Source organism: Streptomyces sp. NPDC058464 (genome assembly GCF_042721035.1).
In the GTDB taxonomy this organism is placed as follows: domain Bacteria; phylum Actinomycetota; class Actinomycetes; order Streptomycetales; family Streptomycetaceae; genus Streptomyces.
This window is the reverse complement of sequence record NZ_JBHXMA010000044.1, coordinates 24,580-81,213: the sequence shown is the minus strand read 5'-3', so window position 1 is coordinate 81,213 and position 56,634 is coordinate 24,580. Positions and strand designations below refer to the sequence as shown.

General features: G+C 73.8%; 46 protein-coding genes and 2 pseudogenes (1 of these 48 only partly in view). 24 read left to right on the top strand and 24 right to left on the bottom strand.

Annotated elements, in window-relative coordinates; all coding sequences use genetic code 11:
* Both ACFWPQ_RS41430 and ACFWPQ_RS41425 read right to left on the bottom strand, forming a co-directional pair.
* On the bottom strand, positions 1 to 175 hold the start of the coding sequence (locus ACFWPQ_RS41430) for a DUF4157 domain-containing protein (protein WP_384047103.1). 1,355 nt of this gene lie to the left of the window's left edge; 175 of the gene's 1,530 nt are visible here — the first part of the coding sequence; it begins with the start codon at positions 173 to 175; its stop codon lies beyond the left edge, outside the window.
* 93 nt (positions 176 to 268) lie between these two features.
* Positions 269 to 5,590 (bottom strand): hypothetical protein, encoded by a 5,322-nt coding sequence (locus tag ACFWPQ_RS41425; protein ID WP_384047100.1) that lies wholly within the window; start codon positions 5,588 to 5,590, stop codon positions 269 to 271.
* A 344-nt stretch (positions 5,591 to 5,934) separates the two neighbouring features.
* On the opposite strand from ACFWPQ_RS41425, the gene ACFWPQ_RS41420 reads away from it, so the two are divergent.
* The 4 genes from ACFWPQ_RS41420 to ACFWPQ_RS41405 all read left to right on the top strand — a co-directional run bounded on the left by ACFWPQ_RS41420 (position 5,935) and on the right by ACFWPQ_RS41405 (position 8,669).
* Positions 5,935 to 7,518 (top strand): phage tail sheath subtilisin-like domain-containing protein, encoded by a 1,584-nt coding sequence (locus ACFWPQ_RS41420; RefSeq protein ID WP_384047097.1) that lies wholly within the window; start codon positions 5,935 to 5,937, stop codon positions 7,516 to 7,518.
* A gap of 70 nt (positions 7,519 to 7,588) precedes the next feature.
* On the top strand, positions 7,589 to 8,032 hold the full coding sequence (locus tag ACFWPQ_RS41415; RefSeq protein WP_351494137.1) for a phage tail protein: 444 nt from the start codon (positions 7,589 to 7,591) through the stop codon (positions 8,030 to 8,032).
* Positions 8,032 to 8,502 (top strand): hypothetical protein, encoded by a 471-nt coding sequence (locus ACFWPQ_RS41410; RefSeq protein ID WP_189262971.1) that lies wholly within the window; start codon positions 8,032 to 8,034, stop codon positions 8,500 to 8,502. Before ACFWPQ_RS41415 ends, ACFWPQ_RS41410 begins: the two co-directional genes overlap by 1 nt.
* On the top strand, positions 8,499 to 8,669 hold the full coding sequence (locus ACFWPQ_RS41405; RefSeq protein WP_361297466.1) for a DUF6760 family protein: 171 nt from the start codon (positions 8,499 to 8,501) through the stop codon (positions 8,667 to 8,669). Before ACFWPQ_RS41410 ends, ACFWPQ_RS41405 begins: the two co-directional genes overlap by 4 nt.
* Here the strand turns inward: ACFWPQ_RS41405 and ACFWPQ_RS41400 are convergent.
* Positions 8,606 to 9,685: a hypothetical protein gene (locus ACFWPQ_RS41400; protein WP_384047094.1), complete on the bottom strand. Its 1,080-nt coding sequence runs from the start codon at positions 9,683 to 9,685 to the stop codon at positions 8,606 to 8,608. The genes ACFWPQ_RS41405 and ACFWPQ_RS41400 overlap by 64 nt on opposite strands.
* 1,903 nt (positions 9,686 to 11,588) lie before the next feature.
* On the opposite strand from ACFWPQ_RS41400, the gene ACFWPQ_RS41395 reads away from it, so the two are divergent.
* Genes ACFWPQ_RS41395 through ACFWPQ_RS41360 form a run of 8 tightly spaced genes read left to right on the top strand, consistent with a single transcriptional unit; the run spans position 11,589 to position 19,613 of the window.
* A complete protein-coding gene (locus tag ACFWPQ_RS41395) occupies positions 11,589 to 12,107 on the top strand; it encodes a hypothetical protein (protein ID WP_384047091.1) in 519 nt (172 codons plus the stop codon).
* Positions 12,108 to 12,162: 55 nt separating this feature from the next.
* Complete coding sequence (locus ACFWPQ_RS41390; protein ID WP_089100302.1) at positions 12,163 to 12,585, top strand: phage tail protein; 423 nt, start codon at positions 12,163 to 12,165, stop codon at positions 12,583 to 12,585.
* Positions 12,586 to 12,600: 15 nt separating this feature from the next.
* Entirely contained in the window at positions 12,601 to 13,323 is a 723-nt protein-coding gene (locus ACFWPQ_RS41385) for a LysM peptidoglycan-binding domain-containing protein (RefSeq protein WP_384047088.1), read from the top strand.
* Positions 13,323 to 15,230 (top strand): VgrG-related protein, encoded by a 1,908-nt coding sequence (locus ACFWPQ_RS41380; RefSeq protein ID WP_384047085.1) that lies wholly within the window; start codon positions 13,323 to 13,325, stop codon positions 15,228 to 15,230. The genes ACFWPQ_RS41385 and ACFWPQ_RS41380 overlap by 1 nt, the downstream gene beginning before the upstream one ends.
* A 40-nt stretch (positions 15,231 to 15,270) precedes the next feature.
* Positions 15,271 to 15,714, top strand: coding sequence for a GPW/gp25 family protein (locus tag ACFWPQ_RS41375; RefSeq protein WP_181806072.1), 444 nt, complete (start codon positions 15,271 to 15,273; stop codon positions 15,712 to 15,714).
* A 5-nt stretch (positions 15,715 to 15,719) separates the two neighbouring features.
* Positions 15,720 to 17,681, top strand: a complete 1,962-nt coding sequence (locus ACFWPQ_RS41370; RefSeq protein WP_384047081.1) for a putative baseplate assembly protein — start codon at positions 15,720 to 15,722, stop codon at positions 17,679 to 17,681.
* 28 nt (positions 17,682 to 17,709) lie between these two features.
* Positions 17,710 to 18,270: a phage tail protein gene (locus ACFWPQ_RS41365; RefSeq protein ID WP_384047078.1), complete on the top strand. Its 561-nt coding sequence runs from the start codon at positions 17,710 to 17,712 to the stop codon at positions 18,268 to 18,270.
* Complete coding sequence (locus ACFWPQ_RS41360) at positions 18,267 to 19,613, top strand: NADase-type glycan-binding domain-containing protein (protein WP_384047075.1); 1,347 nt, start codon at positions 18,267 to 18,269, stop codon at positions 19,611 to 19,613. Before ACFWPQ_RS41365 ends, ACFWPQ_RS41360 begins: the two co-directional genes overlap by 4 nt.
* 10 nt (positions 19,614 to 19,623) lie before the next feature.
* Here ACFWPQ_RS41360 and ACFWPQ_RS41355 read toward each other — a convergent pair whose 3' ends face one another.
* Positions 19,624 to 20,571 (bottom strand): glycoside hydrolase family 26 protein, encoded by a 948-nt coding sequence (locus tag ACFWPQ_RS41355; protein WP_384047072.1) that lies wholly within the window; start codon positions 20,569 to 20,571, stop codon positions 19,624 to 19,626.
* A 99-nt stretch (positions 20,572 to 20,670) separates the two neighbouring features.
* Positions 20,671 to 21,594 carry a peptidoglycan DD-metalloendopeptidase family protein gene (locus ACFWPQ_RS41350; protein WP_384047069.1) on the bottom strand — a complete coding sequence of 308 codons (924 nt, stop codon included), beginning with the start codon at positions 21,592 to 21,594 and terminating at the stop codon, positions 20,671 to 20,673.
* 187 nt (positions 21,595 to 21,781) lie between these two features.
* Here ACFWPQ_RS41350 and gndA point away from each other — a divergent pair, with 187 nt between their 5' ends.
* Positions 21,782 to 23,221 (top strand): NADP-dependent phosphogluconate dehydrogenase, encoded by a 1,440-nt coding sequence (gene gndA / locus ACFWPQ_RS41345; protein WP_384047067.1) that lies wholly within the window; start codon positions 21,782 to 21,784, stop codon positions 23,219 to 23,221.
* 290 nt (positions 23,222 to 23,511) lie between these two features.
* Here the strand turns inward: gndA and ACFWPQ_RS41340 are convergent, their stop codons facing one another.
* Genes ACFWPQ_RS41340 through ACFWPQ_RS41330 form a run of 3 tightly spaced genes read right to left on the bottom strand, consistent with a single transcriptional unit; the run spans position 23,512 to position 27,034 of the window.
* Positions 23,512 to 26,040 carry an FtsX-like permease family protein gene (locus tag ACFWPQ_RS41340; RefSeq protein WP_384047065.1) on the bottom strand — a complete coding sequence of 843 codons (2,529 nt, stop codon included), beginning with the start codon at positions 26,038 to 26,040 and terminating at the stop codon, positions 23,512 to 23,514.
* A gap of 2 nt (positions 26,041 to 26,042) precedes the next feature.
* Positions 26,043 to 26,792, bottom strand: coding sequence for an ABC transporter ATP-binding protein (locus ACFWPQ_RS41335; protein WP_384047062.1), 750 nt, complete (start codon positions 26,790 to 26,792; stop codon positions 26,043 to 26,045).
* Entirely contained in the window at positions 26,789 to 27,034 is a 246-nt protein-coding gene (locus ACFWPQ_RS41330) for a hypothetical protein (RefSeq protein ID WP_384047059.1), read from the bottom strand. The genes ACFWPQ_RS41335 and ACFWPQ_RS41330 overlap by 4 nt, the downstream gene beginning before the upstream one ends.
* A gap of 367 nt (positions 27,035 to 27,401) precedes the next feature.
* Between ACFWPQ_RS41330 and ACFWPQ_RS41325 the strand changes: the two genes are divergently transcribed.
* Positions 27,402 to 28,688 (top strand): sensor domain-containing protein, encoded by a 1,287-nt coding sequence (locus ACFWPQ_RS41325; protein ID WP_384047148.1) that lies wholly within the window; start codon positions 27,402 to 27,404, stop codon positions 28,686 to 28,688.
* A gap of 115 nt (positions 28,689 to 28,803) precedes the next feature.
* On the top strand, positions 28,804 to 29,466 hold the full coding sequence (locus tag ACFWPQ_RS41320; protein ID WP_361297492.1) for a response regulator transcription factor: 663 nt from the start codon (positions 28,804 to 28,806) through the stop codon (positions 29,464 to 29,466).
* Between the two features lie 7 nt (positions 29,467 to 29,473).
* On the opposite strand, the gene ACFWPQ_RS41315 is transcribed toward ACFWPQ_RS41320, so the two are convergent.
* Complete coding sequence (locus ACFWPQ_RS41315) at positions 29,474 to 30,514, bottom strand: NlpC/P60 family protein (RefSeq protein WP_384047056.1); 1,041 nt, start codon at positions 30,512 to 30,514, stop codon at positions 29,474 to 29,476.
* Positions 30,515 to 30,712: 198 nt separating this feature from the next.
* Here ACFWPQ_RS41315 and ACFWPQ_RS41310 point away from each other — a divergent pair.
* A pseudogene (locus tag ACFWPQ_RS41310) lies at positions 30,713 to 31,771 on the top strand (chitinase); the annotation flags it as partial.
* 37 nt (positions 31,772 to 31,808) lie between these two features.
* Positions 31,809 to 32,222, top strand: coding sequence for an adenylate kinase (locus ACFWPQ_RS41305; RefSeq protein ID WP_384047145.1), 414 nt, complete (start codon positions 31,809 to 31,811; stop codon positions 32,220 to 32,222).
* Positions 32,223 to 32,295: 73 nt separating this feature from the next.
* On the opposite strand, the pseudogene ACFWPQ_RS41300 reads toward ACFWPQ_RS41305, so the two are convergent.
* Positions 32,296 to 33,384: pseudogene (locus tag ACFWPQ_RS41300) on the bottom strand (right-handed parallel beta-helix repeat-containing protein); the annotation flags it as partial.
* A 287-nt stretch (positions 33,385 to 33,671) separates the two neighbouring features.
* On the opposite strand from ACFWPQ_RS41300, the gene ACFWPQ_RS41295 reads away from it, so the two are divergent.
* Complete coding sequence (locus ACFWPQ_RS41295; protein WP_384047053.1) at positions 33,672 to 34,538, top strand: LLM class F420-dependent oxidoreductase; 867 nt, start codon at positions 33,672 to 33,674, stop codon at positions 34,536 to 34,538.
* Here ACFWPQ_RS41295 and ACFWPQ_RS41290 read toward each other — a convergent pair.
* The 3 genes from ACFWPQ_RS41290 to ACFWPQ_RS41280 all read right to left on the bottom strand — a co-directional run bounded on the left by ACFWPQ_RS41290 (position 34,521) and on the right by ACFWPQ_RS41280 (position 37,286).
* Positions 34,521 to 35,129: a TOPRIM nucleotidyl transferase/hydrolase domain-containing protein gene (locus ACFWPQ_RS41290; protein WP_384047050.1), complete on the bottom strand. Its 609-nt coding sequence runs from the start codon at positions 35,127 to 35,129 to the stop codon at positions 34,521 to 34,523. The genes ACFWPQ_RS41295 and ACFWPQ_RS41290 overlap by 18 nt on opposite strands.
* A gap of 484 nt (positions 35,130 to 35,613) precedes the next feature.
* Positions 35,614 to 36,489, bottom strand: a complete 876-nt coding sequence (locus ACFWPQ_RS41285) for a PhzF family phenazine biosynthesis protein (protein WP_384047047.1) — start codon at positions 36,487 to 36,489, stop codon at positions 35,614 to 35,616.
* Between the two features lie 29 nt (positions 36,490 to 36,518).
* On the bottom strand, positions 36,519 to 37,286 hold the full coding sequence (locus ACFWPQ_RS41280; RefSeq protein WP_384047044.1) for a TetR/AcrR family transcriptional regulator: 768 nt from the start codon (positions 37,284 to 37,286) through the stop codon (positions 36,519 to 36,521).
* Positions 37,287 to 37,406: 120 nt separating this feature from the next.
* Here ACFWPQ_RS41280 and ACFWPQ_RS41275 point away from each other — a divergent pair, with 120 nt between their 5' ends.
* Positions 37,407 to 38,645: an FAD-dependent oxidoreductase gene (locus ACFWPQ_RS41275; RefSeq protein ID WP_384047041.1), complete on the top strand. Its 1,239-nt coding sequence runs from the start codon at positions 37,407 to 37,409 to the stop codon at positions 38,643 to 38,645.
* A 7-nt stretch (positions 38,646 to 38,652) separates the two neighbouring features.
* Here ACFWPQ_RS41275 and ACFWPQ_RS41270 read toward each other — a convergent pair whose 3' ends face one another.
* Together ACFWPQ_RS41270 and ACFWPQ_RS41265 are read right to left on the bottom strand one after the other, a co-directional pair.
* Positions 38,653 to 39,678 carry a zinc-binding dehydrogenase gene (locus tag ACFWPQ_RS41270; protein ID WP_384047038.1) on the bottom strand — a complete coding sequence of 342 codons (1,026 nt, stop codon included), beginning with the start codon at positions 39,676 to 39,678 and terminating at the stop codon, positions 38,653 to 38,655.
* A complete protein-coding gene (locus ACFWPQ_RS41265; RefSeq protein ID WP_361297398.1) occupies positions 39,671 to 40,102 on the bottom strand; it encodes a tautomerase family protein in 432 nt (143 codons plus the stop codon). Before ACFWPQ_RS41265 ends, ACFWPQ_RS41270 begins: the two co-directional genes overlap by 8 nt.
* 114 nt (positions 40,103 to 40,216) lie before the next feature.
* On the opposite strand from ACFWPQ_RS41265, the gene ACFWPQ_RS41260 reads away from it, so the two are divergent.
* A complete protein-coding gene (locus ACFWPQ_RS41260) occupies positions 40,217 to 40,813 on the top strand; it encodes a TetR/AcrR family transcriptional regulator (RefSeq protein ID WP_384047035.1) in 597 nt (198 codons plus the stop codon).
* 66 nt (positions 40,814 to 40,879) lie between these two features.
* On the opposite strand, the gene ACFWPQ_RS41255 is transcribed toward ACFWPQ_RS41260, so the two are convergent.
* Entirely contained in the window at positions 40,880 to 41,458 is a 579-nt protein-coding gene (locus ACFWPQ_RS41255; protein ID WP_384047032.1) for a TetR/AcrR family transcriptional regulator, read from the bottom strand.
* A 150-nt stretch (positions 41,459 to 41,608) separates the two neighbouring features.
* On the opposite strand from ACFWPQ_RS41255, the gene ACFWPQ_RS41250 reads away from it, so the two are divergent.
* Positions 41,609 to 42,655, top strand: coding sequence for an aldo/keto reductase (locus ACFWPQ_RS41250; protein WP_384047030.1), 1,047 nt, complete (start codon positions 41,609 to 41,611; stop codon positions 42,653 to 42,655).
* 12 nt (positions 42,656 to 42,667) lie between these two features.
* Here the strand turns inward: ACFWPQ_RS41250 and pip are convergent, their stop codons facing one another.
* From pip to ACFWPQ_RS41235, 3 genes are all read right to left on the bottom strand, one after another.
* Positions 42,668 to 43,630 carry a prolyl aminopeptidase gene (gene pip, locus ACFWPQ_RS41245; protein WP_384047028.1) on the bottom strand — a complete coding sequence of 321 codons (963 nt, stop codon included), beginning with the start codon at positions 43,628 to 43,630 and terminating at the stop codon, positions 42,668 to 42,670.
* Between the two features lie 161 nt (positions 43,631 to 43,791).
* Entirely contained in the window at positions 43,792 to 44,706 is a 915-nt protein-coding gene (locus tag ACFWPQ_RS41240) for a peptidoglycan-binding protein (protein WP_384047025.1), read from the bottom strand.
* Positions 44,707 to 44,826: 120 nt separating this feature from the next.
* Complete coding sequence (locus ACFWPQ_RS41235) at positions 44,827 to 46,779, bottom strand: BTAD domain-containing putative transcriptional regulator (RefSeq protein ID WP_384047023.1); 1,953 nt, start codon at positions 46,777 to 46,779, stop codon at positions 44,827 to 44,829.
* A gap of 259 nt (positions 46,780 to 47,038) precedes the next feature.
* Between ACFWPQ_RS41235 and ACFWPQ_RS41230 the strand changes: the two genes are divergently transcribed.
* The gene (locus ACFWPQ_RS41230) at positions 47,039 to 47,437 is read left to right on the top strand and encodes a hypothetical protein (protein ID WP_384047021.1); all 399 of its coding nucleotides are present in this window, start codon (positions 47,039 to 47,041) and stop codon (positions 47,435 to 47,437) included.
* Between the two features lies 1 nt (position 47,438).
* Here the strand turns inward: ACFWPQ_RS41230 and ACFWPQ_RS41225 are convergent, their stop codons facing one another.
* The 5 genes from ACFWPQ_RS41225 to ACFWPQ_RS41205 form a co-directional block, all read right to left on the bottom strand.
* Positions 47,439 to 49,838 carry a SpoIIE family protein phosphatase gene (locus ACFWPQ_RS41225; RefSeq protein WP_384047018.1) on the bottom strand — a complete coding sequence of 800 codons (2,400 nt, stop codon included), beginning with the start codon at positions 49,836 to 49,838 and terminating at the stop codon, positions 47,439 to 47,441.
* A gap of 129 nt (positions 49,839 to 49,967) precedes the next feature.
* Positions 49,968 to 51,113, bottom strand: a complete 1,146-nt coding sequence (locus tag ACFWPQ_RS41220) for a sugar ABC transporter permease (RefSeq protein ID WP_384047142.1) — start codon at positions 51,111 to 51,113, stop codon at positions 49,968 to 49,970.
* Positions 51,114 to 51,286: 173 nt separating this feature from the next.
* Positions 51,287 to 52,066: an ATP-binding cassette domain-containing protein gene (locus ACFWPQ_RS41215; protein WP_384047015.1), complete on the bottom strand. Its 780-nt coding sequence runs from the start codon at positions 52,064 to 52,066 to the stop codon at positions 51,287 to 51,289.
* 25 nt (positions 52,067 to 52,091) lie between these two features.
* The gene (locus ACFWPQ_RS41210) at positions 52,092 to 53,204 is read right to left on the bottom strand and encodes a sugar ABC transporter substrate-binding protein (protein ID WP_384047012.1); all 1,113 of its coding nucleotides are present in this window, start codon (positions 53,202 to 53,204) and stop codon (positions 52,092 to 52,094) included.
* A gap of 155 nt (positions 53,205 to 53,359) precedes the next feature.
* Complete coding sequence (locus ACFWPQ_RS41205; RefSeq protein ID WP_384047009.1) at positions 53,360 to 53,851, bottom strand: MarR family winged helix-turn-helix transcriptional regulator; 492 nt, start codon at positions 53,849 to 53,851, stop codon at positions 53,360 to 53,362.
* Positions 53,852 to 53,994: 143 nt separating this feature from the next.
* On the opposite strand from ACFWPQ_RS41205, the gene ACFWPQ_RS41200 reads away from it, so the two are divergent.
* Together ACFWPQ_RS41200 and ACFWPQ_RS41195 are read left to right on the top strand one after the other, a co-directional pair.
* Positions 53,995 to 55,371, top strand: coding sequence for a pyridoxal phosphate-dependent decarboxylase family protein (locus ACFWPQ_RS41200; protein ID WP_384047006.1), 1,377 nt, complete (start codon positions 53,995 to 53,997; stop codon positions 55,369 to 55,371).
* A 127-nt stretch (positions 55,372 to 55,498) separates the two neighbouring features.
* Positions 55,499 to 56,634 (top strand): RNA polymerase sigma factor (locus tag ACFWPQ_RS41195; RefSeq protein WP_384047003.1); only part of this gene is annotated, 1,136 nt, incomplete at its 3' end.

The following is a 56,634-nucleotide window of genomic DNA, read 5'->3' as shown; positions in this document are numbered from 1 at the left end:
ACGCCTCGACGGTGCGGGCCACCGCCGCGTTGCCCGCCGTCCGCTGGAGCGCGAGCAGCCCGGCCGCGGTGCCGGTCACGGCCGTACGGTCCGCGCCGGCGGACGCCTCCCGTGCCGCCTGGCGGTGGGCGGCCTGCGGGCGGCCGGCCCGGTCGTGTTCCTCCTGTGCGTGCATGAACTACCTTTCGGCGACGGACCCTCGACCACAACTACGAGTGCCGGGGCGGGATGGGCAAGGGTCGTTCGGGCAGTCTCGGGGGCAGCGTCCTCAGGACTCTCCGTCCGCGGCGGCCAGGACGTGGTGCGGATCGGCCGGCGCGTGCCCGCCCCGCGCGGCGGCCGCCATGCGGCGTACGGCGGGTTCGGGCATCCGGATCACCACCGGGTAGGTGAGGGTGTAGTCCTGCACGCCGACCGCCCGCGCCGGATCCCGCAGCGCCCCGGTGTGCCGGTGCCGTACCCGGGCCACCGCCCTGACCTGCAGGGTGAACTGCACCAGCAGCGAAGCGGCCTTCGGCTTCCGCAGCGGCACCGTGCCGGAGGCGTTGCCCGCGGCGTCGGTGGGGCCGCCGTCGCGGCCGTACGTGCCGGGGACGTTGTTCATGCCCGAGTAGTCGGCGCGGACCGGGCCCTCGCCGCCCATGAACCGCGCGGAACGGCCGTGGTGGGAGGCGTGCTGTGCGTCCGCGGCCGCCGGGCGTCCCTCGGCGCCGCTCTGCGCGACCGTCTCGAACGTCATCTTGTCGCCCCTGCCGAGGATCTCGCCGTCGCGCAGCCGCGCGTGCAGGGAGCAGGCGATGTCCTGGCCCTCCACGCCGGACACGTGCACCGGCGGCAACTGGGCACCGGCCGACGCCAGGAGCGGCAGCGCCGCCGTGAGCCACTCGGTGGACACCGCCTCCTGCTGGGCGTAGTGCGCCGCGTCACCGGCCTTCCGGAAGCCGCCGCCGACGTGCGCCTGTGCCATGGCCCGGCCGATCAGCTCCCGGATCTGCGGTGCCCCCCGGAAGCCGTTGACCTGTGCCTCCAGGGGCAGTTCGGCGCCGTCCGCACGCCATGCGGCCAGGGCGGCGGCGGTGGCGTCGCGCACCGGGGCCGTGCTGCCCCGGGCGGGTTCCGCGGCGCGCTCCGGCCGGGCGTGGGCCAGGGCCTTCAGGTCGTTGTCCAGCACGCGGTGCAGGAAGGACCCGTCGAGGGTCACGGACGCCAGCCGGCCGTCGGCGGAGCGCAGTTCGAGCTCCGCCTGGAAGGGGACCGTCACGTTCACCGAGTCGGGCTCGGTGTCCACGATGGTGCGCAGCCCGGTCTGCGTCCGGGCGGACGCGGCCTGCCTGGTCGACGTGGTCTTCCCGACGCCGGGGCCCGCGACGGCGCCCGCGCTGCCGACCAGGTCGTCGTGCGGCTTGCCCGCCCCGGTCAGAGAGGCGTCGACCCCGCTGGTGCGGCTCTCCTGGCTGCCGGTCGCGCGCTGTGAGGAGGCGACGGTGGCGAACTCCATCTCCCGGTCGTTGCCGGACGGCCCGGCCACCGTGCCGGGTCCGGTACGGCGGACGTGGAACACGGCCCAGTACGACGTGGCCCGGCGGCCGGGGACGGAACTGTTCCGCAGCAGCTCGACGGGGACGCCGCCGTCCATGGCGCCGGCGAGCAGGCCGACCGCGCCGTCCTGGTCCAGCACCCGCAGCAGCCGCTGCACGTTCTCGAACCGGTCGTCCAGCACCCGGGTCGGCAGCAGGTCCGCCGCCAGCGCCCGGTCCCGCACCGCCGCCCGCAGCCGCCCGAGCAGCGGCACGAAGTCGGGCATGCCCTCGACCAGACCGGCCCCGAGCGGGAGGTGCGCGGCGAGCGCCGGCACGCCGGACACGTCGCGCGGTGGCGCGGGCGGAGCGACCTGCTGCTCCTGCTGCTCCTGCCGGTCCCGCTGCTCCTGCCGTCCCTGCCGTCCCTGTTCCTCCTGCCCGCCGGTGTCCCGGCTGCCGGAGCCCTGCGCCCGCTCCGGGAGTTCGCCCGCAGCCCGCTCCGGGAGTTTGCCCCTCGCCTTCTCCGACAGCCCCTCCCTCGGTCCGGACTCGGAGCCCGGATCGGCGGTGCCCGCCGCCCGGTCGCCGGATGTCGGCCGCCACTTCGCCGCGGTCTCCGCCAGCGCCCGCTCCTGCTCCCGGGCCCGCTCCTCCGGCGTCCTCAGGCCCGCCTTCCGCAACTGCGGCTCGGTGAGCCAGAGTCCGACGGCGCCCGGCACCGTCAGCCGCTGCGACATGGCGTACGGGCCGCGGCCGTTCACCGCGACCTCGGCCACCATCCACGCGGACAGGTCGCACTGGACGAGGTAGAGCGGCCGGGAGCGCGGATGGACGGCGTTGCGTTCGATCGTGCCGCCGGTCGTCGACGTGTCGGTCGTGGTCGTCGCCTGCCCGAAGGCGGGCGACACGCTCTGGGCCAGCGTCCACCCCGAGCCGCGCTCCGACCCGGTGCCGTTGAAGGTCACCGCCTTGCTCTTCGTCGACGCGTGCTGCCCCGACGCCTGATGACCGCCCAGGACCATGTTCTCCACGCCGGCCCCGCCCACCCCGCTCTGCTCCGGCCTGCGGTGCAGGACCCGCGGGCCGGTGAGGGCCAGCCGGGTGCCGACGGCGCCGTTCAGCGCGGCCGTGCGCCGGGCGTGGCGCAGGTCGCCGACCACCCAGCCGGTGCGGGTCGCCTGCCGCAGGGCCGCGGTGATGGACTCCGGGCCGAGCCGCTCCTCCAGCGCCAGGCGCGGGGCGAGGCCCTCCGCCTGGTACGCGGTGTCGCCCGGCTTGTCCCGGTCGCCCTTGCGCGCGGCCAGGGCGAGCAGCCGGAAGGCCAGCTGCCGCAGCTGCTCGCCGTCACCGACGGTCTCCACGAAGTCCCAGTCCCGCACCTGCCGTTCGGTGTCCGCGCCGGGCGGCCGGGTGAGCAGGTCGTGGATGCCGGTGGCCTGCGAGGCGAGGTGGAACCGGGCGGGCCTGGACCGCCGGGCGGCCGTCCTGCGGTGCTCGTCGGCGCCCACGGTGAGCGCGGCCGGCGTGCTCAGCTCCACGTTCTGGCCCTCCGCGCTCCCGTCGAAGTGCTGCGGTACGGCGGCGTCGAGGTCGCCCAGCGAGGCGACGGGTCGGGCCTCGGGCTGCTCGCGGCCCGGGCTGCCGGGGGTGAGGGAGCGTTTCAGGGTGCGCTCCCGGGTGGTCATGGTGACCTTGGCGTCGAGCATCAGCCGGGTACCGAACGTACTCGTCCTCACGTCGCCGCTGTTGAGCGAGTCGCCGCGGACCGCGGGCCCGCCCTGGACCCGGCGGGCGCTCTCGACGGCGGCGTTGGCGGTGACGCCGAAGGACAGAGCGCCCGGCAGCAGCGTGACGTTGGCACTGCCCTGGACACCGGCCCGGCGGGCGGTGGCGCGGCCGGTCTGCCCGCCGGAGGCGACGCCCGAACTGCTGCGCACCAGCCAGTTGTCGGTGTCGCCGAGATAGCTGAGCTCGCCGACCCGCCCGCGCACCCGGACCTGCACGTCGTGGGAGTGCAGCGTGGTCTTCCGGCGCAGCCGCACCGGGACGCCGGCGCCCAGCAGCTGGTTCTTCTTCGCCCGCAGGTTGGTCTCCGAGAGCACGGTGACCAGCTCGCGGTAGTTGCGCATGCGCGCCTCGGCCTCCGCCGGGTCGGGGATCTGCCCGGCCGGACGGTCGCCGGTGCCGAAGTCGGGGAGGTAGCCGGCCAGTTCGGGCCGGGACGCGAACAGCCGCTCCAGCGCCTCGACGAGGGGGCGCACGTCCAGGTGGGTGAGGGAGACGCTGTTTCCGGCGGCGCCGAACGGCAGCCGGCGTTCGGTCTCGCGCTCGGTCCCGTCGGGCGCGGTCTCGGTGGGCTTGCGGTGCAGGGGGTCCGCCCGGACGCCCTCCGGCAGCGGCAGCCCGATGTGCCGGGCCTCCTGGGCGCTCAGGCTGACCCAGCTGTCCAGGGTGTGCTCGGCCGTGCGCTGCCCGGGGTGCAGCCGCTGCGCGGGGGACGCGGGTCCCACGCCCTGCACGGTCAGCCGGACCCGGCCGAGGTAGAGCACCTTGTCACCGCGGATCTCGGCGCCCTTCCGGGTGGCCACGCTCTGGTCGGACGACGAGAACCGGGCGCTCTTCAGAGCGCCGGAGCCCATGCCCTGGAACCGGGCGACCGGCGGTACCCCCGGGGCGCCGAAGGCGACCGCGGGACCGGCCCCGAACAGCGCGCTCGCGCCCTTGGAGCCGGTGCGGCCCGCGCCGTGCGCGCTCTGCTGGTGGGTGCGCAGCTGGGTCTGCCCCGCACCCCAGCCGGGGGTCAGGGACACGATGTCGGCGCGCATCCGGTACGCGCTCGCGGCGCTGCCGTCCTTGGCGGGCAGGTCCTCGCCGGGCACCCAGCCGGCGAGGAGCCGGGGCAGGTCCTGCAGCACGGTCGTGCCGGAGGTGGCCTGGAACAGCCGGGCCCGGCCGGGCGCGCCGGGCGCGGTCACCGAGGGCGCGAGCACGGAGGCGACCGTGTCGAACAGGCCGCCGCCACCGCCGTGCGGGCCGCCGGGGTCCTCCACGGCCAGCGCCGCCATGGACACGGCCTGCCGCACCGAGGTGGCCTGCTCCTCGCTCAGCTCCGGCCCGGGGACCGGCCGTGCGGTGCCGTGCGGCACCAGGTGCTCGTGCGGGACGCGCATGTCGAGGCCGCCGTCGCCGCTCGCGGCGTGCCGGCCCCGCGCGCCGTGCTGCTTGATGCGTACGACGAAGCTCACCCGGCGCCGGGCGGTGACCGTGCCGCCGCCGCTGCGGAAGGTCCGGGGCTCGGAGACGGTGCGGTTGGAGTGGGTGTCCTGGGTGGAGGTCAGGGCGGCTCCGGCGGCGAGCTGCGCGCCGCCCAGGACCCCGGGCGTGGGCGTCGGGACGAGGACGGTGCCGGAGGCGCTGGCGCCCCACTGGCGGGTGCGGACCGTGTCGGCGGCCACCGTGCCCGCCGAGTTGTGCAGGTGGTCGACCTTGGTGTCGGCGTCCTCGCCCTGGGCGCTGTCCGGGAACGACAGCGCGGCCGCGTCGTCCTCGTCCCGCGGCCTGACGGCGACGGTGACGTCGTACGACGCCCCCTTCGGCCCGCGTACGGCGAAGGCCCGCCCGCGGCCGTAGAAGGTCTCCGGCCGCCCCGCCAACTCCTCCTGGATCGCTTCGACTTCGGCGCCGTCCTGCCCGGTGACCCGGGTCACCTCCGCGGCGACGAACGAGTGGCCGGTCAGCCCGGAGGCGGTGGACAGGCCCGCCGAGGTCATCGCCGCCAGGTACGGGGGAAGCGTGAGCGGCCCCTGCGTCCGGGCCTCGGTGGGTACGGGCGGCGGAGTACGGGTCGGCGCGGGCTGCCTGCCGCCCTCGACCAGGCCGGCCACGGCGGCGTTGCCCGCCCTGCTCTGCAGGTTCTGCATCTCGACGGCGGCCGGGTGCCCGCCCAGCGCACCCGACATCAGCGGCTGCCGCCGGGAGAGGCCGCCGCCTCCGCTGCCCTGCCCGGCACGGCTCACCCCGGCACCGCTCGCCCCGCCGTCGCCCGGCACCGGTTTCCGTGTCCGCCGCACCCCGCGCACTCCCGTCCCGCCGGGACCAGGGGCCCCGTCCGCGTCGTCCTGGTGGCGCGTGCGGGCGCCGGTGAGCGGGGCGCAGCCCGCCTGGCCGTGCAGGGTAGTGCGTGAACAGGGCTGGTCCACAAGGGGAAGGTCACTGAACGGACCGGTTAACGAACGGGAGTCGGGGATGCTTCCGGGCCGGTGACCAGCGACGTACGGCGGACGGCTGCCCCCCAGGGCTGCCCTTGGGGGCAACGGATGTGCCCGGGCCCGGGCACCGGTGGCCGTTTCGGCGGACGCGCTTCGCGCGTGAGGGTGGGAAGCGTTCCTGTCTCGTACCCCGAGGAGAGCAGAGCATGCCGTCCTACCTGTCGCCCGGCGTCTACGTCGAGGAGGTGGCCAGCGGCTCGCGCCCCATCGAGGGGGTGGGCACGTCGGTGGCGGCCTTCGTGGGCCTGGCCCCGACCGGTCCGCTGAACGAGCCGACACTCGTGACCAACTGGACGCAGTACGTCGCGTCCTTCGGTGAGTTCACCGACGGGTACTACCTCGCGCACTCCGTCTACGGCTTCTTCAACAACGGCGGCTCCGCGGCGTACGTCGTCCGCGTCGGCGGCTCCGACGAGGGCGCCGGGGGCGAGGCCAAGTCCCCCGCCGCGCTGCGGGGTTCCGCCGCCCCGGCCGCCCTGCCGCCCGGCGAGGCCAAGCCGCTCGGCACCTTCAGCGTCAGCGCCATCGCCTCCGGCGACCTGAGCGTCGAGGTCGCCGACCCGGAGGGCGAGGGTCCCGCCGAACGCTTCAGGCTGGTCGTCAAGGACGCCGGCAAGGTCGCCGAGACCTTCGACGTGACCGCGAAGAAGGGCGGCCGCAACTACGTCGTCACGCAGGTCAAGGAGCGCTCCCGGCTCATCACCGTGACCGAGGCCGCGCCCGCCGCGCAGCTGGCCCGTCCGGAGAACCAGACGGTGGCCCTCGCGGCCCCCACCCAGACGCCGGCGTCCGCGTCCCCCGTCGCGGACGCCGGTTCGCACCCCGGCCCCGCCGAGTACCTGGGCGACTCGGCCGACCGCACCGGCTTCGGCGGCCTGGAGGCCGTCGACGAGGTGTCCATGGTGGCCGTCCCCGACCTGATGGCCGCCTACCAGCGCGGTGCGATCGACCTGGAGCAGGTCAAGGCCGTCCAGCTCGGCCTGATCGCGCACTGCGAGCTGATGGGCGACCGGGTCGCGGTCATCGACCCGCCGCCGGGCCTCAACGCCCGCCAGATCCGGGTCTGGCGCCAGGAGACGGCCGGCTACGACTCCAAGTACGCGGCCCTGTACTACCCCTGGATCAAGACCTTCGACCCGTCCTCCGGCCAGTCCCGGCTGATCCCGCCGTCCGGCCACGTGTCCGGCGTCTGGGCCCGCAACGACGCCGAGCGCGGTGTCCACAAGGCCCCCGCGAACGAGGTCATCCGCGGCGCCGTGGACCTGGAGCTCCAGATCACCCGCGGCGAGCAGGACCTCCTCAACCCGATCGGCGTGAACTGCATCCGCGCCTTCCCGGGCCGCGGCATCCGCATCTGGGGCGCCCGTACCCTCTCCTCCGACCCGGCCTGGCGCTACCTGAACATCCGCCGGTACTTCAACTACCTGGAGGAGTCGATCCTGATCGGCACCCAGTGGGTGGTCTTCGAGCCCAACGACCACAACCTCTGGGCCCGGATCCGGCGCAACATCTCCGCGTTCCTGGTCAACGAGTGGCGCAGCGGCGCCCTGTTCGGGCAGCGGCCCGAGGAGGCGTACTACGTCAAGTGCGACGAGGAGACCAACCCGCCGGAGTCGGTCGACGTCGGCCGCGTGATCTGCGAGATCGGCATCGCCCCTGTCAAGCCCGCCGAGTTCGTCATCTTCCGGCTGGCCCAGTTCAGCAGCGGCAGCGGCGAGCTGCAGGAGTAGCGAGCCCCGGGCCCCTCGGTCCCCAACCCCCTTGATGTCACGGCACCTTGAGAAGAACGGGCAGTAACACATGAGTCTCCAGCCGGGTGACGCCCTCACATCGCACAATTTCGGCCTGCAGATCGACGGCGTGATGGTCGAGTACCTCGCCGAGGTCAGCGGCATGACGATGGAGCAGGACGTCATCACCTACCAGCAGAACACGCCGGACGGGAAGAACCACGTCCGCAACCTGCCGGGCGTGAAGAAGAACGGCACCTGCACGGTCGTCCGCGGTATGACCCAGTCCTCGTCGTTCACCCAGTGGATCAACGAGTCGATCAACGGCCAGATGGCCACGGCCCGCAAGAACGCCTCCATCATCATGATGGACTTCGAGAACAACCCGGTGAAGCGCTACAACCTGCGCAACGCCTGGTGCAGCAAGATCGACACCAGCACGGTCAAGGCGGGCGAGGCGTCCGCGCTGACCGAATCGGTGACCATCACGTTCGAAGAACTGGTCATCGAGTAATGAGGCGTTCGGCTGTCAGGGCCGGGGGAGTGGGCGCGCCGCTCGCACCGGAGGAGCCGGCGCCCCAGGCCCCCCAGCAACCGCAGACGCCCGTCGAGGTGCTGCGCACGGAGTTCCCGTTCCAGCTCCCGCGCGGGTACGTCGACGAGCAGGGCACCGTCCACCGCGACGGCGTGATGCGCCTGTCCACGGCACGCGACGAGCTGATCCCGCTGCGGGACGTCCGCGTCCAGGAGAACCCGGCGTTCCTGTCGGTGGTGCTGCTGGGCCGGGTCATCACCCGCCTCGGCACGCTCGCCCTCGTCCACGACGGGATCGTGGAGAACATGTTCGCCTCCGACCTGGCGTTCCTGCAGGACTTCTACCGCCAGATCAACGCGGAGGGGCACACCCGGGCCGCGGTCAACTGCCCGCACTGCTCGGAGCCCTTCGAAGTGGAACTCGGCGGGAGCCGCCTGGGGGAATCGTGACGTACGCGACCGACCGGCTGCACGAGGAGATCGCGTACGTCGCCTACCACTTCCACTGGAACCTGGAGGACATCCTGGACCTGGAGCACGCCGACCGACGTCGCTACACGGCGGAGATCGCGTCCCTGGTGACCAGGGCGACGGCCGCCGCAGGGGCGGAGGGCTGACGGGTGGGGCTGTGGGATCGGATGCGGGGGCGGGGCCGGGGGGCGTCCTCCGATGTCGGCGAGCCCGGGAACGGGAACGCGAACAGACCTGAGACGCCTGCGGAGGCGCCGCGCCCCGTGGTGGCGGCGGCCTGGACCGGGCTGCCGCCGATCCAGCGTGCGCTGGGGACGGGCGGGCCGGTCGCGGACGCCGGGTTCGGCGGCCGGTTGCCGACCTGGCAGAACCCGTCGTTCACGGGCACCCGCTCGCACGCGGTCCTGGACGGCGAGTCCAGCGCGCGTCTCGCCGGGGGCGGCCTTGCCGGGACGCCCGGGGCGGGCGCGGGTGCCATGTCCGGCCTCGAACGTCCGGTGCAGGCACTGCCGTTGGCGGGGCCGACGGGAGCGGCGGGGCAACCGGGGCCGACGGGCGGCCGGAGGTCCTCGGTTCCGGTGGTGCCGCTGCGGGCGGTGGGGGCAGTGGGGGGTGGTTCGGCGGGGGCTGCTGGAGCGGCGGGTACGGCCGGATCGGCGGGTACGGCCGGTTCGGTGGCGCCTGCGGTGCAGCGGGTGCCGTTGGCCGGACGACGTGGTGGCGGTGCGGCTGCCCGGACGCCGGGGGTGACGGCGGGAGCGGCACGGAACGGGAACGGCACGTCGAACTCGGCGCTCCCGTCGGCTCCGTCGACCGTCGCGGCCGGGGGAACGGCGCCCTCCGCGGAGGGGAAGGGGCAGCGGGCGACGCCCGCCGTCCAGCGGTCGGCCACACCGACGGCCGCCCCCTCGACGGCGGTGCCGGTGGCCTGGGCGGCGCAGCCGACTCCGGTCGTGCCGGCTCCGGCCACCGGTCCGCGCGTTGTGCCCGCACCGCCCGTCCCGCCGCGCCGCAGCGCGCTCACGCAGGCACCGGCCGGCACGTCGGTGACGGCCGTGCAGCGGCGTACGTTGCCGTCGGCGCCGCGGGCGACGGTTGCCGAGGGCGCGGTGACCGCCTCGGGCGAGGGCGACCGAGCGGGGGCCGGAACGGCGCGGGACACGGTCGTACGACAGGCGGCCGACGGCGGGGATCCGGTGCGGGTGAGCGGGGGCTGGGGGCGCCCGCGTGGCGGCGGTGACGCCGGCGCCGTCCCCGGTAGCACCTCCTCCGGCGGGACTCCGCCCGCTTCTCGGAGCGCCGCTCCCGGACGGGCTCCGGCACCTGCCGTCGTACAGCGGTCCGCATCCGCCGGTGGACCGTCGACAGCCCGGCCGAACACGACAGGTCCGGCTCCGGCCAGGGCATCCTCCGGCGGTGGCGGTGGCGGTGGCGGTGGCGGTGGCGGTGGCGGTGGCGGTGGCGGTGGCGGTGGCGGTGGCGGTGGCGGTGGCGGTGGCGGCACGGCCTCGGCACCCGGCTTGCCCGGGGCCACGGCTCGTCCGGCCCCCGCGTCTCCTACGACGACACCCCCGGCTGTCCCTGCCACGCCCCCCGCGCCGCCCACGTCGCCTGCCACGCCCCCGGGCGTCGGCGGGCCTTCCGGCATGCCCGGCGCCGGGGCGTCGACCCCTGTGCAGCGGCAGGCTGTGAGCGACCGTCGCGCGCCGGTTTCTCCGACCGTGCCCAGCGGCTCGACGACGACCCCGCAGCAGTCGCCCGGCAGCCCCGCGACGCCCTCCGTGCAGCGCCGTGCCGTCACCGGCCAGGCCGCGCGGAACACCGCGTCGTCACCGGACAGCGGCCGCACGGCGGCGAGTTCGGCACCCACGCCCCCGACCGGCACGACGGCCACCGGCACGACGGCCACCGGCACCGAAGCCGCCACGGCTTCTTCGCCCACCGTGCCGGCCACGCCCCCCGTCCCGCGGCGTGCGCGACCCTCGGCGTCCTCGACGGCGACCGGTGGCCGCGAGACGCCTGTGCAGCGAAGGGTGGTGGAAGACGCGGGCGCACCCGGTGCCGTAGGGGAAGCGCCAGGTCCGGCAGCGCGGGGAACCGTACCGGCTGCCGTGCCGACGCCACCCCGTGAGCCCGGCCGGGACGCTACGGCCGGCACCTCGACGGCGGCGCCCACGCCCGCTGCTGCTCCCACTCCCTCGTCGGCTCAGGCTCCGGCTCAGGCTCCGGCTTCTGTGCAGCGTGCCGCGTCGTCCCCGGACGCCCCCCGCCCCGGCCTCGGCGCCCCGCTTTCGCGCGCGCCCGGCGGCGGTGGCCGTGAGGTGTCCGTACAGCGGCGGACGGCAGAGGGTCCGCGGGCCTCCTCCGCTGCCGTGCCGGGAGCGGTGGTGCCGGACGCGCAGACGTCGCCGGGTCCGCGCGGGCGGGGACCCGTTCCGTCGTCCTCCACTCCGGCCACGGAGACCCGGCCCGCGCCCGCGCCCGCGCCGACGTCGGTCCCTGGGCCCGCCCCCGCCTCCCCCCTCGCCTCTCCCCCCGCCTCCGTACAGCGTGCCGGTGCGACCACTCCCGCTTCACCCCGCCTCGGTCTCGGCGCCCCCTTCACGGGTCCGGTCGCGAGCGCGGCCGTCGCGAGGTCCGTCGGCCGCCGGGCGGCTGTGCCGTCCGTGCAGCGGCGGGCGGCGAGCGGTTCGTCAGGTGGCTCGTCAGGTGGTCCGTCGGCGGGTCCCTCCGGGGAGGCGCCGACCGCCACCTCCCGGCCGGTCCCCGCAGCGCCGCCCCTGCCGGTCCAGCGGGCGTCCGCTCCGGGCCTGCCCACGCCCACGCCGACGGCGGCCGGGCATGCGCAGCCCGCCGCCACCGGCCCCGTACCGATACCGGTACCGACACCGCCACCCTCTCGTCCCGGCCCCACCACGGCGGGCCCCTCGGCCATGGCCGCACCGCTGCCCCCCTTCGTGCAGCGGGGTGCCGTTCCCGGGCCCGGAAGCCCCCGGGCGGCGCAGTCGCCGCTCCCCGCGAGCCCCCCGCCGCCCACCGGACCGACGGCACCCCTGCCCCTCTTCGTGCAGCGAGCCGCGACTCCGCATGCCGCCCTGCCGGTCAAGCCGAACGCCGCCTCCACCGCCACCTCCACCCCCGCGCCCGCCCAGGCCGTCCCCCTGCGCCCCACCACCCCGATCTCCGCCACCGCCCCCCTGCCCGTCGCCCCCCTCGTCGTCCAGCGCGCCCCGCTCACCACCGCGCTCCCCGTGGACCACCCCACGACCTCCCTGAAAAAGGCGCCGGTCACGAGTACCACCCACACCACGCGCGCCGTTGCTCCCCGGACCCAGACGGCCAGGCAGCCACCGCCCTCCGACGACCCGCCGCCACCCGGGTACTCCGCCTCCGCCTCGGCCGCCGACGATCCGCCCCCCGGCTACACGGCGATCGAGGGCGGCGGTTTCGACCCGCGTGCTCTCACCGAGTTCCAGGTGGACGCCCTCGTCCACCGGATCATCGACCGGATCACCCGGCACGTCCGCACCGAACTCCGCCGCGACCGCGAACGCGTGGGCAAGCTCCGCGACTTCCGCCCCTGATGGCGACTGATCACGACACCCGCGCACCCACTCCACCTCCACAGAAAGGCCCCCGATGGATCGCCAGGACCCGGGAACCACGGTCTGGTTCAGCCTCTCCATCGACGGCGAGGACCTCGGTTACTTCAACGGGTGCGAGGGACTGTCCTCGCAGGTGGAGATCGAGCAGCGGCAGGAGGGCGGGAACAACGGGTTCGTGTGGCAGCTGCCGACCCGGGTCACCTTCTCCCACATCCGGCTGACCCGCCCGCTCACCCCGGACACCTCGAAGGTCGCGAAGTGGATCTCGTCCGTGCAGACCGGGATCGAGCGGCCCACCGGGCAGATCACGGCGCTGCGCGCGGACGGTTCGGAGGTCGCCCGGTGGGGGCTTCTCGACGTGCTGCCGGTGAGCTGGCAGGGGCCCTCCCTGGACGCGGGCAGCCCGTCCGTCGCCACCGAGGTCCTGGAGATCGCCCACCACGGATTCACGGACTGAGAGGCAGACCAGATCATGGCCAGGAGCAGCCGGGGCGCCGGCAAGAGCCTCGTGCGGGCCACCCTCGCGATTCACGAGCCGCCCGTGGGCACCAGCACCAGCCCGGGCGGCATCATCAAGACGTTCGGCTTCGAGTTCAACCCGGCGCAGCTGTCGATCGCCCGCCGGGCGGACTGGAAGTCGTCGGCGGCGCCGATCGAACGGGACGGCGCGCTCCCGGAGTTCCTCGGCACCCATCCGCGTGAGATGAGCGTGGAGATCTTCCTGGACCGGTCCGACGACCCGGACAGCAATGACGTGATGAAGAAGGTGGAGTCGCTGCTGGCCTGCTGCGAGGTCACCGGCAAGAGCATCGCCGCCAAGCAGCCGTCGCCGCCCTGGGTGGTCTTCCAGTGGGGCTCGTTCTCGACGGCCAACTTCACGGCGTACGTGGCCTCCGCCGACGTCTCCTACTCCCTCTTCGGGACCAGCGGGATGCCGATCCGGGCCAGCTGCCGGCTCCAGCTGCACGAGATCCCGAGCAAGACCGCGGGACAGAACCCGACGTCCGGCGCGCTCACCGCGCAGCGCGTGCACCGGGTCGTCGCTGGCGACTCGCTCCAGTCGCTGGCCTGGCGGGAGTACGGCAACGCGGCCGCCTGGCGGGCGATCGCGGACGCCAACGGGATCGACGACCCGGGGTGGCTGCCCACCGGGACGGAACTGGTGTTGCCGGCCGCCGAGGAGGTGCGGTCCTGATGGTGAAGCACGCTTTCTCGAACGTCATCAAGGTCGTCATCGGCGGCAAGGAGCTGACCGCGACCTCGGAGTACGGGCGCTATCTGGTCGACGCGCACGTGGACCAGGGCGTCGGGGTGCCCGCCGCCTTCCAGCTGACCTTCCGGGACCCGGCGCGCAAGCTGCTGGGCAAGCTGGGCGTGCAGTTCGGCACCCCGGTGGTGATCACACCGGTCTCCGACGGCCAGGGCACCGGCGACCCGCTGCTCACCGGCGAGGTCACGGGCATGGAGGCCGAGTACGACGGCACCGGCAGCTACGCGGTGGTCCGGGGCTACGACTACGGGTTCCGGCTGATGCGGCAGCGCCGCGTGGTCGCCTACCGCAACCAGACCGCCTCCGACATCGCCCGCAAGCTCGCCGCGCAGGACGGCGTGCCGATCGGCCGGATCCAGGCCACCAGGACCGTCTACGAGTTCATCAGCCAGTCGAACGTCACCGACTGGGACTTCCTGGCCCGGCTCGCCGACGAGAACGAGATGGTCATGTCGGTGGACGCGGACGGCAAGTTCCAGTTCGTGAAGCAGAAGAGCGCCTCCGGGGCGCCCTCGCCGCGGACCGACGGCGACAAGAGCCCGTTCGTGCTGGAGGCCGGGCACGACATCCTGCGGCTGCGTACCGCGGTCACCGCCTCCGACCAGGTGAACAAGGTCGAGTCGCGCGGCTGGGACGTACGGACGAAGAAGGCGCTCACGGCCACCGTGACGCCCGCGAGCAACACCGGGTACAGCATCGGCACCACCCCGGGCGCGGCGGCCGGCGAGTTCAAGACGTCGAAGCTGGTGGAGACGCGCACGCCGTACGACAAGCAGTCCGAGGTGAAGTACGCGGCCGACGCCCTCTCCGACGACGTCACCTCGACGTTCGCCGAGGTGGAGGTGGTCGTGCGGGGCAATCCGAAGCTGCGGCCGGGGGTGCCGGTGGCGCTCGCGGACGTCGGGGACCCCTTCGAGGGGAAGTACACGGTCACCTCGGTACGGCACGTCTTCGGCGACGCCAAGCACTACGAGACCTGGGTGACGGTCAGCGGGCGGCAGTGGCGGTCGCTGTACGGCGTCGCCTCGGGTGGTGGCGGGGACGCGGGCGGCGACCGGCAGCCCAGTGTGGCGCAGGCCCTCGTCACCGACGTGCAGGATCCGCTCCAGCAGGGGCGGGTGAAGGTCAAGTTCCCGTGGCTGGACGACACCTACGTCAGCGACTGGACCCGGACCGTGCAGTGGGGCGGGGTGCGCGGCGGCGGGGTCTTCCCGATGGACGTCGGGGACGAGGTGCTCGTCGCCTTCGACCGGGGCGCCCTCGACCACGCGTACGTCATCGGCGGCCTCTACAACGGCAAGGACAAGCCGACCAGGGTCAAGGACGTGCCGCTGCACGACGGCATGCGCGGCCGGGCCACCCGGCACACCGTCTCCGACCGCGTCGGCAACCGCATGGACCTGCTCGACCAGCGGGGCCGCAAACAGGGCGTCCGGCTGGCCAGCGGCGACGACAAGCTGACCGTCTTCCTGGACCGGCAGCAGACCGAGATCACCGTGGACAGCAAGGGCAGCGTCTCCATCAAGGGCAGCAGGTCGGTGTCGGTGGAGGCCGGCGCCAACCTGTCCCTGAAGGCGGGCGGCGCGCTCAGCATCCGGAGCGGGGGACCGCTGTCCCTGCAGAGTGCGGAACTCGTCGACATCAAGGCCCCGGCGGGCGCGGTCACCGTGAACGCCGCCGCGGTGAGCCTGATGGCGAACGCCGCCCTGTCGCTGCGCGGCAACGCCGCCGTCGCGATCAGCTCCCTGGTCACCGTGGGGATCCAGGCCCCCCAGGTGCCGGTCCTGGGCATGATGACGATGGGCGGACTGACCGTGATGGTGATCCCGTGAGCGGGCGACAGGTCTTCCCCGAGGGGCGGGTGCGGGGCTGATGGCAGAGCAGTTCGTCGGCTCCGGCTGGTCGTTCCCGTTGCGGATCGGGCCCACCGGCGGCATCGCCCTGGTCAGCGGCGAGAAGGAGGTCGAGGAGGCCATCCGCCTCATCCTCTCCACCGCCCCGGGCGAACGCCCGATGCGGCCGGAGTTCGGCTGCGCCATCCACGACCTCGTCTTCGCCCCGGTCAACGAGCAGACCGCCGGCCGGATCCAGCACGAGGTGCACGCCAGCCTCGACCGCTGGGAGCCCCGGATCGAGGTCGAGGACGTCGAGGTGACCACCGGCGCCGACCCGAGCGTGCTGATGATCGACGTCCGCTACTCGATCCGCGGCACCAACAACCCGCGCAGCCTGGTCTTCCCCTTCTACGTCATCCCCTCCCACGACGAGCCGGACCTGCCCCCCGCCTCCCCGGACTCCTCCGAAAGCGACCGCTGATCCCGATGGCCCTGCCCTCCCCGAACCTCGACGACCGCCGCTTCCAGCAGTTCGTCGACGACGCCAAGCGTTACATCCAGCAGCGCGCCCCGGAGTGGACCGACCACAACGTCTCCGACCCCGGCATCACGCTGGTGGAGACGGTCGCGCACATGGCCGACCAGATCGTGTACCGCCTCAACCGGGTCCCGGAGAAGAACCACCTCGCCTTCCTGGACCTGGTCGGCATCACCCTGTTCCCGCCCTCCGCGGCCCGGACGGACGTGACGTTCTGGCTGTCGGCGGCCCAGGAGGAGCCGGTTCCGGTGCCGGTCGGCACCGAGGTGGCGACCCGCCGCACCGAGACGCAGGAGGCGGTGGTCTTCACCACCGAGCGCGAACTGACCATCGTGCCGAGCGAGTTGCGGCACCTGCTGCGGCAGCAGCACGGCGCGGCCGTCGTCGACCTCACCCATGAACTCGCCGAGGGCAAGGACCTGTTGTGCTTCACCGAGAGCCCGAACCCCGGTGACTGCATGCTGCTCGGCCTCTCCGCCGCCGTCCCGCACTGCGCGGTCGCCCTGGACCTGGACAGCCGGGTCGACGGTGTCGGCGTGGACCCGCGGCAGCCCCCGCTGGTCTGGGAGGCGTGGACGGAGGACGGCTGGCGGGAGTGCGAGGTCGACCGGGACGGCACCGGCGGTCTCAACCGCCCCGGCGAGGTCGTGCTGCACGTCCCCGGTGGTCACGTGCTGTCCCGCAACGGCGGCCTGGAGGCGAGCTGGCTGCGCTGCCGGGTCACCGAGCCGCACGCCGACCAGCCCTTCTACACCACCTCCCCGACGGTCCGGTTCGTCGAGGCCTGCACGGTGGGCGGCACCACGGCCGCCGTCCACGCGGAGACCGTCGAGGACGAGGCGCTCGGCGAGTCCACCGGCCTGCCCGGCCAGCGCCTCAGGCTCGCCCACGCCCCCGTGGTCGGCGACACCCCGCCGCTCCTTCTCCAGACCGCCGAGCACGACGGCGAGGACGGCTGGGCGGACTGGCAGGTCGTCCCGCACTTCGCGGCCTCCGGCCCGCACGACCGGCACATCACCCTCGACGCGACCACCGGCGACATCGCCTTCGGCCCCGCGGTCCGCGAACCGGACGGCACCCTGCGCCAGTACGGCACGGTGGCCCCGAAGGGCGCGGTCGTCCGGGCCCGCCGCTACCGCACCGGCGGCGGCCGGGACGGCAACGTGGCCCGCGGGGCCGTACAGATCCTCCGCTCCTCCATCCCGTACGTGGCGGAGGTCGTCAACCGGGAGGCCGCGCGCGGCGGGGTGGACGGCGAGACGGTCGCCGAGGCGAAGGTCCGCGCGCCGATCACGCTGCGCGCCCAGGAGCGGGCGGTGACCCTGCGCGACTACGAGGAGCTGGCCCGCCGCGCCGCCCCCGAGACGGCCCGGATCACCTGCCTGGAGGGCGAGGAGGGCGAGCACGGGTCGTACGCGGTCCGGGTCCTGGTGGTGCCCCAGGCGGTCCCCGATCCCGGCGGCCGCCTTCGCTTCGAACAACTCGTCCCCGGCGACGCCCTGCTCGACCGCATCACCCGCTACCTCGACGAACGCCGCCTCATCGGAACCCGGTTGGCGGTCGGCCCGCCCTTCTACCAGGGCGTCACGGTCGTCGCCACCGTGCACGCCTTCCGCGGCGTGGACGTCGACCGGGTCCGCCACCAGGCCCACGACGCCCTCTACCGCCACCTGGACCCGCTGACCGGCGGCGCGGACGGCAAGGGCTGGCGGTTCGGGCGCCCGGTGCAGTCCGGCGAGGTCTTCGCGGTGCTGCAGCGCGTCCCCGGCGTGGAACTGGTCGACGAGGTCGTCCTGCACCCCGCCGACCCGCTCACCGGCAAGCGCGGCGACCCGACCGACCGCATCGACCTGGACGCCCCGTCCCTGGTCTTCTCCTTCGACCACCGGGTGAGGGTGATCGGCGAATGACCGGCAACAACCCGTCCGGAGGCCTCCGTTGAGAGGTTCCATCGACGGCCTCGGCTCCTCCGTCCCCATCGGCGCGATGCTCCCGGCGGTCTTCGCCGACGACGACCTCGCGCTGCGCTTCGTCGCCGGCCTGGACGACGTGATCGCCCCGATCCCGAACGTCCTCGACTGCCTGCCCAGCTACTTCGACCCGGCGCTGGCCCCGCTGGACTTCGCGGAATGGCTCGGCACCTGGGTCGGCGCCGAGACGGACGGCACCGAACCGGAACCCCTGCTCCGGGCGGCCGTGGCGGCGGCCGCCTACCTGCACCGCATCCGGGGCACCCGCCTCGGCCTGTCCGAGACGGTCCGTCTGGCCTTCGGCGTGACCCCGGACATCACGGAGAGCGGCGGCGCCGACTGGAACGCCCGCCCGCTCGGCCCGTTCCCCGGTGCCCCCCGCCCCCACCTCCACGTCCACCTCACGCTCCCGTCCCCCACCCCGGCCGACGAGGTCCGCCTGGAACACCTCGTGGCGGCCGCCCGCCCCGCTCACATGCCCTACACGGTCCAGGTGACCGCGTCCGCCGAAAGGACCCCGCAGCCATGACGACCAACCGGAACTGCACGGAGTGCGGCACGGTCGCCGAACCGGGCCAGTCCTTCTGCGACGCGTGCGGCGCGGTCCTGAGCTGGGCCGGCAACAGCGAGGAGCCCCCTCAGCCCCAGCAACCCTCGGCCCCCGACCTGGCCCCCGCCCCCGCCCCCGCCTGGGACGCCTTCACCCGAAGAGACGGCGCCACGGGTCTCCCTCAACGGGAACCAGCGGCGGCGACAGCGCCCCGTCAGACTCACGGCGACTTGGAATCGGCGGCGGCGACAGCGCCCCCTCAGGGGCGCGGGGCTGAATCGGATGTGCGGCTACCGCCACGTGAGCGCGACCAGCCCCCACCCACCGCCACATTCTCCACAGCCGAAACCACCCCCATACCCACCCCACAATCCGCACCCGAATCAGAGCCCACACCCACGCCTGCACCGGCACCGGACCCCGACCACGACCGAGCCCGCCGCCTCCTCATCCCGGTGAGTGAGCCCACCCCCACCCCGGCCCCCCAACCCATCGCCCCCGTCCTCCCCGGCCGCCCCACCCCCCAACGCCCCGCCTCCGTCCGCGCCCCCGGCGAGGACCTCGGCGCCCACGGCGGCACCCCCTGCCCCTGGTGTGCCACCCCCAACCGCCCCGACCGCCACTTCTGCACCCGCTGCGCCATGCCCATGGCCGGCCACCCCGGCGCCGCCGCCTCGGCCCCCCGCCCCTGGTGGCGCCGCATCCTCGACTTCCGCAGGAGAGAGACCCCGTGGGCCGGCGACCGCCCGCGCCTCCGCCGCACCTTCGACCGCGTCCTCACCTGGATCGTCGCGGCCGTCGTCCTCACCGGAGTCACCGTCCTGGCGGTCAACACGCCGAAGGCGATCAGCGCCACCCGCGACCACTTCGCGAAGCGCGCCCAGGTCTCCCCGGACACCTACCGCGCCTCCCGCTCGTACGCCGGCCACAAGCCGGAACTGGTCTTCGACAAGCTGAACAACACGTGGTGGGGTCCGGGCGTGACCCAGGGCGGCGAGGGCGAGTGGATCGAGGCGCACTTCGACGAGCCGACCCGCCTCCTGAACGTCGTCATCACCTCCGGCGAGTCGACCCACAACGACCAGCTGAAGAAGTCGGCGCTGCCGCACCGCATGAAGGCGACCATCAAGACCGACGACGGGAAGACCGAGACCCGCGAGCTGACCCTCGACCAGACGGCCGGCGGCCAGACCCGTGACTTCCGCGCGGCGGACGTCGTCTCCGTCCGCTTCACGATCGAATCCTCGTACCAGGCGTCGGCCGACACCCAGGTGGCCATCGCCGAGATCGAGTTCTTCGGCCCGTCGAGCGCGAACTCCTAGCTCCTGGCTCCTAGCTCCTCATCAGGGACCGGTAGACGGCCGTGGACCTGGGGTTGCCCCGGCAGCTCCACACGCCGTGCGGGCAGTAGTCGGTGATCGTCTGGTACATCGGGCGGCTGCTCGCGAACCAGTCCAGCATGCCCCGCAGATACGCGGGGTCGTCGCCGTTCTCGTACAGCCCCCACTCGGGGTAGGAGACCGGTTTGCCGTGGGCCCGGGCGAACTCGACCTGGGCCCGCAGCCCGTACGGCTCGGTGACCTGCTCCTCGAAGGACATCCCCCGCGGGGCGTCGTACGCGTCCATCCCCACCACGTCCACGAACCCGTCCCCCGGGTAGCACGCGGTCCAGGGGATGTCGTCCCGCCCCCGGTTGGGCGCGAAGTCGAACCGGAACCGGGCGCCCGGCACCGACCGCATGGCCGTCACGATCCGCCGCCAGTAGGCCCGCCAGGAGGCGGGGTCAGGTCCGCAGCGGTGGGTGTACGTGACGCCGTTCATCTCCCAGCCGAGCACGACGACGGTGTCCGGCGCGCCGACCGCGACCAGCCTGCGGGCCAGGGTGCGGAAGTGACCGTCGTACAACCCCTTGGCCCCGAGCTGGAGTTGGCGGCGCACCTCGGGGTCCGGGACGTGCGCCTCGGTGTGTTCCAGCATCGGCACGTTGAGGACGAGGAGCCGGTCGGGTTCGGCCCGCCGCCACCGGGCCCAGATCCGTACGAAGTCCGGGGCGCCCTCGATGTTCCGCCACACGTCCCCGGGCAGGTAGGTGTGCCCGACCCGGGGTTCGTCCCGCAGCCAGCTCCCGAGCGCCGCCACCCGCCGCACCCCGTCCGCCCCGTACCCGACGTACGCCCCGAACGGCCCGGGCGCGGCGGGTCGCGGGGTCTCCGGCCGGGAGACCGGGAGCAGCAGGGCGGCGGCCAGCGCGGCGGCCCACAGGAACCTCAGACGTGCCATGGGAGGCAGTCTGGCCGCTCCGTGCGCGGGGGCCACGCTATGTGGACATAACGTGACCCTGCGCGCTGTCGTCGTGCTACCGCCGTGCCGGCGGCGGGTTCACCTCGTCCCCGGGTCCCACAGCGTCGTCAGATCCCAGGGCGTGGCCGGGTTCCACGGTGTCGCCGGGGCCTTCTGCGTCCCCGGCTTCCCCGGCGTCCCCGGCTTCCCCGGCGCCCTCGGCGGCCGGCCGTGCCACGGCTGCGCGGGTCCCGTCCAGTCGGCCGACGGCAGCGCACTCGGGTACGGGGTGTCGGGGATGCTCGGAGTGCTCGGGGTCGGGTGGGGACGCGGATGCGGGTGTGGGCGCGGGCGCGGATGCGAGTGGGAATGGGAGTGGGGGCGCGGGTGCTCCGGGCACGCCGTTGCGGGCACGCTCACGCCGTGGTGCCGCAGCCACGGCAGCGGCGCGATGGCGGAGTCCGCGCGGCGGCTGGTGCGGACCTCGAAGTGGAGATGCGGGCCGTCCGCGTTGCCGGTCGAGCCCGCGGCGCCGATGCGCTGGCCCGTCGAGACCCGCTGGCCGGGGCGGACGTTGATGACGGACAGGTGGGCGTACTGGGTGTAGTAGCCGTCGAGGTGGTGTAACACGACCTGGTTGCCGAATCCGTCGCCGCAGGACGCGGCCACGACCCGGCCGGAGCCGACGGCGTACACGGGCGTGCCGGTGCGGACGGCGAAGTCCTGGCCGGTGTGCCGGTGCTGCCAGTGGTGGCCCTTGGCGGCGTACCGGGCGGAGAGCCGGTAGCGGACCGTGGGCGCGGTCCACCGGGCGGAGCGGGAGGTGCGGGCGGTGCGACCGGTGTGACTGACGACGTCGGCGCGTCCGGTCCCGCCCTTGCGGGCGGCGGGGGGCGGGGTGCTGGGCCGCCCGAAGGCGCAGTGGCCGGGGCGCTGCGCGGCCTTGGCGGGCGTGGTGAGGAACGCGCCGGTCAGGAGGAGCACCAGCGCGGCGACGAGCAGCCGTAGATCATCCGTTCGCATCTTCGGATCCTCTGACGAACGGCTCGCCGGGAGGTGGCCCCACGCGCCCGGGGGCCACGACTTTCGCCTGTTCGGATGATCGCCCCCGGCGCGGCCCGCACCGTTTCACCCGCCCGGAACTGAACGCCCGCCCGCCGTCGGCCCGTACCTCCGGGCACAGCACGTGTCCGCAGAACGGAGTCCCCCCGTGAACGCATCCGCAGCCATCGGCGTGACAGGCCTGGGCGTGATGGGCCGCAACCTGGCCCGGAACTTCGCCCGGCACGGCTACCCGGTCGCCGTCCACAACCGCACCCCCGCCCGCACCCGCGCGCTGATCGAGGAGTACGGGAGCGAGGGCGACTTCGTCGGCGCCGAGACCGCGGCCGAGTTCGTCGCCGCCCTGGAACGCCCCCGCCGCCTCATGATCATGGTCCAGGCGGGTGCCGCGACCGACGCGGTCATCGACGAGTTCGTGCCGCTCCTCGAACCCGGTGACATCGTCATCGACGGCGGCAACGCCCACTTCGCCGACACCCGCCGCCGCGAGGCCGCGCTGCGCGAGAAGGGCCTGCACTTCGTGGGTGTGGGCGTCTCCGGCGGCGAGGAGGGCGCGCTCCACGGGCCGTCGATCATGCCGGGCGGCTCCGCGGAGTCGTACGCCGTGCTCGGGCCGATGTTCGAGGACATCAGCGCGAAGGTGGGCGGCGAGCCGTGCGCCACGCACGTCGGCGCGGACGGCGCCGGGCACTTCGTGAAGATGGTCCACAACGGCATCGAGTACGCCGACATGCAGCTCATCGCCGAGGCGTACGACCTGCTGCGCCAGGTCGGCGGGTACGCGCCGGCCGAGATCGCCGACATCTTCCGGGAGTGGAACGGCGGCCGCCTCGGCTCCTACCTCATCGAGATCACCGCCGACGTCCTCGCCCACGTCGACGCCGCCACCGGCGCGCCCTTCGTCGACGTCGTCGCCGACGCGGCCGGGCAGAAGGGGACCGGGCGCTGGACCGTGCAGACCGCGCTGGACCTGGCCTCCCCGGTCACCGCGATCGCCCAGGCGACCTTCGCCCGAGCGGCGTCCGGCCGCAGCGCGCTGCGCGCCGCCTACGCCGGTCTGCCGGGCGGCACCACACCCCCGCTCAGCGCCACCGAGGCCGACCGCTTCGCCTCCCGCGTCGAACACGCCCTGTACGCGTCGAAGGTCATCGCCTACGACCAGGGCTGGACGATGATCCAGGACGCGGCCGCCGAGTACGGCTGGAAGATCGACCTCGGCGCGGTGGCCCGGATCTGGCGGGGCGGCTGCATCATCCGCGCGTCCTTCCTGGACCGGATCCGCGCGGCCTACCGGGCCGACCCGGACCTCGTCAGCCTGCTGGCCGAGGAGGAGTTCGCGAAGGAGATCGCCGACGCGCAGGTGCCGTGGCGGGAGACGGTCGCGTCGGCGGCCCGCCGGGGCATTCCCGTCCCGGCCTTCTCGGCGGCCCTGTCCCACTACGACACCCTCCGCGCCGCCCGACTCCCCGCGGCCCTCCTCCAGGGCCAGCGCGACTACTTCGGCGCCCACACCTACGCCCGCGTCGACAGAGAGGGCGCCTTCCACACCCACTGGGCAACAGAGGGCCGCCCGGAAACAGAGGGCTGATCAGCACGCCCTGTCTTTGTCTTTTGTCCTTTGGCTTTTGGCTTTTAGGGGCGCGGGGCTGTATCTGATATGCGGCTACCGCCGCGGGGGCGCGACCGGCCGCAACGGAACCCCGGGCTGAGCAGCGCCCCCGTAGGGGCGCGGGGAACTGCGCGACCAGCCACGACGATGGCGCAGCCGACTGACGACGGATCGCGGCACTCTCGGACCGCCATTCCCGTCCAGTGTCGACCGCGGGTCCGCTGTGGCTTGTCGCGCAGTTCCCCGCGCCCCCAAAAAGACAGGGCGCTTCACACACCCACCCTGACCGCCTCGGCCGGCGGCAGCCGCAGGGCCCTTCTCGTCGGCAGCTCCACCGTCACGTACGCCGTCGCCACCACCGTCGCCGCCGCCGCGGGCAACAGCCACGCCGGGCCCGCCGGCCAGGGGCGGGACAGGAAACCCTCGCCCAGCAGCGCCAGCGGCACCGCGGACAGCGCCGCCCCCGAGACCAGCGCGGCCACCGCGATCACCCCGGCCTCCCTGCGCATCATCGCGAGGATCTGCCTGGGCGTCGTACCGACCAGCCGCAGCGCGGCGATCTCCGTGCGGCGCTGGGCCGTCGCCGCGACCAGCCGGTTGGCGATGCTGAGCAGGAGGTAGCCGAGCAGGACGACGATGACGGCGAGGTTCACCCACACCTCGGGCGGCGTGTCCGCGCCCGCCTCCGGGGCCGTGTCCGAGAGGGCGAGGCCGGGGCGGGCGGCGGTCAGCGCGGTGAGCCCGCGTTCGGCGCCGGCCGTGCCGTCGGTGCGGACGAGGACGCTCTGGTCGAGCCCGGACGTGGTGTGCCCGGCGGCCAGGTCGTGGGAGAGGACGACCGGGCCGAAGCCGAGCCCGCGGTCGTAGACGGCCACCACCTTCGCCTCGACGGGCGCACCGTCGCCGAGGAACAGCTTGATACGGGCGCCGAGTTGCGCATCGCGCGGGCCCGCCACCTCGCTGCTGACGGCGACCGTGGCGCCGGTGAGGCCGGCCAGGCTGCCCCGGGTCACCCCGAGGTCGAGGACGTCCCGCGCGGCGGGGGTGAGGATCAGCGCGGCGGCGGACTCGGTCTCGGTGTCGCCGAACTGGCGGTACGGCCAGACGACGGTGGTGGTGCCGACGGGGGCCGCGGCCCGAACGCCCGGCAGCCGTCGTACCGCGGAGACCGTGTCCGTCGGCAGCCCGCCGAGGGCGCCGGCGGTCAGCCGGTACTGGCCGAGCGTCCCGGTGCGGGTGTCGTCGGAGGTAGCGGCCAGCACGGTGGTCTGGGCGAGGGTGTACGTCAGCACGAACACGACCGCCATGGCGAGCGGGCTGACCACCCCGGTGACGCGTCGCGCGTACGCCCGGACGTTGGACAGGGCCAGCCAGGTCGGCGCGGACACCCCGGGCCGCAGCCGTCGTACGGCCGCTTCCCCCGTCGCCTGCACCAGCGCGGGGCCGGCCAGGGCCAGGCCGATCGCGGCGACGATGCCCGCGATGGAGGTGGCGGAGGCGCCGATCGCGGTGCGTTGCAGGAGCGGGGTGACGGAGAGGACGGCGGAGGCGGCGATCAGGAGCAGGCCCGCGACCGTGCGGGGGCGGGAGGGGGCGCGGGGCTCGCTGCGGGACTCGGCGACCGCCTCGGTGGCCGGCATCCTCGAGGTGCGCCAGGCCGCGCAGCGGGCCGCGAACCGGACGGCCGCGAGGAGGAGAAGGACGGCGGCCAGGGCGGGGAACGGGCTGAGCGTGAGGGGGAGTTGGTTGGGGAGGACGTCACGGTGGACGAGCAGGGTGCGGAAGCGGCCGGCCAGCAGGTAGCCGAGGGCGACGCCCGGGACCAGGGCCACCGCGGCGACGGCCGTCGACTGGGCCGCCGCCAGCCGCCGGATCTGCCGCGGGGTCGCGCCGACGGCCCGCATCAGCGCCAGGTCGCGGCGCTGCCCGGCGATCGCCACGCCCAGCGCGCCGGTCGTCACGAACCCGGTGATCAGCAGGACGATGCCGGCGAGTGAGCCGGCGAGGAGGACGAGGAGGGAGCGGGCGGATCCCACGCCGGGGGCCACGGCCGTACCGCGGTCGGCTCCGGTGAGCACCTCGAGTCCGCTGCCGGCGACCGCCGCACGGACCTCCGCGGCCACCTGGTCCCTGGCGCCGGGCCGGGTGCGGAGGCCTATGAGGTCCACGGCGTCGGCCGACTTCGCGCCACGGCCCGCCAGTTCGGCCGCCCTGGCGTCCGTGAAGTAGACGCCCGCGTCCGGGGCGTGGACCAGCGCCGAGACGCGGTAGGCGGTGGCGGCGCGGCCGTTCGCGGTGACCAGGACCCGGTCGCCCACGGACAGGCCGGTCGTCGCGGCCACCGCCACCTCGGCGGGGGCCGCCGGGGCCGCGCCCTCGACGCGCGCGCCGGGCAGCAGCTTCGTCGAGGACCAGCCGTGTCCGGCCGCCGCCGGGTCCTGGCCGGCGCCGGTCGGGAGCAGGCGGCCGTGCGCGTCCGTCACGGCGGCCGGGAGACCGAGGTCGCCGACCGCGAGGGTGACACCGGGCAGCCTCGCCAGGCGGGCGGTGAGGCCGGCCGGGACCGTGGCCCGTTCGGGCAGCGCGATCGGCAGGTCGCCGGAGACGTGGAACTCCTGGTCGGCGGCGACCACGACGTCCGCGCCGCCGAGACGGCCCGGGGGCAGCTGGGAGCGGAGCCCGGACTCGGCCAGCACCCCGGTGGCGGTGATCAGGGCGGCGCCGCCCAGGACCGCGCAGGCCACGGCGAGCAGCGAGGCGATCCGGTGCGCGGCCATCCGCAGGGCGAAGCGGAACATGGTCAGTGGTCTCCCAACGCGGCGAGCCGGGCGGCCAGTTGGCTCGCCATCGGGTGGTGCAGGGCCTCGACGACCCGGCCGTCGGCCATCACCAGCGCGGTGTGCGCACGGGCCGCGGCGGCCGGGTCGTGGGTGACCATCACCACCGTCTGGCCGAGGTCGTCGACGAGGGTCCGGAGCAGGTCGAGGACCTGGTGGGCGCTGCGCAGGTCGAGCGCGCCGGTCGGCTCGTCGGCGAAGACCACCGCCGGGCGGGCGGCCAACGCCCTTACCAGGGCCGCACGTTGCTGCTGGCCGCCGGAGAGCTCGGCGGGGCGGTGGTGGAGCCGGTCGGCCAGACCCACGCGTTCGACCAGGGTGCGGATCCAGTCCCGGTCGGGTCGGCGGCCGGCCAGCCGCAGCGGCAGCGTGATGTTGTCCTCGACGGAGAGGGACGGGATCAGGTTGTAGGCCTGGAAGACGAAACCGACGCGCTCCCGGCGCAGTTCGGTGCGCCTGGTCTCGTTCAGCCCGGCGATCTCGCGGCCGTCGATGCGGACGCTGCCCGACGTGGGTGCGTCCAGGCCCGCCGCGCAGTGCATCAGCGTGCTCTTGCCGGAGCCCGAGGGGCCCATCACGGCGAGGAAGGTGCCGTGTTCCACGGTGAGTGACACGTCGTCCAGGGCCCGCACCCCGCCCGGGTATGTCTTGCCGACGCCCGCGAGCGCGATGGCCGGGGCCCGGCGGGCGGTGTCCGTCACGGTGGTGCTCATCGGCGGCCTCGCAGCCGGCGCACGGTCAGGGTGCCGGCGCTGAGCAGGGTCACCACTCCGCAGGCCACGTTGATCCAGGGGGCGGTGCCGCCGTAGGAGGTCGCCATGTCGGCGGCCGCGCTGAGGACGAGCAGGGACCAGAGCAGGGTGCGGGTGAGGTCCACGCCGCCGGTTCCGGCGCGGTCGTCACGGTGGTCGACGGGCGGTGTGCCGGTGAGGCGGTACGGGTCGGGGTGGGCCACGGGGGGAACCTCCTGCTGGGGGCCGACGTCCTGCGGTACGGGCCCCGACGCTACGGACCGTGACCCCCCTCGGCCGATCCCGTGGACCGCCGGATCGGAGGTACAGCAGGCTGTACCTTCCGGGGATCCCGGACCCGCCGAACTGCCGTACGCCCTAGGGTCGTCGACGTCGAGAGGAGGCCTGACGATGGCTGTCACCGGCACCGGCACCGGCACCGGCCCGTCGCCCGTTACCCGCCCGTCGCCCGGCACCGGCCCGTCGCCCGGCGGCACGGCGGCGGACGGCGTCGAGGGGATGGACGGCGTCGAGGAGATGGACGACGGCGAGGGGACGAACGGCGGCGAGGGGATGGACGGCGTCGAGGAGATGGACGACGGCGAGGGGACGAACGGCGGCGAGGGGGTGGACGGCGTCGAGGGGGTGAAGGCCCTCGCCGGGCGGACGGTACGCGCCGCCGGCGGCGCGCTCGCGGAGCTCGTCGGCGGGCTCGGTACGGCCGCGACGGCCCTGCTCCTGCTCCTGCTGCTCGCGGTCGCCGCGGTGACCGCGCCGCTGGGCGTCGGGCTGCTCCTGGCGCCCCCGCTGCTGCGCGCCCTGCACGCCCTGGCCGGCCGGGAACGCGAGCGGCTCGGCCGGCGCGGCCCCGAGGTCCTCGCCCCGGAGCCGGCCCCGCCGACCCGGCTGCGCACCGCCCTGGGCGACCCCGCCACCGGGCGGGAGCTGCGCTGGCTGGCCCGGCACGGCACGGCCGGGCTGCTGCTGGGCCTGGCCGGGTTCCTGCTGCCGCTGTCCGCCGTCCGGGACACGGCGTTCCCGCTGTACTGGCAGTTCGTGCCGAAGGACACCACCGCCACCTCCGTCGGCTTCGGCGTCGCGCACTCCTGGCCGGAGGCCTTCGCCGTCTGCGCGTTCGGGATCGGCTCGCTCGCCGTCATCCTGGGGCTGACCCCCGGCATGGCCCGGCTCCAGGCGGGCCCCGGGCGGCGGCTGCTGGCCGCCGGACCCGACCAGGACCTCTCCCTGCGGGTCGCGGAACTCACCGCCACCCGGGCCGCCGCGCTCGACGCCCACGCCACCGAACTCCGGCGCATCGAGCGGGCGTTGCACGACGGCACGCAGAACCGGCTGGTCTCCGTCACCGTGCTGCTCGGCGCCGCCCGCCGGCAGGTGGCGCGCGATCCGTCCCGCGCCGAGGAGATCCTGGAGCGCGCCCAGTCCGCCGCCGAACAGGCGCTGGCCGAGCTGCGCACGGTCTCGCGGAGCATCCTGCCGCCGGTCCTGGACGACCGGGGGCTCGCGGGTGCGCTGTCCGGCCTCGCCGCCGACTGCCCGGTGCCCTGCCGCATCGACGTGGACGCGCCCGAGCGCTGTGCCGCCTCCGCCGAGGCGACCGCCTACTTCGTCGTCGCCGAGGCCCTGACCAACGTCGCCAGGCACAGCGGCGCCCGCTCCGTCACCGTGACCGTCCGGGCCCGGGACGGGCGGCTGCGGCTCACCGTCGCCGACGACGGCCGGGGCGGCGCCGAGGAGGCCGGCGGCTCCGGACTCACCGGCATCCGCCGCCGCGTCGCGGCCCACGACGGCACCCTCCGCCTGGCCAGCCCGCCCGGCGGCCCGACAACCCTGGAAGTGGACCTGCCCAGTGGATCGTGAAGCACCAGCACATGACGGTGCCCGCCCGGCACATGACGGTGCCCGCCCAGCACATGGCGGTGTACGTCCGGCGCACGACGCCGTACGTCCGGCGCACGACGCTGCACGCCCGTCCCTGCGGATCGTCATCGCCGAGGACGACCCCCTGCTCCGTGAGGGGCTCGCCCTGCTGCTGCGGGCCGAGGGGATGGACGTGGCCGCGACCGCCGGCACCCCGGACGAGGCGCTGGACGCCGTCGAGGCGTGTGCGCCGGACGTCGCCGTCCTCGACGTCCGGATGCCGCCCACCCACACCGACGAGGGCATCCGCGCGGCCGTCGAGGCCCGGCGCCGCCACCCCGGACTCGCCGTCCTCGTGCTGTCCGCGTACGTCGAGCAGAGCTTCGCGACCCAGCTGCTCACCGGCGGGGTCGGCGGGCTCGGCTATCTGCTCAAGGAACGGGTGGGCCGGGTCGAGGAGTTCCTGGACGCCCTGCACCGGGTGGCGGCCGGCGGCACCGCGATCGACCCCGAGGTCGTCGCCCAGCTCTTCGCCCGGTCCCGTCAGGACACCCGCCTGGAGCGGCTGAGCCCGCGCGAGCGCGACGTACTGGCGCTGATGGCGGAGGGCCTCGGCAACTCCGCGATCGCCGAACGGCTCGTCGTCACCGACGGCGCCGTGCACAAGCACATCCGGTCCATCTTCGCGAAGCTCGACCTGTCCCCGGCCGACCGGGTGGACCGCCGGGTGGCGGCGGTCCTGCACTACCTGGAGGACGCCCGGGTCAGATCCCGTTGATCCCGGGTCAGACGCGGACGCCGAACATGAACGGGCCGCCGATGGTGCTCATCGACTCGTAGCGGACGACCGTGCCGGTGCGCGGGGCGTGCAGGATCTGCCCGTTGCCCGCGTACAGGCCCACGTGGTGCAGGTCGTTGAAGAAGAAGACCAGGTCGCCGACCTGGAGGTCGGAGGTCGAGTAGATCTTGGTGCCGATGGTCGCCTGCGACTCGGAGGTGCGCGGGATGGAGACACCGGCCTGCGCGTAGGCCCAGGAGGTCAGGCCCGAGCAGTCGAAGGAGGAGGGGCCGGTGGCGCCGTAGACGTACGGGGTGCCCAGCTTGGTCTTGGCGGCGGCGAAGGCGGCGGCGGCCCGGCCGGTGGCGGAGGTGTCGTTGCCGAGGTCCACCCGCTCGCTGGAGGAGCGGCTCGCGCGCTCCTGCTCGGCGGTGAGGGCGGCCTTCTCGGCGGCGGTGAGGCTGTTCAGCAGCTTCTGCGCCTCGGCCAGTTTGGCCTGGACTTCCTTCTTCTTCTTGGCGAGTTCGGTGCGGGTGGCGGCCAGGTCCTTGAGCTTGCCGGTCGCCTCCGCCCGCTCCTGCGCCAGCTCGCGCTGCTTGGCCTGGATCTTCTTCAGCGTCTCGACCTGCTGGCTGCTCAGCTGGTCGAGGGTGGACGCCTTGTCCAGGTAGCTGTCCGGGTCGGAGGAGAGGAACAGCTGGAGGGAGGGGTCGAGGCCGCCGCTGCGGTACTGGGCGGTGGCCATGGAGCCGATGCCGTCCCGGAGTTCGTTCAGCTCGTCCTGCCCGCGGGCGACCGAGTCCTGGAGCGCGGATATCTGCTTCTGCAGCTTCTCCTGCTTCTCCTTGGCCCCGTTGAACTTCTCGGTGGCCTGCTCGGCCTCCTCGTACAGCTTGTCGACGCGGGACTTGACCTCGTTCTTGCTCGGCTTCTCGCTGGGCGCGGCGTTGGCCGCCTGCGCGCTCAGGGCCACGGCCGCCGCGGCGGCGGAGGTGAGCACGGTGACGCGGGCACGGCCCGGCTGCTTGGCACGACGGTGGGACGCCACGGAGGCGAGCTCCTTCCGAGCAGAGGTTCGGGCAACAGACCCTAATGACTCTCTTATGGTCAGTTCAAATCTTCGCATGAAAAATCTTGGCCGGAAGTGACTGAACAGGAACGTCTCTTGACGACACATCGAACGAAAAGGTCTGTTGATTGTAAAGAACCTTGACAGTTAATTGGTCTAGTCCAAATATGGGCGTCCATGAGACGCACTCGTGCCCTGCACGCCCTGCCCGCAACCGCCCTGTCCGCCGCGCTCGTTGCCCTCGGGGCCGGCGCCGCACACGCGGCCCCCGCCGCCGTCCCGCACGCGGCCCAGCACGCCGCGAAGCCCATGCCCGCCCACGTCGCGGCCCCCTACTTCGAGGCCTGGACCGGCGAGAGCCCCGCCGCGCTCGCCGCCGAGTCCGGCAACAAGTACCTCACCCTGGCCTTCCTCCAGACCCCGAACGCGGGCTCCTGCACCGCCGACTGGAACGGCGACGCCACCCAGCCCATCGGCCAGGCGACCTTCGGCGCCGACATCGCCGCCCTCCAGGCCCGCGGCGGCAACGCCATCCCCTCCTTCGGCGGCTACAGCGCCGACACCACCGGCACCGAACTCGCCGACAGCTGCACCGACGTGGACGCCATCGCCGGCGTCTACGAGAAGCTCGTCACGACCTACGGCATCAGCCGCATCGACCTCGACATCGAGGCGGACTCCCTCGCGAACGCGGCCGGAATCGACCGCCGCAACAAGGCGGTCGCCAAGGCCGAGCGCTGGGCCGAACGCACCGGCCGCCCGCTCCAGTTCTCCTACACCCTGCCGACGACCACCAAGGGCCTGGAGGCCAACGGACTGGCCGTCCTCCAGAACGCCGTCGACAACCACGCGCGCGTGGACGTCGTCAACATCATGACCTTCGACTACTACGACGGCGCCGCCCACGACATGGCCGCCGACACGAAGACCGCGGCCGACGGCCTGCACGCCCAACTCCACGCCCTCTACCCGCACAAGAGCGCCAAGGACCTGTGGGGCAAGGTCGGCGTCACCGAGATGCCCGGCATCGACGACTTCGGTCCCGCGGAGACCTTCACCACCCAGAACGCCGCGACGGTCGAGCGCTGGGCCGCCGCCCAGGGCATCGACACCCTCTCCTTCTGGGCCCTCCAGCGCGACAACGGCGGCTGCGTCGGCACCGCCGGCGCCAACGCCTGCTCCGGAATCGCCCAGGACCAGTGGTACTTCAGCCACACCTTCGCACCGTTCGGCGGCCGGCGGTCCTAGCCCGTCACCGGGTCAGGGTGCCCCCGTGGAACGGATCCTGGTGGTGGGTGTCACCGGCGCGGGCAAGTCCACGCTCGCCCGGGCCCTGAGCGGCCGACTGGGCCTGCGGTACCACGAGATGGACGCGCTGTACTTCGACGGTCCCGGCTGGGCGGTCAACAGCAGGCTGACCGAGGACGTGTCCAGGCGCGTGGTCATGCCCCGCGTGCTGCGCCGGTCCCTGCGGCGCACCGTCACGTGCGAGTCCCTCTTCGGCGGCAACAGGGAGACCTGGACGGGCCGGCTGAGCCGGGAGCACCCGGCCTGGTGGGCCTGGTCGCAGCACGGGACCCGCCGACGCGAGGTCGGGAGCCGTACCCGGGACCCGCGCTTCGCCCCGCTCGACACCCGCCGCTTCGGCCATCCGGACGACACGGCGGCCTGGCTGGCAGCCCTCTGACCCGGCGGGCCGGGGCCGTCCACACCCTGTGGACGGCCCCGGCCGCACCGCACCGCACCGGCGGTGCCCGCCGTCAGGGCGAGACGACCGTCCCGCCGAAGGTGACGTTCAGCTTGCCGGAGGAGGCGAAGGACCAGCCGAGGGCGCCCGCGTAGGAGGCGCACCGGGAGCCGTTGGTGCCCGTCCAGAACTGGTTGGAGCTGTCGGCGTCACCGACCGTCTTGTCGTTGGAGCCGCTGACGGCGAACCGGCACGAGGTGTCGGTCCGGAACACCGAAGTTCCCTTGTCGAAGGAGAAGTTGCGTTCCGCGTTGTCGATGCCGACGTTGTTCGAGACGGTCATCGTGCCGGGGTTGCTGTTGTAGGTGAACCCGTGGTGGCCGTTGCCGTAGGCGATGTCGTGCCGCACCACGTGGTTGACGGCGATGTCGTCGCCGCCGAGCTTGTAGCCGTTGCGGTCGCCGTCCCCGCTCTGACTGCCGTCGCTCAGCGTGCCGTTGCCGTAGGAGAGCGAGTACTCGATGGTGACCGGCCCGATGGCTCCCGTGTCGGTCTTGGTGTAGAGGTCCCAGCCGTCGTCGATGTTGTGGTGCGAGACGTCGTACCGGAAGACGTTCCCGGTCCCGGTGGTCAGTTTGGACGCGAACCCGTCCGCGTCCTCGCCGTCGCTGTCGGCGTTGTCGTGGGACTCGGAGCTGACGACGAGGTTGTTCGCCGGCCACTGACTGCTGGGCGTGCTGGAGGAGATCCGGCCGAGCTGGAGCCCCGTGTCGCGGTTGTACGCGGTCACGGCTCGCTCGATGACGTTGTTGCTGCCGCCGACGTAGATGCCGTTGTCGCCGGCGTGCTCGACCGTGAGCCCGTACAGATGCCAGTAGTTGGCATACAGCTGGAGGCCGCGGTTCGACGAACTCTCGCTCTGCGCCGAGAAGTCGAGGACCGGGGTCTCGCCCGGGTAGGCGGAGAGGGTGGTGAGCGCGCCCGAGGTGCCGTTGGCGCCGGCCGGGACGGTCACGGTGGCGGAGTAGGCGTACGTCCCGCCGCGCAGGTAGATCGTGCCGCCGGCGGCGATACGGCTGATCGCCGAGGTGAGCGTGGTCGGCGCGGCCTGGGTGCCGGCCGCGCCGTCGGTGCCGCTCGGCGACACGTACAGCACGGTGGACGCGGCCTGCACGGGGCTGCCGGAGAGTGCGACGAGCGTGCCGGCGAGCAGGCCGACGGCCGCGATGACTGGTCTGACGTGCATCGTTCATCTCCGTTCGTCTCCATCGAGGACCTTGCGGAAAGCGCTTTCTCTGCGAAGCTAGGAGGGTGTTGTGGGCGCGTCAAGGGTCATGCATGTAATTGTGGTTCACGAGTGTGATCTCGAAGGTGGGTAGTGGCCGGTGCTCGCGAACTATTTCGATGGCTATCGGAATAGTCGGCGGTGACCCGCCGGTTCTCCGGGGTATGGACGAGATCCCTCGCAAGATCGACCTGGGCGCCGTCGGTGTGTGGCGCCACGGCAAGACGGAGCCCGGCCTCGCCGCCGAGCTGGAACGCCTCGGCTACGGCACGCTGTGGCTCGGCGGTGTGAACGACCCGGACCTCACCGAGGCCGAGCAGCTGCTCGACGCCACGGAGAACCTGGTGGTCGCCACCGGCATCGTGAACATCTGGTCCCACCCGGCCGACCGGGTCGCCCGCTCCTACCGGCGCATCGCCGAACGCCACCCGGACCGCTTCTTCCTGGGCATCGGCGCGGGCCACCCGGAGGCCACGAAGGAGTTCGTACGGCCCTACGAGGCCCTCAACGACTACCTCGACGTCCTCGACGCCGGAGGTGTCCCGGTCGCCCGCCGGGCACTGGCCGCCCTCGGCCCCCGCGTCCTGCGCCTGGCCCGCGACCGCACGGCGGCCGCGCACCCCTACCTCGTCACCGCCGAGCACACCCGCGGGGCCCGCGACGTCCTCGGCACCGGCCCCCTCCTCGCCCCCGAACAGAAGGTCGTCCTGGAGACGGACCCCGCCAAGGCCCGCGCGATCGGCGACGCCACGCTCGGCTTCTACCTCGGCCTGACCAACTACGTCGGCAACCTGCGCCGGCTCGGCTTCGACGACGCCGACTTCGCGGACGGCGGCAGCGACCGCCTCTTCGACGCGCTGATCGTGCACGGCGACACGGCCCGGGTGGCGAAGGGCGTCCGGGCCCATCTGGACGCGGGCGCCGACCATGTGGCGCTCCAGGTACTGCACCCCGACGGCACCGACCCGCTGCCCGCCTACCGGGCGCTGGCCGGGGCGTTGGGACTGGGGGGCTCAGAGGCTCGCGAGTAGGGCGTCGAGCGGTGCGGGTACGCGGTCGGGGTCCAGGGCCTCGACCAGTACCCGGCCGTAATGGATCTTCCGGCCCGATGTCGTACCGAGGAAGCGGCGCAACTGCTGCTGCGCGCCGCGACCCTGCTGGGCGGGCTGGTTCAGGAAGGTGCGCAGGGCACGGTGGTCGCCCTCGGCGTGGGCGAGCTCGGCGACCCGGGGCGGGCCGAGGGCGCGGATCAGCTCGTCCTCCAGGTCGGCCGCGCAGACGAAGAAGCCGTGCTCCGCGGCGCCGGCCCGCGCCAGGCCGCGGGTGTAGTAGGGGCGTTCGCGTTCGTCGCAGAGCCCGGTCAGGCGCAGGCCGAGGCCGGTCGGCCCGAGGAGGCGGGCGAAGCGGCCGACGTTCATCGCCCCGCCCATCGACAGCACGCAGACCCCTTCGGCCGCCAGGTCCCGGCCGCGCAGGGCGGCCAGCGCGTCGACGGCCGCGAGGTCGCTGGGGCCTTCGAGCAGTACGGCGACCCGCACACCGAGCCGGTCGGCGAGTTCCCGCGCGGGCTCCTCGGGCCCACCGCCGGCCAAGGCGCGGACGGCCTCCCGGAAGGCCGCCATGTCGGGTGGGCGGGGGGTGACCGCGATGCTCGCGGGGCGGGCTGCGCCCGTGGTGGGGGCCGTGTCTGCAGTGGGTGCCGCGTCTGCAGTGGGTGCAGTGGGTGCAGTGGGTGCAGTGGGTGCCGCGTCTGCTGCGTCGGTCGCGGGGGCTGCTGTGTCGGCCGAGTCTGCTGCGTCGGCCGGGTTTGCCGCATCGGCCGGATCTGCCGTTTTGGGCGGGCCTGCCGTGTCTGCCGCGCCTGCTGCGCCTGCTGTGTTCATCCCGGCCTCTGTGTGCGCCCTGTCTTCCGCGTGCGCCGGGTCCGGTGTGTCCGGCGTGTCCGTCATGGGGACGAGTCTCCGCCCGGGTCCGGCGGCGGTGCCACGGAATATCCGTGCCACCGCCGCATGTCCGTGGCGCCACCGCATGTCCGTGCCACCGCCGCATGTCCGTGGCGCCACCGCATGTCCGTGGCACCGCCGCGCTCGGGACCGGCCCGGTGGCTCAGGCGATGCGGGCCCCGGTGCCGCCGACACGGATGCGCGGGTCGCCCGCGCGCAGGGTCACCGTGAGTTCGCCGGGGCGCCCCAGGTCCTCGCCCTGGTGCAGGGTGAGGACGACGTCCTCGGGGACCAGGCCGAGCTCACGGGCGTACGCGCCGAACGCGGCGGCCGCGGCGCCGGTCGCCGGGTCCTCGACGACCCCGCCGACGGGGAACGGGTCCCGTACGTGGAAGACGGTCGCCGACTCCCGCCACACCAGCTGGACCGTGGTCAGGTCCAGACGGTGCATCAGCGCCTCGAGGCGCGCGAAGTCGTACGCGAGGTCCGCGAGGCGGGCGCGGCTCGCCGCCGCGAGCACGAGATGGCGGGCGCCGGCGAACGCGATGCGGGGCGGGAAGGCCGGGTCGAGATCGGCGGCCGGCCAGTCGAGCGCGGCGAGCGCCTCCGCGAGGTCGGCGTCGGGGATCTCCTCGGTGTGCGGCTCGACGCTGGTGAGCGTGGCCCGGACCGCCCCGCCCTCCTCGGTCACCGTCACCGGCACCGTGCCCGCGCGGGTGGCGAACACCAGCTCCCCGGGGCCGGTCCGCTCGGCGAGCGCGACGGCGGTCGCAATGGTGGCGTGTCCGCAGAACGGCACCTCGGCCTTGGGGCTGAAGTAGCGGACGGTGTAAGCCCGTCCGTCCTGGCCGCCGAGGTCGGCCGGGGGCGCGGTCAGGAACGCCGACTCCGAGTAGCCGAGTTCGGCGGCGATGGCGAGCATGTCCCCGTCGTCCAGACCGGTGGCGTCCAGTACGACACCGGCGGGGTTGCCGCCCTCGGGGGAGCTGGAGAAGGCGGTGTAGCGCAGGATCTCGGGCCGTGGCGCGTTCGTCGTCATGGTCGCGGCAACGTGGCGCGGACCGGCGGCTATTCCTGCCCGGGGCCGGGCTCCCGGTGCTGGGTGGCGGTGATGCCGGCGAGGACGAGATCGACGCCGGCGAGGAACTGCTCGCGGTCGTCGTGCTCGCGCATCTGGTCGGAGACGGCCCGGGTGAACGGGTACTCGTCGGGGTCGAGTTCCTCCCACGCCTTGGACACGGTGTCGAGGAAACGGGCGCGGTCCACGCCGGGCGCGAAGTCGCGGGCGCTCGCGCTGTTCACGGCGTTCTGGCCGGCGGCGCCGAGGATGTAGTGCACCAGGGCGGAGGTCACCGTGAACCACTCGCTCTCGGGCACGTCGAGGGCACGGACCTGCTGGCCGATGCTCTCGAAGATCCGCGGCGTCACCGTCCCCCAGGGGCTGCGGGTGAGCTGTACGGCGAGCTGCGTCGCGAGCCACGGATGCCGCTCGATCGCGTCGAACAGCCCGAGCGCGACGCCCCGGATCCCGTCCTGCGGCGAGGTCTCGGGCGCGGGCTCGGGCTTCTCCGGCGGCGACTGCGGGGCTCCGGCTGTGGTGTGCCCGACGGCCACGGCGGCGGTGACGACCGCGTCCGTGGCGGCGGAGAGCAGCTCGCCCTTGTTCGCCACGTGCCAGTAGATCGCCCCGGGCCCGGTGGCGAGGCGCTCGGTGAGTGCCCGGAACGTCAGCCCGCTCTCGCCGGCCGTGTCGAGCAGCTCGACGGCGGCCTCGACGATGCGCTCCCGGGAGAGCGCCTCTGTGCGCCGCTGCGACCGGCGTGTCCGCGTTGCCATGGCGCCATCTTGACACGGCTGGAGCGTCGTTCCAACATGGAACAGCATTCCATTATGGAATGTCGTTCCAGACCCGGGCCTGAACCCTGAGAGGCCGGCCCCTTCCCCGGAGGAGTCACCATGCGCACGCCCGTCACGCCCGTCACGCCCGTCACGCCCGTCACGATCATCGGAGCCGGACTCGGCGGTCTCACGCTCGCCCGCGTCCTGCACGTCCACGGCATCCCGGCCACCGTCTACGAGGCGGAGGCCTCCGCGACGGCACGCCCGCAGGGCGGGATGCTCGACATCCACGAGCACAACGGCCAGCCGGCGCTCCGGGAGGCAGGCCTCTACGAGGAGTTCCGCGCCCTCGTGCTGGAGGGGCGCGAGGCGACCCGGGCCCTCGCCGCCGACGGGACCGTCCTGTTCGAGGAGGCCGACGACGGCACGGGGAGCCGCCCCGAGGTGCTGCGCGGCGAGCTGCGCCGGATCCTGCTCGAATCGCTGCCGCCCGGCACCGTCCGGTGGGGCCACAAGGCCGACGGCGTCCGCGCCCTCGGCGAGGGCCGCCACGAGGTGACGTTCGCCGACGGCACCGTCGTCACCACGGGCCTGCTGGTCGGCGCGGACGGCGCGTGGTCCCGGGTCCGCTCGCTGCTGTCCGCCGCCGTACCCGAGTACACCGGCACCTCGTTCGTCGAGACCTACCTGTTCGACGCCGACCTCCGGCACCCGGCCGCCGCGAAGGCGGTCGGCGGCGGGGCGATGTTCGCGCTCGCGCCGGGAAAGGGGATCCAGGCCCACCGGGAGACCGGCGGTACCCTCCACACCTACGTGGCGCTGCGCAGGCCGCAGGAGTGGTTCACCGCGGCAGGCTTCACCGATCCGGCCCCGGCCGCCCCGGCCCCGGCCACCGAAGCCACCCCGGCCACCGCGGTCGCCACGCGGATCGCGGCGGAGTTCGACGGCTGGGCGCCCGAGCTCACCGCTCTGATCACCGACGCGGACACCGCACCGGTCCTGCGTCCGCTGCACACCCTGCCCGCCGGGCACCGGTGGGACCGGGTGCCGGGGGTGACCCTGCTCGGCGACGCGGCCCACCTGATGATCCCGAACGGCGAGGGCGCCAACCTGGCCATGTACGACGGCGCCGAACTCGGCAAGGCGCTCGCCGCGCACCCCGACGACACCGAGGCCGCGCTCACCGCGTACGAGCGGGCCATGTTCCCGCGCAGCGCCGCGGAGGCCGCCGACGCCGCCGAGCTCCACGAGCACATGTTCGGCGACGACTCCCCGCACGGCCTGATCGCCATGTTCACCGGAGCCGGAGCCGGAGCCGGAGCCGGAGCCGGAGCCGGAGTTCAGCCGACCGCGTGAGCGTCGATCATGGCCCGGCCGACCCCTCGCCCCGTACGAAGACCGGCTTGAGGTGTTTCTCCGGGAGGGCCTCCGGCAGTTGCTCCCAGTCCAGGACGTGGGAGACGACGCGGGCCGGGTCGACCTTGCCCGAGCCGGCCAGGGCGAGGGCGTCGGGGATGTGGGCGCGGACGTTGTCGCGGGCGACGCGGAGGGTGACGCCGGTGAGGTACATGTCGAGGAGGGGGAGTTCACCGGGGCGGAAGTGGTTGCCCGCGGACTCGCAGATGCCCTCCGGGGCAAGGGACTTGACCGCGAGGGCCAACTGGTCGACGCGGCCCGTCGCCTCCACCGCGATGTCGAAGCCGTGGTGGACGGGCGGGTCGAGGCTCTCGGCCGTGGCGGCGCCGAAGCCCCGGGCGATCTCCCGGTGCCCTGGGTCGGGGTCGACGTAGAGGACGCTGGACGCGCCCAGCGCGCGGGCGATGTCGGCGACGTACAGACCGATGCTGCCGCGGGCCACCACCAGCACCCGGGCGCCCGGCCTGCTCCTCAGGTGCGGGGCCACCAGGCGCCAGGACAGCGACCAGTTGTCGCTCGCCGAGGCCATGGCCACCGGGTCGAGGCCGGCGGGGAGCGGCACGAGCATGGCGTCCGCGTACGGGACCCGGACCAGGTCGGAGAAGAGGCCGCCCCAGGTGCCGCCGATCGGGGCGCCGTACATCGCCATGTGCGGGACGGCCGAGCAGTGGGCGGTGCGTCCGGCGCGGCAGTGGTCGCAGCCGCCGCAGCTGATGGACCAGGGGACGACGACCAGGTCGCCGGGGCGTACGACGGTCACCGCGTCGCCGGTCTCCACCACCCTCGCCACGCACTCGTGGCCCAGCGCGAAGGGCGGCTCGATGAAGCTGTGTCCCGCCAGGATCGCGGTGTCCACGTCACACGAGGTCGCCGCCACGGGGGCCACGATCGCCTCCCCGGCGCCGCGCAGCCTCGGGTCCGGGGCCTCACGCCACTCGACAGTGTCGCGGGCGACGTAGGTCAGTTCACGCATCGGCCCGCGCACCCTCCGCCAGCGCCACCAGGTCGGCGTACCGGACGACCGAGCCGCCCGCGCCCCAGGTGCCGTCCGGCTGCTCGTGCACCAGGACCCAGACCCGCAGGGCGTCGGCGGAGGTGAGACCGGCCGCCGTCAGGACGGTGCGGGTGGCGTCCTCGACCAGTCCGGCCCGGCGCCGCTCGGACAGCGCGCCCGCGGGAACGGTGACGTCCACCAGGAAGCGGGGCGCGTCGTCCTCGGCGGTGGTCTGGGCGCCGTCCGGCAGTTCGACGAGGTGACTCCAGGCCTGGGCGCGGAAGAAGGGCGTGTCGGGCGCGCCCTCCCAGCGCAGCAGTACGGCGGCCAGGTCCCGCTGGACGGTCCTGCGGCCCTCGTCGGTGAGCGAGCCGGACGGGGCGGTGAGCCGGATCAGGGGCATGGGTCTCCTCCATGACGAAGCAGCGGTTATGACGATCGTTATAGAGCGAGGTCACGCTAGACTATGACGAGCGTTATAGCCAGAGGGGTCGGAGGAGCCGGAGGGAGCGGGAGCTTGGCCAAGTCCAGTGCGCCGTCGCGGGATCGCATCGTGGCCGGTGCGGCCGACCTGATCAGCCGGCGCGGTCTGAACGCCACGAGCATCCGTGAGCTGGCCAAACACGCCGACGCGCCGCTCGGTTCGACGTACCACTACTTCCCCGACGGCAAGCAGCAGCTCGCGACGGAGGCGGTGCGGTACGCCGGCACGGCCGTCGAGCGGCTGCTGCGCAAGGAGCTGGCCGCGGGTCCGGCGGCCGGGCTGCGCGCGTTCCTCGGACTGTGGCGCGGGATCGTCGTGGCGAGCGACTTCCGGGCCGGCTGCCCCGTCCTGGCCGTCGCGGTCGAGGAGCCGCCCCCGGGCGACGACGTCCCGCCCGCGCTCGCCGCGGCGGCCGAGGCGTTCGAGGGCTGGGAGGGGCTGCTCGCCGGTTCCCTGCGGGAGCACGGAGCCGACCCCGACCGGGCCGCGGAGCTGGCGACCCTCGTGGTGGCCTCCGCGGAGGGCGCGATCGCCATGTGCCGCGCCGCGCGCGACACGGCGCCGCTGGACCGGGTCGCGGGCCGGCTCGAAGCACTGATCGAGGCCGCGCTCGGCGGTCCGGCCGGGTGAGACGCCCGGCCCCGCCCGGCGGCGGGGTCCTCGCGGACGCCGCTCCCGCCTGTCCCGCCCGGCGAGTCAGGCCACGCGGCGCAGCCCCGTGACGAGCAGGCCGACCAGGCGGCGGGCGTCGTAGCCGGGGTCGTGCTCCGCGCCGATGCAGAGGTTGCCGACGCCGCGCATCAGCTCGTACGCCGTCAGCGGGGCGTGGATCTCGCCGGCCGCGGTCGCCGCGTCGAGGAGCTGCGTGCAGGCGGGGACGAGGTGGTCCAGGAAGTAGGTGTGGAGGGTGTCGAAGCCCGCCTGGTCGGAGTGCAGGGCGGCGGCGAGGCCGTGCTTGGTGGCCAGGAAGTCCACGAACAGGTCGATCCACTCGCGCAGCGCGTCGTACGGGGTCGGGGCGGAGGCCAGCAGGGCCGGACCGGCCTCGGCGCAGGCGTCCACCTGGTGCCGGTAGACCGCGATGATCAGGTCGGCACGGGTCGGGAAGTGCCGGTAGATCGTCGCCGTGCCGACACCCGCGCGGGCCGCGATGTCGCGCACCGGCGCGTCCACGCCCGACGCGACGAACGCCGCCGCGGCCGCCTCCAGCAACGTCACCTCGTTGCGCCGGGCGTCCGCCCGCCGGGGCCGGGTCGGCCGCTGCTCATCCTTCATCGTCGCGATCCCTCATCGTTGCGCACCCTTCGGCCGTCACCCTATCGGGGCGTTGTCAAACGGGACAGTGTTCCGTATTGTCGAAGACGTGAAACGGGACACGGTCCCGTTTGGGGCAGCTGTCCTTCCGTCATGTGAGGAGACTCGGTCATGCAGTACCGCACCTTGGGCCGTACCGGCGTGCAGGTCAGCGCGCTCGGGCTCGGCGCGATGAACTTCGGGGCGATCGGGCGTACCACCCAGGAGGAGGCGACCGCGATCGTCGACGCCGCCCTGGAGGCCGGGATCAATCTGATCGACACCGCCGACATGTACGGGCAGGGCGAGTCGGAGGAGATGGTCGGCAAGGCCATCGCCGGCCGTCGCGACGACATCGTGCTGGCCACGAAGGCCGGCATGCCGATGGGGGACGAGCGCAACCACCGGGGCGGTTCACGGCGGTGGCTGGTCACCGAGCTGGAGAACAGCCTGCGGCGGCTCGGCGTCGACCACGTCGATCTCTACCAGATACACCGCTGGGACCCGGCCACGAGCGACGAGGAGACCCTGTCGGCGCTGACCGATCTGCAACGCGCCGGGAAGATCCGTCACTTCGGCTCCTCGACCTACCCGGCGTACCGGATCGTGCAGGGCCAGTGGGCCGCCCGCGAGCACCACCTGAGCCGGTACGTCACCGAACAGCCCAGTTATTCGATCCTCCAGCGGGGCGTCGAGTCCCATGTCCTGCCCGTGACCGAGGAGTACGGGATGGGCGTGCTGGTGTGGAGCCCGCTGGCCTCCGGCTGGCTGTCGGGCGCCGTGCGCAGGGGCCGGTCCATCACCACCAGCCGCGCCGGTATGCTGCCCGACCGCTTCGACCTCACCCTGCCGGCCAACCAGGCCCGGCTCGACGCGGTGGAGCGGCTGGCCGCCGTCGCCGACGGGGCCGGGCTGACCCTGATCGAGCTCGCCCTCGGCTTCGTGACCGCGCACCCCGCCGTCACCACCGCCCTCATAGGCCCCCGCACCCCTGAGCACCTGCGCTCCCAGCTCGCCGCCGCCGACACCGTGCTCCCCGCCGATGTGCTGGACGCCATCGACGCGATCGTCGCCCCCGGCACCGACCTGGCCGCACACGAGAAGTACGACACCCCGCCGGCCCTCCTCGACCCGGCACTGCGCCGCCGCGGCCCAGGTGCGCAGAGCAGGTCGGCCTAGTCCCGGCGCCGGTCACCCCCCTTCGCCGAAGCGGGCGATCGCCGCCAGGGTCGTCCGCCGCAGCGTGGGACTGCCGGTGTGGCCCGCGTCGTCGATCACCTTCAGTTCCGCGTCCGGCCAGCCCTTCGCCAGCTCCCACGCGGTCTTCAGCGGGCTGCCGATGTCCAGCCGGCCATGGATCAGCACCCCCGGAATACCGGCCAACCGGTGGGCGTCCCGCAGCAGTTGACCATCCTCCAGCCAGGCGTCATGGGCGAAGTAGTGCGCGCAGATGCGGACGAAGGCCATCAGAGAGTCGTCGGGCCGGTCGCTGTAGGCGCCGGGACTGCCCAGCACCTCGTGGGCGATGACGGCGTCCTCCCAGGTGACCCAGGCACGGGCCGCGGCGACCCGAACCGCGGCGTCCGGACTGTTCAGCAGCCTGTTGTAGGCGACGACGAGACTGCCGTCGCGGTCGGCGGGCGGCAGGGCGTCGCGGAAGGCCTCCCAGGGGCCGGGCAGCAGGCGGCCCACGCCGTGGTAGAGCCAGTCGGTCTCCTCGGGGCGGGTCATGGTGACACCGGCGATGACGATCTCGGAGACCCGCTCCGGGTGGCGTTCGGCGTAGGCGAGGATCAGCGTCGAGCCCCAGGAGCCGCCGTAGAGGAGCCAGCGTTCGATGCCGAGGTGCTCGCGCAGCCGTTCCATGTCGGCGATCAGATGGTCGGTGGTGTTGTGCGCGAGGCCGACCGACGGGTCGGAGGCGTGCGGCCGGCTCTCGCCGCAGCCGCGCTGGTCGAAGAGGACGACCCGGTAGACCTCGGGGTCGAACATCCGGCGGCTCCATCGGCGCCCCCCGCTGCCCGGGCCGCCGTGCACACACAGGGCCGGCTTCCCCTCCGGGTTGCCACTGGTCTCCCAGTAGATCCGCTGGCCGTCGCCGACATCGAGAAGACCATGGGCATACGGCTCGACGGGCGGGAACTCCTCGGCCATGAGGCTCTCCTTCCGGAAGGGGGCAGGAACAGCCTTACATCTTGGCCGAGTTGGCTTGGCTAGTTGGCTTCGCTGGTCGGTTTCGCCGAGTTGGCGGGGGAGAGGGCCGCGAAGGCCCGGGGCGGCGCCGGCCCGGGCCTTCACCGGGGGTGTCAGGAGAATCAGGAGAAGAGCAGGCGCCAGGTCAGCGGGCCGGGAGTGCCGTCGGCGTCGCCGCGGAGTTCCGTGCGGGACTTCTGGAAGTCCCGCACGTTCAGCCGGTCGGCGTCGCCCCAGGTCCGGCTCGGGCCGACCTTGTAGTGGTCGCCGAAGCCGCGCTTCACCAGCTGCTTGCCGAGCTTGAGGACATAGGAGTTCGAGGCCCCGGTCACGAAGAACTTGCGGCCGGGGAAGGCGGGGACCTTCGGCTTGGTGGTGGTCTTCGGCTCCGGGTCGTCGTCCACGTCCAGGTCGGCCTTCGCGTACTTGACGATCCGGGCGAAGTCGATGGCACCGGGGTCGCCGTGGACGTTCTCGGGGACGTGCATGTGCCCGCACACACCCTTGAAGTCCGTCCACTGCGCGCCCGTCATCCGCTGGCCCGCGCCGTCGCCGTACGACGAGGGGTAGGCGGGCCAGGACTTCGGGCCGGACAGCGCGACGCCGTGCTGCTCGTGCATCCAGGCCAGGAAGTCGGCGACCCCCTTCAGGGCCCAGTCCGGCGCGTCCGGCCAGTAGACGTGGTCGTGGCCGGCGGACGTCCACTTGGCGTGGCTCTTCGGGTCGCAGGTGCCGGTCAGTTCGACCTGGCACACGTTCATGGTGTTGGTCTCGACGCCGCCCTTCAGATTGACCAGCGCGCGGGAGGAGGTCTCTATGTCGAAGTGCTGGTACCACTTCAGCTTCTTGGCGGCGAGGTCGGGCACCGCCGTCAGATTGGGGGCGGTGGCCCCGCCGTCGTAGGTGGGCAGGCTGTAGCCCTCCGTGGTGTGCAGGACGACGACGTTGACCTCCATCGGGTCTCCGCCGAAGTCGTCCTGGTACCAGTTGGCGCGGCTGGCGCCGGGGTAGCGCTGGGGTCCCGTCTTCGTGCTCATCACGACTCCTGAGGTGCGTGTGTTGCCGGGGATCGGCTGATCCGCCGGAGAGATGGAGAGCTGTGGAGGGGGGTGGCAGGGGTGGCAGAGGTGGCAGGAGTGACAGGGGGCGGGCCCCGGTCAGGGAGGCGTCGGCGCCGTCGGGCCCGCCGCCCGGCGGTGCCGGTCGAGGCGGGCCGGGTCGCTGTCGTCGCGGCCCGCGAGCGTGCGGGCGAGGGCGGCGTGCCGAAGCTGCCGGGCCGACGGGGTCTGGGTGCTCAGCACCACGTCGCGGGGCAGCTCGGGCAGCCGGTAGCGGCCGGCGCCGGCCGCGCCGGGATCGGCGTCCCAGACCAGGATCCGGGCGGTCACCGCGGCGTCGATCAGGTGCAGGAGCTCGTCCGGGGCGACGCCCTGGACCGCGGCGAGCAGGTCGAGGTCGAGCCGGTCGCCGTCGGCGGCCGCGTAGGTGAGCATGGTCCGGGCCGCTTCGGGGAGCTCGACCAGGCGGTGGTGGACGATGTTGCGGACGGCGGCCGGTACCTGGGCCTCCGGTCCGAGGCGCCGGTGGGGCGGGAGCTTGAGCAGCTCGGCCAGGGCGAACGGGTGCCCCTCGGCACGCCGGTGCAGCGCGGACGCCGCCTCGGGCGGGGCCTCCTCGCCGCGCGCCGTGAGCATGTCCGCCACGTCGTCGGAGGTCAGCGGCTCCAGGGTGAGCCAGGCCGCGCCGAGCAGGGCCAGTTCGGCGAGCAGCGTGCTGGAGACGGGGGCGTCCGGGTTGCGCAGGGTGCACACGAACAGCACCGGGGCTTCCCGCAGCACCTGGGCGAGCCGCCGCAGCAGACGATGGAAGCCCTGCGGCGCCCGGTCGAGGTCGTCGACGACGACGAGCGTGGGCGCCTGGGTGAGTTCGCGGACGACCGTGGCGAGGGGGTCCTTCTGCGCGACCTCGTCCTCGGCGGAGTCCTTGCCGTCCTGCCGCAGCGCGTCCAGGAGCTGGACGGTGGGACAGGTCTGGACGATCCCGCGGTTGCCGCTGAGCGCCTGACCGGCCCGGGTGCGGGCGACGGTGAATCCGGCGGCCTCGGCACGGGCGGCGGTCTCCTCCACCAGCCGGGTCTTGCCCGCCCCTTGCTCGCCGGCGACCACGGCCCAGTGGGGGCGGTTCGCGGTCGCCTCCGACAGCAGGGCGGACAGCTGCGCCATCTGTTCGCCGCGGCCGGCGAACGGCGCGGCCGTGGCGGCCGGTCGCGGGTGGGTGCAGGCGGCGGTGAACTCGGGCCCCGGGGGCGGTGGCTGCGGCCCGGCGGCACCGAGGACGACGACGTCGTGCCGCAGGATCGCGGTGTGCAGGTCCCGCAGCCGGGGGCTGGGGTCCAGCCCGAGCTCCGTGGCGAGCATGTCGCGGAACCGCTCGTACCGCTTCAGCGCCTCGACCGGCCGTCCGGCCGTGTAGAGGGCGCGCATCAGCAGCGCCCAGGAGGTCTCCCGGAGCGGGGCCCTGAGGACGAGGCTCTCGGCGACGTCGATCGCCTGCTCGGTCTCGCCCTGCTGGACGAGGAGCGCGGCCCGCAGCTCCCTGGCGTCGTGGAGGGCGCCGTCGAGCCGGGTGCGCTCACGGATCGCGAAGGCGTGCTCACCGGCCTCGGCCAGGGCCTCGCCGCGCCACAGCCCGAGCGCCGTGTCGATCTCCTGCCGGGCGAAGGAGAACTGACGGTTCCGCATCGCCTCGCGGGCCCGGCCCACGCCGTCCTCGAAGAGCACGGTGTCCCGGGCCTCGCGGGGCAGTTTCAGGGCATACCCGGAGGTGCCGCTGACCAGCATGGCGGACCTGCCCTGCCGTACCGGGTCGAGGACCGAGCGCAGCCTGCTGACGTGGGCGCGCACCGAGGAGGCGGCGCCGGTCGGCCGGTCCGACGGCCACAGGTCGCGCAGGATCGTCTCCTGCGAGACGGGCCGGCCGTCCTCGACGAGCAGCCGCAGCAGCAGCAACCGGCGCTGCCGGGGCCCCAGGTCGAGGGGCACGTGGTCCCGGAGGACCTCCACGGGGCCGAGCACGCCGAACCGCATCTCCTGTCCTGGCCGGGGGTTCATCGGGTGGCTCTCCTGGGCGGTACGGGGCGCGCAGATACGTCACCGCTTCATGTGACGGTTAGGCAAAGCAGTCAATCAATGGTTCGTTGCCCGGGTGTTGTCGGGTTGTTGTTCGCCGCATTGTTCGTGGTGTTGTTCGTGGTGCGGGCGATGGTACGGCGGGCCAAACCCGTACTCAGGTCGCCCCCGGGGCATCCGGACGGCCGGTCTGAGTACGCGCACTCTGTCCGGTCACCGGCCCGGAAGGAACGCTGGGGGCATGCGACTTCACAAGCCCGTGCTCCGGGCGTCGGTGCCGGTGTGCGTTCTCGCCGGTGTGTCGGTGGCGGCCTGGGCCGCCTGGCTGGGCTGGGACCAGCAGTACGACGTACGGCCCGACGGGTCGACCAGTGGCCCGTACGCGGTCTGGCAGGTCGTCGGGCTGGTCCTCACCCTGCTCGTGCCCGTCTGCTGGGCGGCGGCCCGGGGCCACAGCGCGGCCGCCGTGGGCGGTACCACCGCGGGGCTCACCCTCGCCGCCTGCGTCGACTGGGCGGACGACGCCAGCGGGCTCTTCGTGGTCGGCGTGGTGCTGGTCATGGCCGGGACGTTCGTCGCCACCGCCGTCGTCTCCGCCGTGACCGACACCCTGCGGCGGGACCTGCCGCTGACCCGGTGAGTCAGGCGGACAGCGGCTGTTCCGCCCAGATCGTCTTGCCGGTCGGGGTCTGGCGGCTGCCCCAGCGTTCCGAGATCTGGGCGACCAGGAGCAGGCCGCGGCCGCCCTCGTCGTAGACGCGGGCCCGGCGCAGGTGGGGGGCCGTGCTGCTGCCGTCGGAGACCTCGCAGATGAGGGACGCGTCGCGGATCAGGCGGAGGGCTATCGGGCCGTCGCCGTAGCGGACCGCGTTCGTGACCAGTTCGCTGACGATCAGTTCGGTGGCGAAGACCGTGTCCGTCAGGCCCCACGCCTCCAGCTGTTCGCAGGCCATCTTCCGGGCCCCGGCGACGGCGGCCGGGTGCTGGGGGAGCTGCCAGGTGCGGACCTGCGCGGTGTCCAGGGCGGCGGTGCGGGCGAGCAGCAGGACGATGTCGTCGGCCGGGCGGCCGGTCAGGACCGTGCGCAGGACGTGGTCGCAGGTCTCCTCCAGGGGCGCGGCCGGGTCGGCCAGGGCGCGGCGGAGCAGGCCGAGGCCCACCTCGATGTCGTGGTCGGCGGTCTCCACCAGGCCGTCGGTGTAGAGGGCGAGCACGCTGCCCTCGGCCAGGTCCACCTCGGCGGACTCGAAGGGCAGGCCGCCGAGGCCGAGCGGCGGGCCGGCCGGGAGGTCGAGGAAGCGGACGTCGCCGCCGGGGGTGACCAGGGCCGGCGGCGGATGGCCGGCGCGCGCCATGGTGCAGCGGCGGGTCACCGGGTCGTACACGGCGTACAGGCAGGTCGCGCCCACCTCGCCGGAGGACGCCGCCTCCGTCCGGCCGGGCACCTCCGGGCCCTCCTCGCGGTCGAGGCGGATGACCAGGTCGTCCAGCTGGGTGAGGAGTTCGTCGGGGGCGAGGTCGACGTCCGCCAGCGTCCGCACCGCGGTCCGCAGCCGTCCCATCGTGGCCGAGGCGTGGATGCCGTGGCCGACGACGTCGCCGACGACCAGGGCGACCCGGGCCCCGGAGAGCGGAATGACGTCGAACCAGTCGCCGCCGACGTCCGCGCCGGAGCCGGTGGGCAGGTAGCGGTAGGCCACCTCCGTCGCCGCCAGGCCCGGCGGCCGGCCGGGCAGCAGGCTGCGCTGCAGGGCGAGGGCGGTGCGCCGCTCGCGGGTGTAGCGGCGGGCGTTGTCGACGCTCACCGCGGCCCTGGCGACGATCTCCTCCGCGAGCCGCTGGTCGTCCTCGGTGAAGGACTCGGGCGTGCGGTGCCGCAGGAAGTGGGCCAGGCCGAGGGTGACGCCGCGGGCCCGCAGCGGGACCATCAGCACCGAGTGGATCATGTGCCGGGCGACGGAGTCGGCGCGGGCCTGGGAGGTCCTGAGCCACTCCTGCATGCCGGGGTCGCCGGGCCGGTGGCGGGTGCCGTGGCCGGCCAGCAGGGTCCACATCGGAGGCGTGTCCACCGGGTAGCGGAACGCGTCGCCGGGGTCGGCCACCGCCTCCGGGCAGCCCTCAAGCACCGACCGCTGTGCCGTACGGCGCACGGCGACCGGCTCGCCCGGTCTCAGCGGCTCCGGCTCGTCGCCGAGGGCCACGGACTCCAGCAGGTCGACGGTGACGAAGTCCGCGAACCCGGACACGGCCACCTCGGCCAGCTCCTCGGCGGTGCGGGTCACGTCCAGGGTGGTGCCGATGCGCATGCCGGCGTCGTTGAGGACGGCCAGGTGGCGGCGGGCCCAGTACTGCTCCGTGGTGTCGAAGACGACCGCGGACAGGCCCTGCACCGTGCCGTGCTCGTCCTTGAGCGGGGAGAAGTACATCGACCAGGAGTGCTCCCGGGTCTCGCCGGGCGCCTGGGCGTGCTGCTCGTGGAAGATCGTCCGCCCGGTGCGCAGGACCTGCCGCTGGAGGCGGTCGTACTCGTCGAAGGGGAAGCTGGGCTCGATCTCCGACAGGGTCAGGCCCCGCATCTCCGCCGCGGGCAGGCCCATGATCTGGGACATGACGTCGTTGGCGGCGACGAACCGGGCATCGCGGTCGTAGATCGCCACCGGGGTGGGCAGCTGGGCGAGCGTGAGGTCCCACAGGGTCGCCGCGCCCGGCTGGTCCCGCCCGGTCACGGTCGTCGGCGCGCCACCGGTGACCAGCCAGAGCGGCCTGTCGCCGGTGTCCGCGAGCGGGATTCCCTGGAGGCGTACGACGACCCGGTCGCCGTTGCGGTGCCGCAGCGCCACCTCGGTGGACCACCGTTGCCCGTCGGCGAGGTGCCGGCGCGCGGACGGGGGCAACTCGGCGGCGAGCAGCATCCGGGTGGAGCGGCCGCAGACCTCGGCGGGTTCGTACCCGAGCAGCCGCCGGGCACCCGCGCTCCACACCAGGACCACTCCGTCGGCGTCGACGACGACCGCCAGGTCCTCCGGTATGCGTCCTTCCATGGTGCCTCCGGACGTCCGGGTACCCGTCCCGGTACCCCGCCCCACCCCGTTCCCAGGATCCCGCCAGGCGGTGCTCCGCTCAACCGGCACAGGGACGCGCGGCGCCGCCGGACAGGCCCTGGGCCGGCCCTAGGCCCGCGCCCGCCCCGCCGCCGCCCGTCGGGCCAGGGCGTCGAAGACCACCGCGATCAGCAGCACCCCGCCGGTGATCATGAACTGGACCGCGGGCTGGACCCCCAGCAGCGCCATGCCCGAGGCGATCGACTGGATGATGAGGACGCCGAGCAGCGCCGACCAGGTCGAGCCGCGGCCGCCGAAGAGGCTGGTGCCGCCGATGACGGCGGCGGCGATGGCGTTGATCAGCAGCATGCCGGAGCCCGGCACCGTGGTCGCCGAGGTCAGCCGGGAGGCCACGAACAGGCCGCCCACCGCGGCCAGCGCGCCCGAGACGAGGAAGACGGAGACCCGTACCCGGGCCACCGCGACACCTGTCCGCAGGGCCGCCTCCGCGCCGCCGCCGAGGGCGAGGACCTGGCGGCCGTAGGCCGTGCGGCGCAGCAGGAGGTCGGAGGCGACGAGGACCGCGAGGAAGATCAGGAGGGCGAGGGGCAGGCCCTCGAAGCGGTCCAGGACGTAGGCGGCGGCGAAGGAGGCGACGGCGAGCAGGGCGGTGCGGACCCAGATCTCGGCCGCGGGCCGGTTCGGCATGTCGGCGGCGGCCCGGCGGCCGCGGTCGTGGAAGGAGACGGCGAGGTAGGCGGCCGTACCGAGCGCGGCGAGGCCGTAGGTGGCGACGGCGGCCGGGAAGTGGCGGCTGGTCAGCGCGGCGACCAGCCCGTCCCCGTCGAAGTCGATGGACCCCTCCGGGCCCAGCAGGTAGAGCATCAGGCCGTTCCAGGTCAGCAGCCCCGCCAGGGTCACGACGAACGCGGGCACCCCGGTCTTCGTGTACACGAACCCGTGGAAGGCCCCGGCGCCCGCCCCCACCGCGACCCCGACCAGCACGGCGAGCCACCCCGGCACCCCGTGGTTCACGTTCAGCGCCGCGAACAGGGCGCCCGACAGACCGGCCAGCGACCCCACCGACAGGTCGAGCTCCCCGATCAGCAGGACGAAGACGACACCGACGGCGACCATCCCGGTCCCGACGATGTCCACGCTGAGCACGGACAGGTTGCGCGGCGACAGGAAGTTCGCGTTGAGGCTCTGGAAGACCGCCCAGATCACGCCGAGGGCGAGCAGCACCGGGGCCGGACCGAGGCCGCCTTCGTGCAGCCGGCGGCGCGCGGTGTCCGCGTATTCGCGGACGCGGTCCTGTCGAAGACGGTCCTGTCGGAGACGGTCTTGTCGAAGGCGGTCCTGTCGAAGGCGGTCCTGTCCGAGGCGGCCCAGCCGGAAGCGGCCCAGCCGGAAGAGGCCGTGCCGGAAGCGTCCGGTGAAGGGCCCCCTCACGACCATCTCTCCCCGGGGTCGGCGGAGGGGCGGTGCCGGCCGGAGTGGTCCGCCGCGCCCGTGACGGAGGCGATGATCTGCTCCTGCGAGGTGGTGCCGACGTCGAACAGGCCGTTGTTGCGGCCGAGGCGCAGTACGGCGACCCGGTCGGCGACGGCCTTGATGTCCCCCATGTTGTGGCTGATGAGGAGGATCCCGGTGCCCCGGTCGCGGAGCTCCTCGACGAGGTCGAGGAGATGGTTGGTCTGTTCGATGCCCAGGGAGGTGGTCGGTTCGTCGAGAAGGAGCAGCCGGGGCGCGCTGAGGAACGACCGGGTGATCGCGACGACCTGCCGCTGGCCGCCGGACAGCGTGGCGAGCGGGGCCCGCACGTCCGGGATGTCGATGGGCAGGGTCCGCAGCAGCTCACGGGTGCGGCGCTCCATCTCGACCTCGTCGAGGACCCCGTACCGCTGGATCTCCCGGCCGAGGAAGAGGTTGCCGACGACGTCGAGGTTCCCGCACATGGCGAGGTCCTGGTAGACGGTCGCGATGCCGAGCGCCCGGGCGTCGTGGGGGCGTCGGATCTGGACGGGGCGGCCCTCCCACGCGATGACGCCCCGGTCCGGGGGACCGACCCCGGAGATCACCTTGACCAGCGTGGACTTGCCGGCCGCGTTCCCGCCGACCAGGGCGACCACCTCCCCGGCCCGGATCTCCAGGTCGACGTCGACCAGCGCCTGGACGGCGGCGAACCGCTTGGAGACACCGTGCAGCGCCAGCAGGGGCTGGACCACGGGCCACCACCTCCTTCCCCGGGCCCTATGAGGTGAGTCCGGCCTTGGCGCAGGCGGACCGCAGCTTGGGGGTGCATATCTGGTCGATCGTGTAGATACCGTCCTTCACCACAGTGTCCTTGATCGTGCCGGTCGTCACCGAGTAGGCCGGCAGCAGCACCGCCGGGATGTCCCTGGTGGTCGCGCTGTCGACGGTGGTGGCGGCGACGGATCCGACCGGCTCGCCGCGGCCCAGGGCGACGGCCATCTCGACGGCGGCCCCGGCCTCGGCCCGGTAGGACTTGTAGACGGTCATGTACTGCCGGCCCGCGACGATCCGCTGCACCGCCGTGAGGTCGGCGTCCTGGCCGGTTACCGGGGGCAGCGGCCGGACCGCGCCGGCTTCGAGCGCGGAGATCGCGGCACCGGCGAGGCTGTCGTTGGCGGCCAGCACACCGTCGATGTTGTCCGCGCCCAGGGCGGCGACGGCGCCGGCCATCTCGGTGTAGGCGTTGTCCGGCCGCCAGCCGGGGGTGTCGTACGACTTGCCGATCCGCACCTTGCCCCGCAGGACCGAGAGCGCGCCCCGTTCGAACCAGCCGGCGTTGGGGTCGGACGCGGCGCCGTTCACCATGACGATCTGGCCGCCGTCGGCCTTCGCCCCCATGCCCTGCAGCAGCGCCTCACCCTGGAGCCTGCCGATCGCCGCGCCGTCGAAGGTGACGTAACCGGAGACCGGGCCCAGAGCGAGCCGGTCGTAGGCGACGACCGGGATGCCGGCCCGGTGCGCGGCCTCCACCGACGAGCGCAGCGACCTGGGGTCGATGGCGGAGATGATCAGGACGTCGACGCGGCGGGTGATCATGGCGTCGAGCTGCTGTTGCTGGACGTCCGGCTCGGGGGTGGCCACGACGGCCGCGGCCGGGCAGTGCGGGCACAGCTGCTTCAGCTTCTGCTCGATGAACGGCCGGTCGAACTGCCCGAACCGCGAGGCACCGCCACCCGGCAGCAGCACGCCGACACTGAGGTCCGCCCCCTGCCCACCCCTGCCTCCGGTCCCGCCGCAGGCTCCGGTCAGCGCGAACCCGGCGCCGACGGCGACCGCGACGACCGCCCGGACGAACGGCCTCCGCCGCCCACCCGAAACGCCGAGACTCATGACGAGCCCCCTGCCCAGAGCAACGACCGGACCGGTAACCGGACCGGTAACCGGACCAGCAACCGAACCAATAACCGGACCCATGACCGACTCTTTGGGTGATGTGCCCAAGAATCACCCCATATAAAATGTCCGGTATCAGGGTAGTGAAGCCGTCACCCGGTGTCCTCGCGGAGGGCCCGGTCGATCGCGGCCAGCGCGCCGGTCAGCCGCGTGTAGTCGTCGGCGGTCAGGGGGCCGACGAAGAACTCCTCCACGACCCGGGCGTGCACCGCGGCCGCGCCCAGGAGCGCCGTCCGCCCCTCGGCGGTCGGCTCCACCAGGGCCACCCGCCGGTCCCCGGGGGACGGCACCCGCCGGACCAGTCGGGCCTCCTCCATGCGGTCGATCAGGCGGGTGGTGCCGCTGCTGGTGAGCGTGAGGCCGTCGGCCAGCTGCCGTTGGGAGATCTCCTCGCCGGACCGGCGGCAGAGCAGGATCAGCACCTCCAGCATGGTGTGGCTGATCCCGCACTCCCGGCGCAGCGCGCTGTCGATGCGCTGCTCCAGACGGGTGGCGGACGTGATCAGCAGCCCGAAGTCCCGGACGAGCGGACTGTTGGCGGCGCGGGCGGCGGCTTCGGCGTCGTGCCGGGGCGTGGAGTTCATCGCGACCGACCCTACTGCGACGGCACTCACTGCCGAGCTGATGTCTGCGCACTCAATTGCTGACTAGAGGATTACTGACTATGTGATTGCTGACTAGTCAATTAAATCGTACGGTGGGAGCACCGCGAGCGAGAGGAAGATCCGTGGATCTGCAGCACTGGCTCGGCCGAGCCACCGACGCGATACAGGAGTGGGCCGACACCTTCGGCCCCTACCGGCGCCACCCGTCCCTCGACGTCGCCGACGACCGCTTCGCGCCGGTCTTCGCGGAGTTCACGGACCGGCTCAAGGACAACTACCCCTTCTTCCACCCGCACTACGCGGGCCAGATGCTCAAGCCCCCGCACCCCGCCGCGGTGGTCGGCCACCTCACCGCGATGCTGATCAACCCCAACAACCACGCCCTGGACGGCGGCCCCGCCACGGCGAAGATGGAACGTGAGGCGGTCGCGCAACTCGCCGCGATGTTCGGGTACGACACCCACCTCGGCCACCTCACCACCAGCGGCACCATCGCCAACCTCGAAGCCCTCTTCGTCGCCCGCGAGCTCCACCCCGGGCGGGGCATCGCGCACAGCGCCGACGCCCACTACACCCACGGCCGTATGTGCCACGTCCTGGACATGACCAGCCACCCCGTCCGCACCGACGACCAGGGCCGGATGGACCTCGACGCACTGGCGGACGTCCTGGCGACCGGTGCAGTCGGCACCGTCGTCGTCACCGCCGGCACCACCGGGCTCGGTGCCGTCGACCCCGTCCACGAGATCCTGCCGCTCGCCGAACGCCACGGGGTCCGCGTGCACGTCGACGCGGCCTACGGCGGCTTCTTCACGCTCCTCGCCGGTGCCGCGGGCCCCGAGGGCCTGCCGCCCGAGCCCTGGCGGGCCCTCGCCCGCGCCGACTCGATCGTCGTCGACCCGCACAAGCACGGACTCCAGCCCTACGGCTGCGGCGCCGTCCTCTTCCGCGACCCCGACGTCGGCCGCTTCTACCTGCACGACTCGCCGTACACCTACTTCACCTCCGGCGAGCTCCACCTGGGCGAGATCAGCCTGGAGTGCTCCCGCGCCGGTGCCGCGGCGGCGGCCCTGTGGCTCACCTTCCGGCTCCTGCCGCCCACGCCCGACGGCCTCGGCCAGGTACTGGCGGCCGGGCGCCGGGCCGCCCTGCGCTGGGCGGACCTGATCGAGGCGTCGGACGCCCTGGAGCTCTACCAGCGACCCCAGCTGGACATCGTCACCTTCTTCCCGGCCACCGACCCGGCCGCCCTCACCGCGATCGACGCCGCCTCCGCCCGCGTCCTGACCGACGGCATGACCGCCTCCGAACCGGTCTTCCTCAGCACCCTCAAGGCCGACCGCGACGCCTTCGCCGCCCGCCACCCCAAGGTCACCGCGGACGCGGACGGCGCCCGGATCCTGCGCAGCGTCCTCATGAAGCCGGAGTCGGAGGACCACGTCGAGTACCTGCACGACCGGGTGGAGCGGCTGGCCAGGGGGACGACACCGGCCACCTGACGGCCGCACCGCGCCCGAAGGGCCGTACCGCCACCGCCGCCACCGCCACCGTCACCGCCGCCGTGCGGCCGTTAGTCTGGCCGCGGTTTTCTGTTATGCCGACGGCGTCGACCGACCCTCCCCTTGCATGAGCGACTTCTCACCCAGTGGACATGACGCGCAGACCGCCGTCGTCAGGGCCGCGCAGGCCGGCGACCAGCGGGCGCTCGACGTGCTCGTGGCGGACCATCTGCCCCTCGTCTACAACGTCGTCGGGCGTGCCCTGAACGCGCCCTCCGACACCGACGACGTCGTCCAGGACGTCATGCTCCAGATGGTCCGCGACGTGGGGCAGCTGCGCGATCCCGCCGCGTTCCGCTCGTGGCTGGTGGCGGTCGCGATGCGCCAGGTGCGCCGGCACTGGCGGCTGCGGCGGGCGGCGCCGCCGCGGGCCGACGCCGAGTGGCTGGACGAGACCGCGCAACTCGCCGATCCCGGCGCCGACTTCGCCGACCTCACCATCACCGTGCTGCACCTGTCCGAGCAGCGGCGCGAGACCGCCGAGGCGACCCGCTGGCTGGACGCGGAGGACCGCGAACTGCTCGCCGTGTGGTGGATGGAGGTGGCCGGGCAGCTCAGCCGCGCCGAACTGGCCGCCGCCCTGGAGATCCCGCCCGCGCAGGCGGGCGTCCGGGTGCAGCGGCTGAAGGCGCGCCTCGAGGTCGCGCGGGCGGTGGTGCGGGCGCTGGAGGCGGTGCCGCGCTGCCCGGACCTGGACGGGATGCTGTACGGCTGGGACGGACGGCCGAGCGGTCTGTGGCGCAAGCGGGTGGCCCGGCACACCCGTGAATGCCCGGCCTGCGCGGGGGTGTTCGACGGGGCCGACGTGGTCCCGGCCGAGCGGCTGCTGGCGGACCTGGCCCTGGTACCGGTCCCGCCCGTGCTCATCGCGCTGACGGCGGCGGCCCTGCGGGCGGGCGGCGGCAGCGGCGCGACGACCGCCGCGCACACGACGACCGCGACGCACACGACGACCGCGACGCACGCCACAAGCGCCGGGCATTCCACGACCGTCGGGCATTCCACGACCGTCGGGCATTCCGCGACCGCGGCGCACGCCATGTCCGCCGCGGAAACCACCCCGGTCGCGCAGGCCGCGTCCGCGGTCCGCGCCACCCGCGCCGCCCGTTTCGGACGCGCCGCCCGTTTCGGACGCGCGGCCAGGTCGGGCAGGGCGGCCAAGTCGGCCACTGCGGGGGTGTCGGGCTCGGGGGGCCGGCTCGG

Excerpts from the sequence above, each read along its gene's own strand:
- ACFWPQ_RS41360 (WP_384047075.1), top strand. The coding sequence starts at position 18,267 with ATGACGACCAACCGGAACTGCACGGAGTGCGGCACGGTCGCCGAACCG.
- ACFWPQ_RS41415 (WP_351494137.1), top strand. The coding sequence starts at position 7,589 with ATGAGTCTCCAGCCGGGTGACGCCCTCACATCGCACAATTTCGGCCTG.
- ACFWPQ_RS41255 (WP_384047032.1), bottom strand. The coding sequence starts at position 41,458 with ATGAAGGATGAGCAGCGGCCGACCCGGCCCCGGCGGGCGGACGCCCGG.
- ACFWPQ_RS41380 (WP_384047085.1), top strand. The coding sequence starts at position 13,323 with ATGGTGAAGCACGCTTTCTCGAACGTCATCAAGGTCGTCATCGGCGGC.
- ACFWPQ_RS41295 (WP_384047053.1), top strand. The coding sequence starts at position 33,672 with ATGGACGAGATCCCTCGCAAGATCGACCTGGGCGCCGTCGGTGTGTGG.
- ACFWPQ_RS41350 (WP_384047069.1), bottom strand. The coding sequence starts at position 21,594 with ATGCGAACGGATGATCTACGGCTGCTCGTCGCCGCGCTGGTGCTCCTC.
- pip (WP_384047028.1), bottom strand. The coding sequence starts at position 43,630 with ATGGCCGAGGAGTTCCCGCCCGTCGAGCCGTATGCCCATGGTCTTCTC.
- ACFWPQ_RS41230 (WP_384047021.1), top strand. The coding sequence starts at position 47,039 with ATGCGACTTCACAAGCCCGTGCTCCGGGCGTCGGTGCCGGTGTGCGTT.
- ACFWPQ_RS41340 (WP_384047065.1), bottom strand. The coding sequence starts at position 26,040 with ATGTTCCGCTTCGCCCTGCGGATGGCCGCGCACCGGATCGCCTCGCTG.
- ACFWPQ_RS41375 (WP_181806072.1), top strand. The coding sequence starts at position 15,271 with ATGGCAGAGCAGTTCGTCGGCTCCGGCTGGTCGTTCCCGTTGCGGATC.
- ACFWPQ_RS41420 (WP_384047097.1), top strand. The coding sequence starts at position 5,935 with ATGCCGTCCTACCTGTCGCCCGGCGTCTACGTCGAGGAGGTGGCCAGC.
- ACFWPQ_RS41280 (WP_384047044.1), bottom strand. The coding sequence starts at position 37,286 with ATGGCAACGCGGACACGCCGGTCGCAGCGGCGCACAGAGGCGCTCTCC.
- ACFWPQ_RS41240 (WP_384047025.1), bottom strand. The coding sequence starts at position 44,706 with ATGAGCACGAAGACGGGACCCCAGCGCTACCCCGGCGCCAGCCGCGCC.
- ACFWPQ_RS41205 (WP_384047009.1), bottom strand. The coding sequence starts at position 53,851 with ATGAACTCCACGCCCCGGCACGACGCCGAAGCCGCCGCCCGCGCCGCC.
- ACFWPQ_RS41225 (WP_384047018.1), bottom strand. The coding sequence starts at position 49,838 with ATGGAAGGACGCATACCGGAGGACCTGGCGGTCGTCGTCGACGCCGAC.
- ACFWPQ_RS41265 (WP_361297398.1), bottom strand. The coding sequence starts at position 40,102 with ATGCCCCTGATCCGGCTCACCGCCCCGTCCGGCTCGCTCACCGACGAG.
- ACFWPQ_RS41250 (WP_384047030.1), top strand. The coding sequence starts at position 41,609 with ATGCAGTACCGCACCTTGGGCCGTACCGGCGTGCAGGTCAGCGCGCTC.
- ACFWPQ_RS41390 (WP_089100302.1), top strand. The coding sequence starts at position 12,163 with ATGGATCGCCAGGACCCGGGAACCACGGTCTGGTTCAGCCTCTCCATC.
- ACFWPQ_RS41275 (WP_384047041.1), top strand. The coding sequence starts at position 37,407 with ATGCGCACGCCCGTCACGCCCGTCACGCCCGTCACGCCCGTCACGATC.
- ACFWPQ_RS41235 (WP_384047023.1), bottom strand. The coding sequence starts at position 46,779 with ATGAACCCCCGGCCAGGACAGGAGATGCGGTTCGGCGTGCTCGGCCCC.
- ACFWPQ_RS41385 (WP_384047088.1), top strand. The coding sequence starts at position 12,601 with ATGGCCAGGAGCAGCCGGGGCGCCGGCAAGAGCCTCGTGCGGGCCACC.
- ACFWPQ_RS41335 (WP_384047062.1), bottom strand. The coding sequence starts at position 26,792 with ATGAGCACCACCGTGACGGACACCGCCCGCCGGGCCCCGGCCATCGCG.
- ACFWPQ_RS41325 (WP_384047148.1), top strand. The coding sequence starts at position 27,402 with ATGGACGACGGCGAGGGGACGAACGGCGGCGAGGGGGTGGACGGCGTC.
- ACFWPQ_RS41410 (WP_189262971.1), top strand. The coding sequence starts at position 8,032 with ATGAGGCGTTCGGCTGTCAGGGCCGGGGGAGTGGGCGCGCCGCTCGCA.
- ACFWPQ_RS41270 (WP_384047038.1), bottom strand. The coding sequence starts at position 39,678 with ATGCGTGAACTGACCTACGTCGCCCGCGACACTGTCGAGTGGCGTGAG.
- ACFWPQ_RS41210 (WP_384047012.1), bottom strand. The coding sequence starts at position 53,204 with ATGAGTCTCGGCGTTTCGGGTGGGCGGCGGAGGCCGTTCGTCCGGGCG.
- ACFWPQ_RS41290 (WP_384047050.1), bottom strand. The coding sequence starts at position 35,129 with ATGGCGGCCTTCCGGGAGGCCGTCCGCGCCTTGGCCGGCGGTGGGCCC.
- ACFWPQ_RS41370 (WP_384047081.1), top strand. The coding sequence starts at position 15,720 with ATGGCCCTGCCCTCCCCGAACCTCGACGACCGCCGCTTCCAGCAGTTC.
- ACFWPQ_RS41355 (WP_384047072.1), bottom strand. The coding sequence starts at position 20,571 with ATGGCACGTCTGAGGTTCCTGTGGGCCGCCGCGCTGGCCGCCGCCCTG.
- ACFWPQ_RS41285 (WP_384047047.1), bottom strand. The coding sequence starts at position 36,489 with ATGACGACGAACGCGCCACGGCCCGAGATCCTGCGCTACACCGCCTTC.